This is a genomic window from Nostoc sp. CALU 546 (assembly GCF_048836525.1).
The window spans coordinates 46266-101768 of record NZ_JAWJTF010000022.1 but is presented as its reverse complement, the minus strand read 5'-3'; the positions used below and the strand labels follow the sequence as shown (position 1 = coordinate 101768).

51 protein-coding genes and 1 pseudogene are annotated in these 55503 nt (G+C 41.3%); 18 read left to right on the top strand and 34 right to left on the bottom strand.

What is annotated here, in order from left to right:
* Window positions 1-661 precede the first annotated feature (661 nt).
* Window positions 662-1444 carry a peptidylprolyl isomerase gene (locus tag RRG12_RS13785; RefSeq protein ID WP_069073063.1) on the top strand — a complete coding sequence of 261 codons (783 nt, stop codon included), beginning with the start codon at window positions 662-664 and terminating at the stop codon, window positions 1442-1444.
* A 218-nt stretch (window positions 1445-1662) separates the two neighbouring features.
* On the opposite strand, the gene RRG12_RS13780 is transcribed toward RRG12_RS13785, so the two are convergent.
* The 11 genes from RRG12_RS13780 to RRG12_RS13730 all read right to left on the bottom strand — a co-directional run bounded on the left by RRG12_RS13780 (window position 1663) and on the right by RRG12_RS13730 (window position 10918).
* A complete protein-coding gene (locus RRG12_RS13780; RefSeq protein WP_420759681.1) occupies window positions 1663-2010 on the bottom strand; it encodes a HetP family heterocyst commitment protein in 348 nt (115 codons plus the stop codon).
* An 83-nt stretch (window positions 2011-2093) separates the two neighbouring features.
* Window positions 2094-3215, bottom strand: coding sequence for a T3SS effector HopA1 family protein (locus RRG12_RS13775; protein ID WP_420759680.1), 1122 nt, complete (start codon window positions 3213-3215; stop codon window positions 2094-2096).
* Between the two features lie 103 nt (window positions 3216-3318).
* Entirely contained in the window at window positions 3319-4485 is a 1167-nt protein-coding gene (locus RRG12_RS13770; RefSeq protein ID WP_420759679.1) for a phosphotransferase, read from the bottom strand.
* A 109-nt stretch (window positions 4486-4594) separates the two neighbouring features.
* Window positions 4595-4819: a hypothetical protein gene (locus RRG12_RS13765; protein WP_420759678.1), complete on the bottom strand. Its 225-nt coding sequence runs from the start codon at window positions 4817-4819 to the stop codon at window positions 4595-4597.
* 353 nt (window positions 4820-5172) lie between these two features.
* The gene (locus RRG12_RS13760) at window positions 5173-5406 is read right to left on the bottom strand and encodes a hypothetical protein (protein ID WP_420759677.1); all 234 of its coding nucleotides are present in this window, start codon (window positions 5404-5406) and stop codon (window positions 5173-5175) included.
* A 174-nt stretch (window positions 5407-5580) separates the two neighbouring features.
* A complete protein-coding gene (locus tag RRG12_RS13755) occupies window positions 5581-5841 on the bottom strand; it encodes a hypothetical protein (protein ID WP_069073068.1) in 261 nt (86 codons plus the stop codon).
* Window positions 5842-6008: 167 nt separating this feature from the next.
* Window positions 6009-6242: a hypothetical protein gene (locus RRG12_RS13750; RefSeq protein WP_420759676.1), complete on the bottom strand. Its 234-nt coding sequence runs from the start codon at window positions 6240-6242 to the stop codon at window positions 6009-6011.
* A gap of 143 nt (window positions 6243-6385) precedes the next feature.
* Window positions 6386-6610 (bottom strand): hypothetical protein, encoded by a 225-nt coding sequence (locus tag RRG12_RS13745; RefSeq protein ID WP_420759675.1) that lies wholly within the window; start codon window positions 6608-6610, stop codon window positions 6386-6388.
* Between the two features lie 440 nt (window positions 6611-7050).
* Entirely contained in the window at window positions 7051-7293 is a 243-nt protein-coding gene (locus RRG12_RS13740; RefSeq protein WP_069073072.1) for a hypothetical protein, read from the bottom strand.
* A gap of 403 nt (window positions 7294-7696) precedes the next feature.
* Window positions 7697-9214 carry a M16 family metallopeptidase gene (locus RRG12_RS13735; RefSeq protein ID WP_420759674.1) on the bottom strand — a complete coding sequence of 506 codons (1518 nt, stop codon included), beginning with the start codon at window positions 9212-9214 and terminating at the stop codon, window positions 7697-7699.
* A gap of 36 nt (window positions 9215-9250) precedes the next feature.
* Window positions 9251-10918, bottom strand: coding sequence for a M16 family metallopeptidase (locus RRG12_RS13730; RefSeq protein ID WP_420759673.1), 1668 nt, complete (start codon window positions 10916-10918; stop codon window positions 9251-9253).
* Window positions 10919-11069: 151 nt separating this feature from the next.
* Between RRG12_RS13730 and RRG12_RS13725 the strand changes: the two genes are divergently transcribed.
* Window positions 11070-11684, top strand: a complete 615-nt coding sequence (locus RRG12_RS13725) for a TetR/AcrR family transcriptional regulator (RefSeq protein ID WP_420759672.1) — start codon at window positions 11070-11072, stop codon at window positions 11682-11684.
* 170 nt (window positions 11685-11854) lie between these two features.
* On the opposite strand, the gene RRG12_RS13720 is transcribed toward RRG12_RS13725, so the two are convergent.
* The 4 genes from RRG12_RS13720 to RRG12_RS13705 all read right to left on the bottom strand — a co-directional run bounded on the left by RRG12_RS13720 (window position 11855) and on the right by RRG12_RS13705 (window position 15361).
* Window positions 11855-12301 (bottom strand): DUF4332 domain-containing protein, encoded by a 447-nt coding sequence (locus RRG12_RS13720; RefSeq protein ID WP_181928012.1) that lies wholly within the window; start codon window positions 12299-12301, stop codon window positions 11855-11857.
* 282 nt (window positions 12302-12583) lie between these two features.
* The gene (locus tag RRG12_RS13715; RefSeq protein ID WP_420759671.1) at window positions 12584-12820 is read right to left on the bottom strand and encodes a 2Fe-2S iron-sulfur cluster-binding protein; all 237 of its coding nucleotides are present in this window, start codon (window positions 12818-12820) and stop codon (window positions 12584-12586) included.
* Between the two features lie 116 nt (window positions 12821-12936).
* Window positions 12937-14421 (bottom strand): cobyric acid synthase CobQ, encoded by a 1485-nt coding sequence (cobQ, locus tag RRG12_RS13710; RefSeq protein WP_069073077.1) that lies wholly within the window; start codon window positions 14419-14421, stop codon window positions 12937-12939.
* A 535-nt stretch (window positions 14422-14956) separates the two neighbouring features.
* Window positions 14957-15361 (bottom strand): Npun_F0494 family protein, encoded by a 405-nt coding sequence (locus RRG12_RS13705; protein ID WP_069072670.1) that lies wholly within the window; start codon window positions 15359-15361, stop codon window positions 14957-14959.
* Between the two features lie 192 nt (window positions 15362-15553).
* Between RRG12_RS13705 and RRG12_RS13700 the strand changes: the two genes are divergently transcribed.
* Window positions 15554-15991, top strand: coding sequence for a peroxiredoxin (locus RRG12_RS13700; RefSeq protein WP_420759670.1), 438 nt, complete (start codon window positions 15554-15556; stop codon window positions 15989-15991).
* Between the two features lie 192 nt (window positions 15992-16183).
* On the opposite strand, the gene RRG12_RS13695 is transcribed toward RRG12_RS13700, so the two are convergent.
* The 5 genes from RRG12_RS13695 to RRG12_RS13675 all read right to left on the bottom strand — a co-directional run bounded on the left by RRG12_RS13695 (window position 16184) and on the right by RRG12_RS13675 (window position 20825).
* On the bottom strand, window positions 16184-16582 hold the full coding sequence (locus RRG12_RS13695; RefSeq protein ID WP_420759669.1) for a hypothetical protein: 399 nt from the start codon (window positions 16580-16582) through the stop codon (window positions 16184-16186).
* Window positions 16583-16618: 36 nt separating this feature from the next.
* On the bottom strand, window positions 16619-17506 hold the full coding sequence (locus RRG12_RS13690; protein WP_420759668.1) for an ABC transporter permease: 888 nt from the start codon (window positions 17504-17506) through the stop codon (window positions 16619-16621).
* Window positions 17507-17632: 126 nt separating this feature from the next.
* Window positions 17633-18652, bottom strand: a complete 1020-nt coding sequence (locus RRG12_RS13685; protein WP_069072674.1) for an ABC transporter ATP-binding protein — start codon at window positions 18650-18652, stop codon at window positions 17633-17635.
* Window positions 18653-18787: 135 nt separating this feature from the next.
* Window positions 18788-19789, bottom strand: a complete 1002-nt coding sequence (locus RRG12_RS13680) for a choice-of-anchor A family protein (protein WP_420759667.1) — start codon at window positions 19787-19789, stop codon at window positions 18788-18790.
* Between the two features lie 538 nt (window positions 19790-20327).
* On the bottom strand, window positions 20328-20825 hold the full coding sequence (locus RRG12_RS13675) for a pentapeptide repeat-containing protein (RefSeq protein WP_420759666.1): 498 nt from the start codon (window positions 20823-20825) through the stop codon (window positions 20328-20330).
* Window positions 20826-21102: 277 nt separating this feature from the next.
* Here RRG12_RS13675 and gcvT point away from each other — a divergent pair, with 277 nt between their 5' ends.
* The 3 genes from gcvT to gcvP all read left to right on the top strand — a co-directional run bounded on the left by gcvT (window position 21103) and on the right by gcvP (window position 25886).
* The gene (gcvT, locus tag RRG12_RS13670; protein WP_069072687.1) at window positions 21103-22239 is read left to right on the top strand and encodes a glycine cleavage system aminomethyltransferase GcvT; all 1137 of its coding nucleotides are present in this window, start codon (window positions 21103-21105) and stop codon (window positions 22237-22239) included.
* A 125-nt stretch (window positions 22240-22364) separates the two neighbouring features.
* Window positions 22365-22754: a glycine cleavage system protein GcvH gene (gene gcvH, locus RRG12_RS13665; RefSeq protein ID WP_069072677.1), complete on the top strand. Its 390-nt coding sequence runs from the start codon at window positions 22365-22367 to the stop codon at window positions 22752-22754.
* A gap of 171 nt (window positions 22755-22925) precedes the next feature.
* On the top strand, window positions 22926-25886 hold the full coding sequence (gene gcvP, locus RRG12_RS13660) for an aminomethyl-transferring glycine dehydrogenase (RefSeq protein WP_420759665.1): 2961 nt from the start codon (window positions 22926-22928) through the stop codon (window positions 25884-25886).
* 329 nt (window positions 25887-26215) lie between these two features.
* Here gcvP and RRG12_RS13655 read toward each other — a convergent pair whose 3' ends face one another.
* The 3 genes from RRG12_RS13655 to RRG12_RS13645 all read right to left on the bottom strand — a co-directional run bounded on the left by RRG12_RS13655 (window position 26216) and on the right by RRG12_RS13645 (window position 29806).
* A complete protein-coding gene (locus tag RRG12_RS13655) occupies window positions 26216-27805 on the bottom strand; it encodes an alkaline phosphatase D family protein (RefSeq protein ID WP_420759664.1) in 1590 nt (529 codons plus the stop codon).
* A gap of 234 nt (window positions 27806-28039) precedes the next feature.
* Window positions 28040-28582 carry a PEP-CTERM sorting domain-containing protein gene (locus RRG12_RS13650; protein WP_069072680.1) on the bottom strand — a complete coding sequence of 181 codons (543 nt, stop codon included), beginning with the start codon at window positions 28580-28582 and terminating at the stop codon, window positions 28040-28042.
* A 351-nt stretch (window positions 28583-28933) separates the two neighbouring features.
* Complete coding sequence (locus tag RRG12_RS13645; RefSeq protein ID WP_420759663.1) at window positions 28934-29806, bottom strand: SDR family oxidoreductase; 873 nt, start codon at window positions 29804-29806, stop codon at window positions 28934-28936.
* 210 nt (window positions 29807-30016) lie between these two features.
* On the opposite strand from RRG12_RS13645, the gene RRG12_RS13640 reads away from it, so the two are divergent.
* Window positions 30017-30628: a COP23 domain-containing protein gene (locus RRG12_RS13640; protein WP_420759662.1), complete on the top strand. Its 612-nt coding sequence runs from the start codon at window positions 30017-30019 to the stop codon at window positions 30626-30628.
* Window positions 30629-30659: 31 nt separating this feature from the next.
* Here RRG12_RS13640 and RRG12_RS13635 read toward each other — a convergent pair whose 3' ends face one another.
* The 5 genes from RRG12_RS13635 to RRG12_RS13615 form a co-directional block, all read right to left on the bottom strand.
* A complete protein-coding gene (locus RRG12_RS13635; RefSeq protein WP_420759661.1) occupies window positions 30660-32090 on the bottom strand; it encodes a tetratricopeptide repeat protein in 1431 nt (476 codons plus the stop codon).
* 281 nt (window positions 32091-32371) lie between these two features.
* Complete coding sequence (locus RRG12_RS13630) at window positions 32372-33115, bottom strand: tetratricopeptide repeat protein (RefSeq protein ID WP_420759660.1); 744 nt, start codon at window positions 33113-33115, stop codon at window positions 32372-32374.
* Window positions 33116-33962: 847 nt separating this feature from the next.
* Complete coding sequence (crtO, locus tag RRG12_RS13625) at window positions 33963-35657, bottom strand: beta-carotene ketolase CrtO (protein WP_069072685.1); 1695 nt, start codon at window positions 35655-35657, stop codon at window positions 33963-33965.
* Between the two features lie 106 nt (window positions 35658-35763).
* Window positions 35764-36522, bottom strand: a complete 759-nt coding sequence (locus RRG12_RS13620) for a DUF2993 domain-containing protein (RefSeq protein WP_420759659.1) — start codon at window positions 36520-36522, stop codon at window positions 35764-35766.
* A gap of 869 nt (window positions 36523-37391) precedes the next feature.
* A complete protein-coding gene (locus RRG12_RS13615; protein WP_069073398.1) occupies window positions 37392-38774 on the bottom strand; it encodes a cytochrome P450 in 1383 nt (460 codons plus the stop codon).
* A gap of 187 nt (window positions 38775-38961) precedes the next feature.
* Between RRG12_RS13615 and RRG12_RS13610 the strand changes: the two genes are divergently transcribed.
* Window positions 38962-41175 (top strand): phosphoketolase, encoded by a 2214-nt coding sequence (locus RRG12_RS13610; protein WP_420759658.1) that lies wholly within the window; start codon window positions 38962-38964, stop codon window positions 41173-41175.
* Window positions 41176-41230: 55 nt separating this feature from the next.
* Here the strand turns inward: RRG12_RS13610 and RRG12_RS13605 are convergent, their stop codons facing one another.
* A complete protein-coding gene (locus RRG12_RS13605) occupies window positions 41231-41932 on the bottom strand; it encodes an Abi family protein (RefSeq protein WP_420759657.1) in 702 nt (233 codons plus the stop codon).
* Window positions 41933-42555: 623 nt separating this feature from the next.
* Complete coding sequence (locus tag RRG12_RS13600) at window positions 42556-42642, bottom strand: DUF2281 domain-containing protein (RefSeq protein ID WP_420759684.1); 87 nt, start codon at window positions 42640-42642, stop codon at window positions 42556-42558.
* Between the two features lie 179 nt (window positions 42643-42821).
* Between RRG12_RS13600 and RRG12_RS13595 the strand changes: the two genes are divergently transcribed.
* The 9 genes and pseudogenes from RRG12_RS13595 (at window position 42822) to RRG12_RS13555 (ending at window position 50427) form a co-directional block, all read left to right on the top strand.
* Window positions 42822-43082, top strand: coding sequence for a DUF2281 domain-containing protein (locus RRG12_RS13595; RefSeq protein WP_069073395.1), 261 nt, complete (start codon window positions 42822-42824; stop codon window positions 43080-43082).
* Window positions 43069-43482 carry a type II toxin-antitoxin system VapC family toxin gene (locus tag RRG12_RS13590; protein ID WP_420759656.1) on the top strand — a complete coding sequence of 138 codons (414 nt, stop codon included), beginning with the start codon at window positions 43069-43071 and terminating at the stop codon, window positions 43480-43482. Before RRG12_RS13595 ends, RRG12_RS13590 begins: the two co-directional genes overlap by 14 nt.
* 70 nt (window positions 43483-43552) lie before the next feature.
* Window positions 43553-43669 (top strand): annotated as a pseudogene (locus RRG12_RS13585) (PIN domain nuclease); the annotation flags it as partial.
* Between the two features lie 55 nt (window positions 43670-43724).
* Window positions 43725-43967 carry a hypothetical protein gene (locus RRG12_RS13580; protein WP_420759655.1) on the top strand — a complete coding sequence of 81 codons (243 nt, stop codon included), beginning with the start codon at window positions 43725-43727 and terminating at the stop codon, window positions 43965-43967.
* Window positions 43968-44251: 284 nt separating this feature from the next.
* Entirely contained in the window at window positions 44252-44839 is a 588-nt protein-coding gene (locus RRG12_RS13575) for a LemA family protein (RefSeq protein ID WP_420759654.1), read from the top strand.
* Window positions 44840-44845: 6 nt separating this feature from the next.
* Window positions 44846-46777: a M48 family metallopeptidase gene (locus RRG12_RS13570; protein WP_420759653.1), complete on the top strand. Its 1932-nt coding sequence runs from the start codon at window positions 44846-44848 to the stop codon at window positions 46775-46777.
* A 669-nt stretch (window positions 46778-47446) separates the two neighbouring features.
* Window positions 47447-48166, top strand: a complete 720-nt coding sequence (locus tag RRG12_RS13565) for a hypothetical protein (protein WP_420759652.1) — start codon at window positions 47447-47449, stop codon at window positions 48164-48166.
* Between the two features lie 206 nt (window positions 48167-48372).
* On the top strand, window positions 48373-49140 hold the full coding sequence (locus RRG12_RS13560) for a DUF1350 family protein (protein ID WP_069073389.1): 768 nt from the start codon (window positions 48373-48375) through the stop codon (window positions 49138-49140).
* Window positions 49141-49290: 150 nt separating this feature from the next.
* Window positions 49291-50427 carry a PP2C family protein-serine/threonine phosphatase gene (locus RRG12_RS13555; protein WP_420759651.1) on the top strand — a complete coding sequence of 379 codons (1137 nt, stop codon included), beginning with the start codon at window positions 49291-49293 and terminating at the stop codon, window positions 50425-50427.
* Here the strand turns inward: RRG12_RS13555 and RRG12_RS13550 are convergent, their stop codons facing one another.
* From RRG12_RS13550 to RRG12_RS13535, 4 genes are all read right to left on the bottom strand, one after another.
* The gene (locus RRG12_RS13550) at window positions 50428-50754 is read right to left on the bottom strand and encodes an STAS domain-containing protein (RefSeq protein ID WP_069073387.1); all 327 of its coding nucleotides are present in this window, start codon (window positions 50752-50754) and stop codon (window positions 50428-50430) included.
* Between the two features lie 974 nt (window positions 50755-51728).
* Window positions 51729-52373, bottom strand: a complete 645-nt coding sequence (gene grpE / locus RRG12_RS13545) for a nucleotide exchange factor GrpE (RefSeq protein ID WP_420759683.1) — start codon at window positions 52371-52373, stop codon at window positions 51729-51731.
* Window positions 52374-52531: 158 nt separating this feature from the next.
* The gene (locus tag RRG12_RS13540) at window positions 52532-53023 is read right to left on the bottom strand and encodes a Dps family protein (protein ID WP_069073386.1); all 492 of its coding nucleotides are present in this window, start codon (window positions 53021-53023) and stop codon (window positions 52532-52534) included.
* Between the two features lie 139 nt (window positions 53024-53162).
* Window positions 53163-53426, bottom strand: coding sequence for a ParB N-terminal domain-containing protein (locus RRG12_RS13535; protein ID WP_012410090.1), 264 nt, complete (start codon window positions 53424-53426; stop codon window positions 53163-53165).
* Window positions 53427-53541: 115 nt separating this feature from the next.
* Here RRG12_RS13535 and RRG12_RS13530 point away from each other — a divergent pair, with 115 nt between their 5' ends.
* Complete coding sequence (locus RRG12_RS13530; RefSeq protein ID WP_420759650.1) at window positions 53542-55290, top strand: SpoIID/LytB domain-containing protein; 1749 nt, start codon at window positions 53542-53544, stop codon at window positions 55288-55290.
* The last annotated feature ends 213 nt before the right edge of the window (window positions 55291-55503 follow it).

Here is a 55503-nt window from a genome sequence, read left to right as displayed (position 1 = left end):
CGGAAGTAATGCTGACAGGGATAGGAATGCCCGAGGTAATAGGTGACGTGATCTGTAGATGACTAGATATCGCCAAAAATATTCAGTCGACTTCATTAGACCGTAGCTACGAGCCAGAGACTTCATTCTCCGGTGAGTTATGAAGCCCGCAGCGAAGCTATTTCTAGCTTAAGTTGACACCAATGGGCACGAAACCCAACCTACACAGGTTATTAAATCCACTATCCTTAGCATATAGCCCTACTTAATTCGTTTGCAAGACTCAGATCCCCGAATTCAGTAATAATTTGGGGATCTGAGTCTTGCGATTTAATTTGTGTAATACCAATTTTTTATGCAGCTTCACCTCAAATTGGTATCAAGTATTACTAAATTTTCATTAGATAAATATTGTAGTTTTATTGTTTCTTTTTAGCTATTTATTTCTGGCTTCTGAATTCTTCTTCATCTTTTTTTGCTACACTGATTTATTGAAAAAATAAATATAATTTATATTATACAATATATACCTTTTGATTACATCAGATAAAATATTCGAGTTATTATTATATAAAGGCAATAATAATTGCATCTAAAAATATAAGAGAGATACAATTATTATTATCTTGCTAAAATTGAAACCACCCTATTAATTTAGGTTACTAATTGTAGGAGTTAGAATATGTCAAAACTATTGACTGTTTCTCCTGATGATATTCTTGACCACATAAAGCTTTCTTGCCAAATTCCTAGCGTATTGGAGGCGATCGCAACTCGGAAAATTGTTGAAGATGAAGCTAAAAAGGCAGGTATTGAAATTGGTTTAGAAGAACTGCAAAATGCAGCAGATAGCCTGCGTTTAGCCAACCAACTTATCAAAGCAGAAGATACCTGGGCATGGTTAGACAAATATCATCTTTCTTTAGACGACTTTGAAGCAATAGCTGAAACCAATCTAATATCTGCTAAATTGGCAAATCATTTATTTGCAGAAAAAGTCGAATCATTTTTCTATGCACACCAACTCGATTATGTTGGAGCAGTGACATACGAAGTCGTATTAGATGACGAAGATTTAGCTCTAGAACTGTTTTACGCGCTGCAAGAAAATGAAATTAGTTTTCAAGAAATTGCCCGCCAATACATTCAAAATACTGAAATACGCCGTGCTGGAGGATATCAAGGAATACGCCTCCGCAGCGATTTTAGACCAGAAATTGCAGCAGCGGTCTTTGCTGCGAGTCCCCCACAAATTCTCAAACCAATAACTACTCCCAAAGGAGTGCATATAATTGCAGTTGAGGAAATCATTAAACCTCAACTAGACGAACAGCGGCGGCTGCAAATTATGGGAGACTTATTTGCTAATTGGTTAAAAGGTCAAATCGCCGCCTTGGAAATAGTGACAAATCTGACGAAGGTTGTCAATTCTCAATCATCTAAAGATATCCTAATACAGGCTTAACCTCTAATTCCCTCCTTAAAAAGGAGGGATAAAGTGTTAACTGAAAGACATTGCTTGATAAATGCGATGCCTATGGCGGTAAACTACGCATTTTTTTTGAGGATATTTACCCATTAACGTAGGGACGCACAGCTAGCTATGTGTCCCTATCAGATTGATGTATGCAAGATTAGAAATTTCTAATATTTATCAAGAAAAATTTGTAAGAATAGAGACTTTTAAGCCTGTTCCCTATTCTCTGTTCCCTTTTCCCTGCTATCGTTGGAACGACCTTTGCCGATACCCATTTGAATCCAGCTTGATTCTAGTTTAAAAAGTCCTAAATTCCGATTATCAGTTTGACGACGATTGGCTTTGCTAAGTAGCCAGTTATTTTTCATTAATCGAATGTAGGTGCGTGAGGGTATATATTCTAGAGGATTGTAACCACTAAAACGAAGGATTAAAACACAAGCCCAGGAATATTTACCCACAGAAACAGCTTTGACTATCTGTTCCAATTCTTCATGATTGAATTTAAATTTGTTATCTAATAGTTCATTAGATGTGGAAAATTCTTGAGTCATATAATTCATGAGTAAAAATCGGCGTTGCTGAGTAAGTGAATTTTTGAACTTATGACTGGGTATGAATCCCCAGTCCCTAGTCCCTAATCCCCAGTCCCTAATCCCCAATTCAAAGAAGTATAGATATCATCTGAGTTAGGATTGAGGTAGGGACGTTGCAATTCAATTTCGCACAAAGAGAAATGCCGCAGAATTGATGTCATCCGTCCTGCTGGCGTATCATTACCTTCATACCAAGCCTCAAGTAAAGCATTGGCAACAATTTGACAGCGGTTTGTGCCAAAACTTTCTTTAACAGCAAATTTGCGGTCTGGTTCTTCAGCGATCGCCATCCCTGGTGCTACCATCTTGGTAAACAAAGGCACTTGCTCACCAAAATGGGATTGATGTTCTGCATATACCCTCTCTAACACTGGGTGAACAGCTTCGTAGTTGCTTTTGCCAAAGTAAAGCACTGCTGAGTCATAACGCTCATAATCGGAAGGATTGTATAGTGCTTTGAATGAAAAGAAAATGGGGATAGCGTTGAGTTGGGCAGTTAAACTGTCCATAACTGCAACTGCACCATCTGAAGTTAAATTGAAATAAACGCGTACCAGATTTTCTTGATTTGAGGGAGTTCCGGCATTAGCAACTGCCATATAAAATCCGTTTTGCACCAGATTTTTGGGCATTTTAATCGTCACTAAATTACCGGCAGTAAGAGGTTGGTCTGTTGGTTGCAAATGGATATCGCGTTGAATGTGCAGTATTAAAGCATTTTTCTCAACTGCCAAAGTCCCATCAGTTTCTTCTTTCACTACCAGCCAATCAGGACTCCAGTAGCCTTCGCCTCTGTTGCTTTCATGCAAGCGATCGTAAAATGCTAAATCTACACCCAACAAAGTGTTATTTTCTATATTTTGATTCAGTGCCAAATTCGTTACCTCTGCATCGGGTGCGAGGGCACTTTTCAAAGAGCCATTGTAATAGATGCCGTAGAGAAAATTACGCAGTTGCACGCTTAAAAAGCTATTCTGGATGTCTAAGGGTAATTGCTGAAAACGAGTAACTGCTGCCTGTGGTAATTCCAAGGGTTTATAGTCTGGGTGTCTAATACAATAGTGAGACTCAATTTGAAGTTGATTAATGATGTCTTGTAGTGATGTCTGCAATGACTCTGAAATATCTGGTAGTTGAGTTTCTAGCGAATCTAATAGTTGCATAGGTTTATTTGGGAATTGGGCATTGGGAATTGGGCAGAGGTGCGGGGTGCAGAAGGGAAAACTCTTCTCCCTGCTCTTGCTCCCTCATCCCCCGCATCCTCTCCTAAACGGGGGCAAGGTCTGATATTTGCATTCCGAAAATTGTTGGAATTGATGCTTCTGGACGGCACAACAAACTTTTAGCAACTTGGAGCATACATATACCAGAGTTACCAAAGGTTTTTTCGTGCTGGAGTGCCGCTTGAATAGCTTGAATCAAAGCTAAACCACAAAATTGCACAACTCGTTGCAAGAAATCAGGACGATGCTCTAAAATTTCGGGAAAGTAAGCTAAATAAGTAGTAAGCAGGGCCGAGATGGAAGGCTGAATCACTTGTAGAGGGGTTGTTGCTAGGCGTAAAGACTCTTCGATCGCAATGGATTTACTGGTAATTAAACTATACAGCCAAAATTGCAAATAGCTAGCGATCGCTTTTCCCAAATCACTAGCCGGATCTCCCCAACCAGAGCGTTCCCAGTCAATGAATCGAACAATGCTCTCATCTGAGAACGACTCATCAAAAAATACTTCTTCCCAATCGAGTAATAGAAGGATATTGTTTAACTTCAGGTCATTATGCGTTAGACAACAAGGAGTGAAAGCGTTGGTTAAATTTGCGATCGCTTGTCCCAGACTGTCGTAACGTTGATAAAGGGTAAAGAATTTCAGTCCATCAGCAGGAACCTTACCAAAAATTTCCGGAGTAATCCTATCCAATCCACGAATTAGCTCAGGAGTTTTTTGATTAGATGCATCCTCAGACTTTTGAAAAAATTCCCGATAGTTTTGACGGTCAAAAGTTAGACGATGAATTGATGCCAGAGTCGCACCAACTGCCGCCGCAATCTTAGTTGGAAAAAAATTCTTCTTCAGGTAGAAATCATGCAAATCGCAATAATTGCTCAGATAATTAAACACAATGATGGAATTTTCCACATCAAAATGCAATGCTTCCGACAAATAAGGTCGAATGTGGCTGATTTCTGGGAATGTTTGGAAAAAATCGTGAATTCGCCATTCCTGCAAAAACTCACCAGCAGTTTTGCCTTCTCGGTTGAGACGTTCTTGCTTAACTAAGAGTTTTCGTCCATCTGGAAAAGTCAGTAACAAGTTAAAATTTTTAGCAGGTTTTAGCTCGACTTGACTCAAAGACTGCTCTTGTTGAGTACACATACCTTGAGAAATCAGGTAGCTAAAAACATTTTGAGAACTTAATAAAAATGGTGGCATAGCGTCAGAAAAATCCTAGCTGAATCACTAAAGTTATTTGATTAGTTAAAAGTTGTTGATGGCAAATCAATACATTGCAGATTTACCATCAGGTTATGATGCAATCTTTTTAGGTTACATTCCCATTAGGATGAAATGACTTTGCTAGCAACGTATTATTGTAGATTGCAAAGGAAAGTAACATAAATTCAAGGCTCTTTACACCAAAGTTAAGCATTTGAGTAAAGTCATCTTCTTCACCACCATATACAAGCATAGAATCCATATTAGTCAGGTCGGTCAGGTAATTTTCTGAATCAGCAGGGCGCAGTTCAGAAATTGTGATATTTGACATTTACTCCATTCCAGAGAATTATTTATCCAACGCTCAACGTGAATTAGATTCAAGTAGCGAAGAACTAAAAATTCTGAATAATCATTGAGAAAAATTTTCTCGGCTCTCCTGGTTTATTAGTATTCAAAAAGTCTCATGTGTTATGCCATCTCACGAAATGCCTGATACATTCTCCTTTCAATACTTGCTCAATTCCTTACTTTTAAGAAGGATCAAGTATTAACCTAACTGGATTGAATTTAGTTGCATCTAGGTAGCGCTGATGCCAAAATCAAAATTATAATTTTTGCACATGAGTTACTTATTTACTCTTAATCCCAGAAAAGCCATTTAGCTCATTAGTGAACTACAAATTAAACACCTTCACTGAACGATTTGGCTAGGGATACAACATTATTTATGCCAAAGCCTAATATAGAGAATTCAAACCCCTTAATGCCATATTGCAGTAATTGTTCATATCCATAGCCTTCACCACCATTTATAGATATAGAATCCATATCGCTCAAGTCGGCGAGGAAGTTTTCAGAATCTTGGAATAATTCTGAGCCAGCGGGACGCAATTCAAAAAGTGTAATCTTAGTCATAATTAATCCCCAAAAAAATTGTGGTCTTTAAGTAAAACTTGTGGGTAGTAAAGCTTTAGATAGCCGAATTTTTCGTCATTCAATCAACTTTATAGTTTTTAACTGCACAAATCTGGTTTTTCCTTTTATATTAGGAAAGCTAGATGGCTTAGTATCGAACTATGAGTTAATTTCTTAACCACAAGTGCTGTTTGCAGAAGCAATACTAGTTCCACTGAATGACTTAGCTAGGGATACAACATTATTGATTCCCAACCCTAAGAGTGCGAACTCATATCCCTTAATTCCATAATCTAGCAATGGATCAAATCCGGCGCCGTGACCACCATAAACAGAGGTGGAATTTGCATCACTCAAATCATTGAGAAAGCTTTCGGAATCTTGGAATAGTTCTGAGCCAGATAGATACAATTCGGAAAGTGTAATAGTAGCCATGATTTACTCCTAAAAATCTTGTGAGATGTAGTTGGATATTACTGCTTTTAGCTAGCTCTTTTGCTTTTATTAGTAATAAAGAATATTCTGCTTTTCAGATACATATATTTCTTTTTTACTTAATTTACAAAAGAGCTAAATAGCTTAGGTGTAATTACTAACTAATATTACAAGAACCCATCCCCTTCGCTGAATGACTTAGCTAGGGATACAACGTTATTGATTCCTAAGCCTAAAATAGCGAATTCATATCCCTTGGTTCCATATTCCAAGAATGGATCGAATCCGTAGCCTTCACCGCCATATACAGCATTCACGTCGTTCAAATCGGTGAGAAAGCTTTCGGAATCTTGGAACAGTGCCGAGCCAACTTGCAATTCAGAAAGTGTGATATTAGCCATGATTTTCTCCTGAAAAATTTGTTGCGATGCATTTTTACTCTTGGCTCTCTTGGATTTTAAATTAGAAAAACCTTATGTTTATTACATATATTTTTTTAACTTTTATCACAAAAGAGCCGTGCAATTCAGTAGCTAACTATTAATTAGTCAGCATCACTTAATGACTTAGCTAGGGATACAACGTTATTGACACCCAAGCCTAAGATGGAGAATTCAAATCCCTTGGCTCCATATTCCAAGAATGGATCGAATCCATAACCTTCACCACCATATACAGCATTCATGTCGTTCAAGTCGGTGAGAAAGCTTTCGGAATCTTGGAACAGTACCGAGCCAACTTGCAATTCAGAAAGTGTGATATTAGCCATGATTTTTCCTACAAACTCTTGTTGGATATGAACAATTAAGCTGTATATTGCTTAACTGTTAATGCAATTTTTATCCATAACTTTTAGAGAAATCAAGGCTATTAACTCGCTAAAAAAGACATAAATCAAAGGAATAAGTCTGGATTAACTATTGGAATAATTATAAAAACTACAATGAAAATTGCTGCTATTATCGAGGATAAAGCGCAATCAAAGAATTTTTATTGATTTGATATAGCAGTTTTAAATAAGAGTCTTACACCATTCTCAAAACTGTAGGGCGGATACCGTTTACCATTTCCTCAAAGCTTGATTTATAAATTGTCGGCAGCGCCCACAGCACATATTTTTTAGCTAATAATTATAAAAAAATGCGCTCTAAGATTAATTAGACTTAGAGCGCACAAGCTAAATTAATTTGAAAAGTAATTGCAAAAAGATTAGAGGCTCTCAACAATTTCTGTTTGTACATCTCCTAGCTTGTTATTTAATATATCCATCCAATTATCAAAACGATCATTGAGTTCGGTCACTATGCCTGATGGATCACTGACTGAAGTTCGTGAGCCTCTTCTCCTTCTTCTAGCACCACCTTCTACAGTCTTCATTTCCTGATCGGTAAGTTCATCGAATTGCTTATCTTCACCGATAGGATGCAGGTCGGATATGGTTATCCTAACCATGTGGTCGCCTCCCTAAATACATTGCTATACATTTATATTCAGTTACATAGCCTTGGATAGGATTAAACCTGACATCCAAAACCCTCTCTTATATTTTGCTATGCAATTAAAGAAAATCAAGTTTTACTGATTAATTTTAAAGACTAAATTAAGGGAGTTTTGTCTAAAGAAGAAACGATTTTATAGCAGTGGAATTTATTTATGTTGCTGAGTATCCCATAAAAATAGAGACAGCAATAAATCGCCGTCTCTATTTTTAGTTTGACTGTAATTTGTGATTGAGCAGCGTCGCTAGTGGTCTATCACATTAATTTTGACGGTTAGAAAGACGCGATAAATCGCCGTCTCTACAGAGAATTTATCCATCAATTATTTATTGACAGACTACTAGACATCTATGCCACTAATTCTTCGCCTGTGGCTGTGAACCAGGAATCGTTACATCTATTGGTGTCACTTGTGCTGCTAGTTGCGTCAATGGTGGTTGAATAGCGGTTTGATTTCCCACTACTAAAGTCACGATCTTTTCTGGTTTGAGGTATTCTCGTGCTACCCGTTGCACATCTGCGGCGGTGGTGGCGGCGACAGCTTTTTGATAGCGAAAGAGGAAATCAGCAGGATAGCCGTAATATTCGTATCGCATCAACCGTGATAAGGTTTGGCTGGGGTCTTGAAAGTTGAACACAAAGGAGTTGAGTGTAGACTCTTTTGCAAAAGCCAGTTCTTTTGCTGTCACTCTTTGAGTTTGGATGCGCTTGATTTCACTTTGTAAGGCTTTGACAAACTGGACGGTAGCATCCGATCGCGTTTGTCCACCAGCAATAAACATGCCAGGATAGTCGAAACGGGGACTCCACTGGCCATAGACAGAGTAAGCTAAACCTTGGCGCGATCGCAATTCATTAAATAAGCGTCCACCAAATCCATTTAACACTCCATTCAATACATCCAGCGCTGCATAATCGGGACTGTCAAACCGTCCGCCTAAATGGCCGATAAGCACACTACTTTGTGTCAGTTGTGGCTGATTGACAAAAAAGACTCCACCTGTATTAGCTGGCAAAACCTTTGGTAATGTCGGTTTAGCAACACCTGGGTTGCGGTTCCAGTCGCCCAACTTAGCTTGAACGAGCGATCGCATTTTCTTAGAATCAAAATCCCCTACAATCCCCAAAATCATATTATTGGGGTGGAAATATTGCTGATAAAACTTGAGTAAATCCTCACGCTCAACCTGATCCACCGTTGCATACTCTATGGTGCGAGCATAAGGGCTATCTTTGCCATAGATCAATTTCTTAAATTCTCGATTGGCAATCCCATCTGGATCGTCATTGCGACGGGCAATTCCACCCTTAGCCTGTGTCTTAGCTAAGTCTAGCTTTTCTTGAGCAAATGCTGGCGATCGCAACACCTCAGCAAACAGCCCAAACACTGTTTCTAAATCTTCACTGAGTGCCTCAAAGCTAGCATTACCAGCAGCTTCACTAATACTAGTTTCCACCGCCGCCGCCCGTTGTTCCAATATCTCGTTGAGTTCATCAGGCGAATGCTTCTTGGTTCCTCCAGTCCGCATCACCGCGCCTGTAAAACCAGCTAAACCAACTTTTTCCATTGGTTCCAAGCGATTTCCTGTTCGCACAAACGCCGTCCCATTCACCAACGGCAATTCGTGATCCTCCATCAAATAGACAACTAAGCCGTTTTGAAGCACAAACCGCTCATACTTGGGTAACTTAATCTCAGGTAGCGGTGGCAACTGCAATTCTGTGTAATGCTTCGCCTCAGCCGTCGCCGCCAGAGAAAAGTTACAAGTTAAAAGTAAACACGCAAAAACAGCAATCAAAGCATAAACAAGCCTCTTCCCATTTTGGATTTTGAACACCATCCGCCTTTTACTCTTCACCTTGTGCCTCTGCATACTCTCTTCCTTGGTATCCTTCGTAGTTCGTTTCTCTTAAGCTTCTTTTGACAACAGCTTACCAATCGTCCGATTTTTTGCCGTAAACGTTTCCTTCGCTACTCGCACAATATCAGTCGTCGTCACCGCCGAAATGTCATCCAACTGCTTAAACAAATTCCGCCAAGAGCCAGTTTTCACCTCATATTCCAACAATTGTTGAGCCATCCCCATATTGGAATCGAGGGTACGTAACAAACTCGCCCGTGCTTGGGTTTTCACCCGTTCTAAATCAGCCACCGCTACAGGCTCAGTTTTTAATTTGTCAATTTCTTGACGCAAAGCCACTGCCAACTCATCAACTGTATGACCAGGAGCCGTGAGAGCATAGAATAACATCAGGTTTGGATACTTATCTCCAGGAAATCCGCTAAAACCTTGGGCATTTAGCGCCAAACGCTGCTTTTCTACCAAAGATTTATACAGCCGCGACGTGCGCCCATCACTTAATAAACTGCCAATGATTTCATAGACTGCATTATCTGGATGAGTCACTGCCGGACGATGATAACCTTCTAAATACCAAGGTTGAGAAGGTAGCTGTAAAGTAACTTCCCGTGTTTGTTGTTGTGGCGGTTCCACCGGGATTTGTTCAACAGCTTTGGTTTTGGCTTCATAGCGGCCAAAATAAGTTTGCGCCAGTTTTTTCACCTCAGCCGGGTTAACATCTCCGACAATGGCAATGGTCAAATTACTTGGTACGTAGTGAGTATCAAAAAACTTTTGGACATCTTCTGGTGTCAGATTGCGAATATCTTCGTCATAACCAATCACCGGACGTCTGTAAGGATGAGCTTTGTAAGCAGTATCGATAAATTTTTCCACCATCATGCCAATGGGTGAATTATCTACCCGCATCCGTCGTTCTTCTAAAATTACATCTCTTTCTTTATAAAACTCACGACGAATGACAGGATCGAGAAATCGCTCCGATTCCAACGACATCCAAAGTTCCAGCTTATTAGCAGGAAAGCTGTACAGATAGCGGGTAGCTTCAGTTGATGTATTGGCATTTAAACCCACGCCTCCCGCTTGTTCGACAATTTGCCCCAATTCATTTTGTTTGACAAGCTTGGCTGCTTGCGATTCCACTTTCTTAAACTCAGCTTCTAACCGAGCAACCTCATCTTTTTTGCCATCGGCTTTTGCTGTTTGAATTTGAGCATCTAACCTTTCTAAAGCTTCAAGTAGTGGTTTTTCCTTTTTGTAGTCTTCTGTACCAATGCGCGTTGTGCCTTTAAATGCCAAATGTTCCAGAAAGTGAGCTACGCCAGTTTTGCCATCTGGCTCATCCACACCACCGACATTCGCGTATGTAAGAAAAGAAACTACTGGCGCTTGATGCCGTTCCAAAACAATGAATTTCAGACCATTGTCGAGGCGAAACTCCGTTAACTGCTTGATGACTCGATCCAGATAAGGTTGGATCGAACTTTGAACTGGCGGGGTTTGAGTTTTGGTTTCTTGAGGAGAAGGTGCTGTTTGAGTTTGAGCCAGAGCCATTTCTGGTAGTAATCCCCACCAGAGAACGATCAAAGCTAACAAAGTGACAAACAACCGCCGCAATATGACAGATACTTGATCTGACCAATCCAAAATCGTTCGACTGAGCGAAGTCGAAGTCCCCAATCTAAAATCTAAAATTGACCGACTGATCTGGTTCATAAGCGAAAATTAAGATAAAGTTACATTACCTAAATAACAGGATACTTAGCAAAAGGGCGTTAATCTTGTATTAAGCTTTCAGTGGGTCTTTGTACTTGACATTAGACAATAATGCTACAAGTCCTGTTCCGGATATCTAACCATAACTGTTATGCGAGTTTTTAATTCTTCCCCGCCTTCAGAGGCTCAGACGCGCACCCGGATTTTGCAGGCAGCACAACGGTTGTTTGCCTCTCAAGGATTTGACGGTACTACCACCCGCGACTTAGCACAAGCAGCAGGTGTAGCTGAAGGCACTCTGTTTCGTCATTTTCCCAATAAAAAAGCGATTTTGGTGGAAGTAGCCACGAATGGTTGGGTAGAGATTCTCACCGATTTGCTAACAGAATTGAGTGAAATGGGCAGCTATAAAGCCGTAGCTCAGGTGATGCGCCGTCGGATGTGGAATTTTCAAAAAAATGCCGATTTAATGCGCGTTTGTTTTATGGAAGTGCAGTTTCACCCCGACTTGCGCGATCGCATTCAATTAGAAGTCATTACCAAAATGACCGATGTCGGCGAAGCATTCTTTCAAACAGCGATGGATAAAGGCATTTATCGTCAAACTGACGCCAAGCTAGTTGCCAAAGTTTTTTTAGGAATGTTTGCGATCGCAGGTTTTTCCAACAACACCATCATAGAACCTGACGCTTCCCCCCAACAAATGCAGGAAATGGCCGAAGGACTCGCTGATATCTTCCTTAATGGTGTTTTAGTAAAAGAGTAGGGAATTGGGCATTGGGCATAGAAGATTATGAAAAAGGGTAAAGGGGAAGGGGGAAGGGGGAAAGGGTTTGTTTCTTTATCCTTTTCCCTTTAACCTTGCCCCTTTGTCCTCTCATCTCCCTCATCACCCCAGTCCCTAATCCCCAGTCCCCAGTCCCCAGTCCCCAGTCCCTAATCCCCAATCCCTAATGTTTTCGCTTGCTGACTCCACTGTTGTACTAGCTCAATTGCTGGACACAAATCTCGTCGCTGCATTGTTGCTACTTGCAAGCGCATAATTTGTTGGTGCAATCTGTGAGTGGGAGTTTGAGCTAACTGCACTACAGAACCAATACCCGCATGGAGCAATAAACCACAATATTGTGTACCTACACTAGGAATACGCGCCAAGTCAGCTAAAGCCATCCATTTATTTATATGCTGAAGATGAATCTGTAGTTTATTTGCTAACGCTAATCTTTCTTCTAGAGTTTTCCCTTGTTTGAATAGTACGACTGTGCTACTAATCCCACAATTTTGCAGTTGACATTGTTCCTCGTGGCTCAACCCAGGTAGTTGCTCAATTGGCCAGTCACGAGATTGCATAGTACTTCTACTATCTTTGTGTTTAGCAGACATTTTTCTAAAATATAGGCTTCTTGAAATATTGTGACGCGATCGCGCAAACTACGTTCAAAGTCTTTTACCTTTGATGCTACTCAATGCTGAGTCTGAGGATGAGGGAGATATCAATTCAAAATTCAAAATGATGCTCTCTACGAGACGCTGCTCGTAGCTTGTTTCTTGGTAAGAGTAAGCGGACTCGCTAACACTGCGCTAAAAAATTCAAAATTAAAGAACTTCTGCCTTCTGCCTCCTGCCTTCTGCCTTCTGCCTCCTACTGTATTTGTTGGAAGTCCCTTACCAAGTTGGATCGCTAAACAAATTAATTGTTAATTCCTTCCGTGGTGGTACTGCGGTGATACAAGCACGGATGATCTCTCCATCCTCTAACTCCACAGTGCAAGCGTGACAAGACCCCATGAGACAACCGGTGGGAATAAATACCCCAGCCCTCTCTGCTACATCTAAGAGGGCTTCTCCCACCTCGGCATCTACTGTGACATCATCTGGTAAAAAGCGGACACGAACAATCATCAGTGTTACGCATTTAATTTAGTCTTGTCATTCGTCCTTTGTCAGTCGTCCTTTGCAAATGACAAATGACTAATGACGGTCTTAACGAAAAAATCTGCATTTCAATGTATTTTAGCTTAAGACAAAAACAGACTTAAGTCTAAATGGCTTTCAACTTCAGTGGCTAGGGAATCCAAAATCTGCTCTCGCTGTTCTCGATAGTTAGCAACACCAGTGGGCAAAGATTTTAAACCCCGCTGTTGACGGAGGCGATTTAGCCAAGCTCGTCGCCAAGGGCCGTTATCAAACAGCCCGTGAAGATAACTTCCCCACACCGATTGACAACTATCCACTAATCCTAAATTAATATCGTCAAATAGGGCATGGTAGGATTGGGGGTCGATGCCTTGTTGTTCGATGCGCGATCGCCCTTGGTGGATTTCAAAGCCATTGACTGGCAAGCCCTGTTGCGGATAATTTGAGCTAACTTGGCGTTGGCGAGCAATTTTTTGTCCTGTAATTACAGTTCTGATTGGTAAAAGATTTAACCCTTGAAATCTGCCAGCTTGTCCTTCTATTCCTTCTGGATCGGCGATGATTTGACCAAGCATTTGATAGCCACCGCAGATACCTAAAACCGTCCCACCAGAAGCAGCATAGTTTTGGATAGCTTCTGCCATACCGCTTTTTTGCAGTAGTAGTAAATCAGCAATCGTAGTCTTTGTGCCTGGAATAATCACGGCATCAGGATGTCCTAAATCTTGCTTAGGACTTAAGTATTTTACTGAAACTGTACTTTCTGATTCCAGTGGGTCAAAGTCGGTGAAGTTGGCAATTCTTGGTAAGCGGATAACGGCAATGTTGAGATCCGTTTGGGCTTTATTCGACGATGATTGACGTTCTAGCAGGTCAAGAGAATCTTCTGCTGGAAACATTTCTTGCAAGTAAGGTATAACACCGATAACCGGGATACCTGTCCGTTCTTCTAACCATTTTATCCCCGGATCTAGGAGCGATCGCTGTCCTCGGAACTTATTAATTACTACACCCTTAATTAGGGCGCGTTCATCTGGTTCCAATAACTCTAGAGTGCCTACCACGTGGGCAAAAGCACCACCCCGATCAATATCAACTACTAATATTGTTGGCGCATTCAAATATTTTGCCACCCGCATATTAGTTAAGTCGCGGTGCTTGAGGTTAATCTCCGCTGGACTACCAGCACCTTCACAAACCAGCAAATCAAATTCTGTTCCTAAATGCTGTAGCGATTCTTCAATTGTCCGCCACCCCAATTCAAAATATTGCTCGTAGTAATCTGAGGCACTCACTTTACCTACAGACCTACCTTTAATAATTACTTGGGAGGTCATATCTCCTTGGGGTTTGAGTAAAATTGGGTTCATTTCTACCCAAGGCACTACTCCCGCCGCCCAAGCTTGTACTGCTTGGGCATAGCCAATTTCTCCACCACTGGCAGTGACATAAGCATTTAAAGCCATATTTTGACCTTTAAAAGGAGCCACTCGCCAACCACGCCGCGACAGAATACGACAAATAGCTGTGGTTAAAAGTGATTTCCCTGCATGGGATGTTGTCCCCACTACCATAATTGATTTCATAGTTTGCTATTTAGTTAGTTTTTCTAGATAAGGGTGAATTTTAGGAGTGAATAGTCACCAGACAATCCATCCATCATTTAAAAAGCAGGAGCAGGGAGAATGGAGCAAAGGGAAAATTCCTCTCCTCTATACCCTTCACCCTGCCTCTCTGCCTCTTTTCCATGCCCAATGCCCCATGCCTAATTCCCAATGCCCCATTCACAAATTTAAGTCAAATGATTATGGTAAAGACTTCATGAATAGATGTGATGTTTCCGTATATATTGTTCCCTTTGATTCCCTAATCCTAACTCTTTGGTTTTTTATTCTCAGGACTTACGCAAACAATAGCCGAAACACTGATTTTCATGTAGGGGCAATTCATGAACATTGGTGTCAACTTCAGCTAGAAATAGCTNNATCTAGTCACCTTCAGATGACTTTCGCTATGATTCTTGGAACTTCAGTTCCTTGCGGGACATAGTTTTTGCGTTAAGTTGACACCAATGATTCATGAATTGCCCCTACAGCGTATAGTTTTGCGTAAGTCCTAATTCTAAAAAGGTATCCGTAACCAACGAATCACAATATCGGATAAACGATCGCGCCATGAAGCAGTCCGCCAATTTTTTCCCTGGTACTGTTCCACCAACTGGCGTCCTAGGGGAGTGAGGCGAAAACTATCTGTAATCCCCTGACCATCGACTTCTCGACGCAATACACCCACTTGAATCAGCCAGCCTAGGGCGTTATCACATGCTAATTCTGATAAAGGGCGCTTAGTATAGCCCTGCTTTAGTCCATTTTCTAAGGCGATCGCAGCTAATGACACACTCTGGTGTCCCATGACTTCAAATAAAGATACGTTAAAGGGTGAACACACTAGCGATCGCTCGGCTCTTTCTACTGTGCTTTGAGGATAGACAAAAATATTTGGGTTTTGGGAATCAACAGCAGGCATTGTGTATGGGTAGAAATTTTTCTTCTCAAAAAGATTAATTTTAGAATTGATTTTTTTGTAGCAGATATTTTATTTAACCAAAATTAGTTACCTAAAGTATAGTTCTGCTATTTTTTGATAATTATATTTAATCATTATAAATTAATGTAAAATTTCAAGTGCATCAACAATCTGAAACAGGAAAGGTTAATTATGCCTCTAGCAGTTGGTACGGATGCACCTGCATTTACCGCCAAAGATACAAACGGCAACACAGTCTCTTTATCTGATTTTGCCGGAAAGACAGTCGTTTTGTATTTTTACCCCAAGGATGACACGCCAGGCTGCACCAAACAAGCCTGTAGTTTTCGGGATGCCCAGTCTCAATATCAAGGAAAAGATATTGTAATCTTGGGAGTCAGTGCAGATGATGAAGTCTCCCATCAGGCATTTACCCAAAAATATAATTTGAATTTTCCCCTACTGGCCGATAGCGACAAATCCCTCATCAAAGCTTTCGATGTGGATGGCGGCGGTTATGCCAAGCGCGTTACTTACGTAATTGACCCTAGCGGTAAAATTACCCATGTTGACACCAGTGTAAATACCACCACCCATGCTAGCGATGTTTTAGCTGTACTAGGGTTGTAGTTTTTTACCTGATAACTAAGGATTTTTTAACTAGTCTTAACCCCAAGCCTTAGTAGTGTGTCAAGTTTAAATTGAGAAACAAGTTCGTAGTAAGGACTTTAGTCCTTATTTTCTAAGCACTGAAGTGCTTACTACAAACCCTCAAAACTAGCTTAGGCATTGTACTAAAGGCTTGGGGTTCTTTGTTTGATTTCAGTTACCTGATGATGGTGTAGCCGATGGCGGTGTAACTGATGGTAGTGTAACCGTTGGCAAACTGGGGGTTGCTTGCTGTTGCTGACCTTGAATTAGTTTTTGTTGCCTTGCTTTAAATGCTGCTGCTGCTGAGTCTAATTTTTCGTTCTGTTGGTCAGAATTCCAGTTGAGAGTCCCAAAATTCGCCCGATGAATCAGATCAAACATATTGAAATTATCTGAGTTCGTGCGGGAGAAAGGGTCGGTATTTTGGTCTGTTGTACTATTACTGGGAAAAGCATCGGCTGGGCTGCTGATTTGAGCCGAACTGGGTTGAGCCATGAGCAAGGAAGCAAAGCTGATTCCTGCCACGCTGGCTACAAAGAGTCTAGTAATTTGTAAAAATGGTTTTTTCATGGGATTTTGACGCTAAAATTGCTCTATTTTATCTCTTTAAGCAAGAGTCCGCCGCAGTTGGGGTTGAATACTCAGCAAGGCGACAAGGGCAAAGCCAAACAACACCAGCAACGCTCCCCCAAAGGTAACATCACCCCAAGGAGCCTGCATTACTACACTACCTAGTCCCCAATCACTGTGGAGATAGAGATAGCGAATTGGTTCGATCGCATAACTGAGAGGATTCAAGGTAGCGATAACCTGCAACCACTGAGGCATGAAGGATAGAGGTGCCAAAGCAGTACTAGCAAACAATAATGGCAGGTTCGTAACGAAAATCACTGCAATCAATTCAATGTGTCCGGGTAGAGCGAAAGCTAAACCGAGGGAGATGGCTGTTACACCCAAAGCTAAGAGTAAGACAATTAGAGCGATCGCACTTAAACCTACTGCATCTGGTAGTCCAGCCCCCAAGAATGCCGCTGCTGCTACAATCACTGCTGCTTGCAGCAAACTTTGGCTGATGATGAAGATGGCTGAAGCAAACACAATAGAAAACCGTGATGCTAAGGGTGCTACCAGCAAACGATTCAAAAAGCCAAACTCACGGTCAAACATTACCGGCAAACCAGCATTTAGCGCCCCAGCAAAGGCTGTAAACACAATTATGCCAGCAGCCAAAAATTGACCGTAATTTGTTGTATTACCAAATATACCTTTGGGAGCATTTTGGAACAAAGCGCCAAATAGTATCAACCACATTACTGGCTGAATAATTCCAGCAATCAAAGATGAGGGACGGCGTTGCAACTGAATAAACAAGCGACGAGTTAAAGCCAGCGTCTCTTGTACCAATTCACCGAAAAAGTTAGGTGCAGTATTAGCATCTGCTTGCGGCGATGCTAGCGGCTGCCAATTGATATCAGATTTAGGAGTAACACTCATGGCAATTTTGGATTTTGGATTTTGGATTTTCGATTGGGGATTGGGATTAGGGTAAAGGTGACAGGTGACAGGGAATAATCTGTACCCTCTAACCTGTCACCTATTCCCTTCTTCACTCCCCATTCCCTATCTCATATTTTGCTTTTTTTCAGCTTTGGGATCGCGAGTGGCAACGGCTGCGAGTTCTGCATCCATCAGGGTGCGTCCTGTGGCAGCGAGGTAAACATCATCGAGGCTGGGGCGAGATTGGGCGATGCCAAAGATGGGCAAGCCAGCAGTATTCAGCGCTTGCTGTATGTTAATCAGAACATCGTTTTGAGGTGTCACCACCAAGTTAAGGGAATTCCCTTGAGCGCTGTTGATGATTACTTCTTGGACAAAGGGCAAAGATTGCAAGAGATTTTTGGCAATTTCTGCTTCCTCAATGGGAGAAAACTCGCGGATTCGTAAGGTGATGCGATCGCCACCTACTTGATCTTTTAATTGTGAAGGTGTCCCACTTGCAATTACAACGCCGCGATCTATAATTGCCACGCGATCGGCTAAAGCGTCAATTTCTTCTAAATAATGGCTGGTAATTACTACCGTCGTTCCAGAGGCACGTAATTTTCTCAGGAAATCCCACACCACAAAACGAGTCTCTATGTCAAGCCCCACAGTTGGCTCATCCAACACCAAAACATCCGGTGCATGGAGCAATCCAGCAGCCAAGTCTAGGCGCTTGCGTAAACCGCCGGAATAGGTTCCTGTCTTTTTATTGGCGTATTCTTGCAAACCGAGTAAATCTAAGACTGTCTCAATGCGCTGTTTGGCTATTGCGCCTGGGAGGTGATAAAGTGCCGCTTGCAATTGCAGCAGTTCTTTTCCAGTCAACACCTTATCTATAGCGACTTCCTGAGCTACATAGCCTAATCGTTGTCTTGCGACTCTCGGATTATCTAAAACAGAGATGCCAGATACTTCGATTTTGCCAGCATCCGGTGTGGTCAGTGTACACAAGGCACGCAAGGTAGTAGTTTTCCCAGCACCGTTGGGGCCAAGTAAACCAAAAATTTCTCCTGGTTCAACCTGAAAGGAAACATCCTGGACGGCAACCACTGTACCGTAGCGTTTTTGCAGATTTTGAATTAAAACGGCGGGAGCCATGACAGCCTATCCCCAACTATACAAATCTCAATAAAGTCTATCCTTATTGTAGAAGGTAGGGAGCAAGGAAATAGCGCATGAGCGAAAATCTGTAAATAAGTTCGCGTCATGCGCTATGCTGCCAAAAATTTTTAATTATTTTAGGCAAGTTGTTTGATTACGTTTGTAGCGAAATAAACCAAATGCTACAGCAATTAATCCTAATCCTGGAAGATTTGCTGGTTCTGGAACCGGAGTCGGAGTAGCAGTCGGAGTCGGAGCCGGAGTCGGAGGCTGAGTGTAGTACTTAGTTGGGACATCTGGCAGATCACCATTAAACAGATAGTTGTGAGACTCACCATTTCCTGTCAAGGAAGCTACTACCACATTGCCGTTAACTTGACCGTTATTGAAATTGAAATTAGCCAAAGGAGCAAGAATACTACCTTCGATGCCAATCCCACTAGCAGTTAGGTTTGTTGCTTCATAGAAGTTGTAGATCACCTTTTGTTTATTTGTGCCAATGATATTGAAACCAAAGTTTTGCAAGGACACATCCTTACCGCTGATATTGACAACGATAGTCGAATTTGCATCCCCCTTAATTTCAAAATAGTTGGTCTTGGAGACAGATGAGCCTGCAAGATTAAAAACATTGAAAGCAGTACCACTTCCACTCAGGTTAATAGCACCCCAAGGTTGAACTGTTGTGTTACCAGTAGGAGTCAAGGTTGCTAAATATTCAGATAGCGATCGCAATTCTTTCCCTGCTGCATCAAAGTCGATAGGATTACCCTGGCTGAGGGTTCCCTGTGGAAATCCCACATTGCCGGACACATTAGCGCTACCTCCGTAGACAGCATTACCGTGGTAGACTTGACCGTTGCTTAAAGATAAGTTTTGCCCAGCTACTACGACGTTACCGCTATTGCCAGAAAGTCTGCTTCCAAGTCCGCCAACGAAATTCACGTTACCGCCAGCAGCAAGTTTTCCTTCAATATCTGTATATTGTTGAGAGATATCTCCCAAAACAAACACATTGTAATCAGAGGCAGCGCCTAACTCAACTGCATTCGCTCTTGCTGAGAAACCCAGCGCCAGAGTAACTACAATTGGAGCGGCTACTAGTCCCCAAACATAATAGGTTTTGGATGTCATCTTTTGTTTTAGGAATCATCAACATGATCCTATGGGTACAAATCAAAGATGGCATTAGTCTGCTAGCTCTTTTCATTGAAGTTTCATACCTAGCAGAATTACTGTATATTTTTACCTAAAATTTCCATTCAACCGCAGATTTACTGTTGACTATAACGCTTAAAAAACTAGTAGCTATGGCGATCGCATTTGAGGTGTTTACTACTGCCAGTAGTTAGCTAATTTAGGCACAATTCTATGTTAATCGACACTTTATTTGATGTCAGCAATGCTATAAGGATCATCTTTGATTGTTGAAAAAAACCGTACAACTCAAAAACCCTTCTTGCCTTCTTGCCTATTGCCTTCTTGCCTATTGCCTATTGCCTATTGCCTATTGCCTATTGCCTATTGCCTATTGCCTAATAATGGTATGACTCAAATTTGTGAGGCAATTACTCAGACAGTTTCACATTACCTGGCAAGTTATTTTTTAAATTTTGGATTTTGAATCTCCAATCCAAAATCCAAAATCCAAAATCTAAAATTCGCTGAGAGTCTACTTACATCCTAAAGAGTTGCGAGTCTCCACACCAGTTTTAGAATTCACACCACTTGCCTTAACACAAAGTTTTTTCACTTGTATCCCATCTAAAATTGCATTCGTAAAATCAGCACCCGTGACATTTACATCATCAAAAGTGGAACGCAGCATCATTGCATCGGTCAACACAGCATCACTTAAATCAGCATTTTTAAACCTTGTGAGATAGGCTATGCCTTCACTAAAATCAACACCATGCAGATTTACTCCCTCCAAGACGCTACCGTTAAACACACCGCCACGTAAGTCAGCATTGCTAAAATTAGCATTCTCTAATTTGAGATTAGTAAACTCAGTGCCAATTAAACTTTGACCAGAGTAATCTTTGCCCTTAAGTTCATCATTACCCACAGAACGGGTAATACTGGAAGAACTTGCAGCTTGTGCCGATAGGGGAAACCAAAAAAGAACCATAGCTAAGACAAAGCTCGCTAACAGTCGCCAATATTTCATAATGTCTTCTTAATAAATCTCAACACTTGCACCATTAACTATTAAACCTCACAGAAGGCGACAAAGGGAGTGAAGAAGGGAATAGGGTGCAGGTTACAGGGGTACAGATTATTACCTATCACCTGTGACCTGTCACCTCTTCCCTAATCCTATGCCCCATGCCCCATGCCCTAATTTGATACACAAGGCTGTAAAACCATAAAGCATCTCTTAGGATGATAGATGTTGAGGTGCGATGCCTAACGGCAAGTTGCTCCGCATCTACGCAAAATTACCTGTGGCTAATCAAGAAGACAACGCCCAATCTCTGGCGCGAACCCCTTTATATCAAGTGGGTGTAGAACTCAAAGCTCGCTTTACTAGCTTTGGCGGCTGGGAAATGCCCGTCCAATTTAGTGGCATTAGCCGCGAACACGAGGCTGTAAGAAATACAGCCGGAATGTTCGATATTTCCCACATGGGCAAATTTACCCTCCAAGGTAAAAACCTCATTTCCCAACTCCAACCATTAGTGCCTTCCGACTTGAGTCGTTTGCAACCCGGTCAAGCACAATACACCGTGTTGTTAAATCCCCAAGCCGGAATTATTGACGACATCATTGTTTATTATCAAGGTGAAAACGCTGCTGGTATACAGAGAGCATTCATCATAGTCAATGCGGCAACCTCCAATAAAGATAAAGCATGGCTATTGCAACACCTTGACCTGGATAAGGTTCAATTCCAAGACCTTTCACCAGAAAAAGCCTTAATTGCCGTGCAAGGGCCAAAAGCAATTAAATATCTCCAGCCCTTAGTGCAAGAAGACCTAAGACCAATCAAAGCCTTCGGACATCTAGAAGCAACCCTACTAGGGAAACCCGCCTTCCTGGCCCGCACAGGTTACACCGGAGAAGATGGCTTTGAGGTAATGGTAGATCCGGCTGTAGGAGTAGAATTGTGGCAAACCCTCAATAAAGCTGGTGTTATTCCCTGTGGACTTGGTGCGAGAGACACTCTGCGGCTAGAAGCGGCGATGGCACTTTACGGACAAGATATCGATGACATCACCACACCCTTAGAAGCAGGTTTGGGCTGGCTAGTTCACTTAGATACCAAAGGCGATTTTATTGGTCGGGAAGTTTTAGCACAGCAAAAAGCCAGTGGAGTGCAGCGCCGATTGGTAGGTTTGCAAACCCAAGGACGCAACATTGCTCGTCACGGCTATCAAGTGTTATCCGCAGGTAAAATCGTGGGAGAAGTTACCAGTGGAACTCTATCGCCCACACTTGGTTATCCCGTTGCCTTAGCCTACGTTCCCACACAGTTAGCAACTGTTGGTCAGCAGCTAGAAGTTGAAATTCGTGGCAAAGCTTATCCAGCAGTTGTGGTTAAACGTCCCTTTTATCGGTCAAAAAATCGTGTCACCAACTAACAAGCGCCAAGGTTTTTGAGGAATAATGTGTTGTGAGTTACTCAATCTACAGTAAGGTTCATTACCAGATATGGCTTGGATGACTGTTAGGGCAATAATTTTTTTGATAAGGGAGAGGAAGTGATATGTCTTTTGAATATCCTCAAGATTTCAGATACCTGGATTCTCATGAATACGTGCGAATAGATGGTGAAATTGCCACTATAGGCATTACTGAGTTTGCCGTACATGAGTTGGGTGATATCGTCTTTTTGGAACTGCCAGAAATTGGCGATGCTCTTACTAGAGGAGAAAACTTTGGCACAATTGAATCAGTAAAAGCCGTTGAAGAACTGAATTCACCAGTAACCGGCACAGTTATAGAACGCAATGAAGCCTTGATTAATTCTCCCGAAGAAGTATCAGAAGACCCCTACGGTGAAGGATGGTTTTTGAAAGTGCGCGTCAATGACCCTGGTGAAGTTGAGGATGCGTTGACAGCAGATGAGTATCGCGCTCAAGTAGAAGGCGAGTAGGGAGTGGGGAATGGGGAATGGGGAATAAGGAAAAGGTAAAATTTTCTCCCTAATCTCCCCCATCTCCCCCCCGAAGAGAAGTCATGAAATTTAGATGAACTGAAAAGTTACACCTACTTCTCATGAGTATTTATTGCAAAATATGAAATAGTACCATCTGGAGAGTAATTTGTGGTATTGAACGCCCCTATTCTCAAGTCTAATGAGCAGCAAGTGCTGGACGAAAAAAGTCAAAAGTTAAGTAGTTTTGTGCCAAGACACATTGGCCCGAACTCCGATGACATCCAGCAAATGCTTAAGGTTCTGGGGTTTCCCAGCCTGGATGCTCTAATCGACCAAACAGTTCCGCAGGCAATTCGGCTGAAGCAACCGCTAAAGTTACCAGCAGCAGAAAGTGAGTATGCAGCACTGGCATCTTTAAAAAAAGTTGCTGCCAAAAATCAGGTTTTCCGTTCATACATTGGTATGGGCTATTACGACAGTATTACCCCACCTGTGATTGGGCGTAACATCCTAGAAAACCCTGGTTGGTATACTGCCTACACTCCTTATCAACCAGAAATTGCCCAAGGGCGATTAGAAGCGTTGCTGAATTTCCAAACCCTGATTATTGATTTAACAGGTTTGGAAATTGCCAATGCTTCATTACTGGATGAAGCCACAGCCGCCGCTGAAGCGATGAGCCTAAGCTATGGTGTCTCCAAAAATCAGGCAAATGCCTATTTTGTCTCTCGTGACTGCCATCCCCAAACCATTGATGTGTTGCAAACACGTGCTAAACCATTGGGGATTAAGATTATTGTTGGCGATCATCAAACATTTGATTTTGATCAACCAATTTTTGGAGCTGTTCTGCAATACCCTGCTAGTGATGGCACCATTTACGACTACCGCGCTTTTATCGAAAAAGCCCATGCTAAGGGTGCATTGGTGACGGTAGCAGCAGACCCTCTAAGTTTAACTTTACTGACCCCTCCTGGGGAATTTGGCGCTGATATTGCTGTCGGAAGTACTCAGCGGTTTGGTATTCCTTTGGGGTTTGGGGGGCCTCATGCGGCATACTTTGCTACGAAGGAAGAGTATAAACGGCTGGTTCCAGGGCGAATTGTAGGTGTATCAAAAGATGCCCAAGGTAAACCTGCATTACGTCTAGCCTTGCAAACCCGCGAACAGCACATCCGCCGCGAAAAAGCTACTAGTAATATTTGTACTGCACAAGTGCTACTGGCGGTGATGGCGAGTATGTACGCCGTCTATCATGGCCCTACTGGACTTAAGCAAATTGCCGAAAATATCCACTCTTTGACAGTGTTGCTGGCGGAAGGTCTGAAGCGTTTGGGTTACAGCATCGCTTCCAAAGATTTCTTTGATACGCTGCGAGTAGAACTGGGAAGACACAATTTAAAAGATATTTTGACAGCTAGCGAACAGCTTCAAATTAACCTACGGGTTTTTGATGCAACTACTGTTGGTATATCGCTGGATGAAACAACTACACCAAAAGACTTAATCGACCTCTGGAAGATTTTCGCTGGTACAAATGATTTACCCTTTACTTTAGAAGAATTAACTTCTTCCTCATCCTCCCATCTTCCTCTCTCCCGTACAAGTACATATCTCACTCACTCAGTATTTAACCGCTATCACTCAGAAACCGAGTTATTGCGCTATCTGCACAAGCTGGAAAGCAAGGACTTGTCGCTAACGACATCGATGATTCCCTTGGGTTCTTGCACAATGAAGTTGAATGCAACTGCTGAGATGATTCCGGTAAGTTGGGAAGAATTTGGCAAGATTCATCCATTTGCCCCGGCGTCGCAAACGCAAGGTTATCAAATCCTATTCCAGCAGCTTGAGACATGGTTGGCTGAAATTACTGGTTTTGCTGGTATTTCTCTACAACCAAATGCTGGTTCTCAGGGCGAATACGCAGGACTTTTAGTAATTCGTCAGTATCACGAAAATCGGGGTGAAGCACACCGCAATGTTTGTTTGATTCCCACTTCTGCACATGGGACAAACCCAGCAAGTGCAGTGATGTGCGGAATGAAGGTGGTGGCTGTTGCCTGTGACTCACAAGGTAATATTGATGTTGCTGATCTGAAGGCTAAGGCAGAAAAACACAGCAATGAATTAGCCGCCTTAATGGTGACATATCCATCAACTCACGGTGTTTTTGAGGAACCAATTCAGGAAATCTGCGCTGTTGTCCACAGTCATGGTGGACAAGTTTACATGGATGGGGCAAATATGAACGCCCAAGTGGGAATTTGCCGTCCTGGAGATATTGGTGCAGATGTCTGCCATTTAAATTTGCACAAAACCTTCTGTATTCCTCATGGTGGCGGTGGCCCTGGTATGGGGCCCATTGGTGTTGCATCTCATTTAGTACCTTTTCTCCCAGGACATCCTGTGGTAGGGATTGGGGACTGGGGACTGGGGACTAGGAAAGAGGAAATACCCAATACCCAATACCCAATCCCCAGTACGCAGCATATTGGTGCTGTTGCGGCTGCGCCTTGGGGTAGTGCGAGTATCCTGGTGATTTCTTGGATGTACATTGCAATGATGGGTGCAGATGGTTTAACCCATGCAACTAAGGTGGCAATTCTCAACGCTAACTACATGGCTAAAAAACTGGAATCGTACTATCCGGTTTTATATCAGGGGAAAAATGGTCTAGTTGCCCATGAGTGTATTTTAGATTTGCGATCGCTAAAAAAATCCGCTGCGATCGAAATCGATGATGTCGCCAAGCGTCTCATGGATTATGGTTTCCATGCGCCGACTGTCTCCTGGCCTGTAGGAGGTACAATCATGGTGGAACCTACAGAAAGTGAATCTAAGGAAGAGTTGGATCGTTTCTGTGATGCGTTGATTTCTATTCGCCAAGAAATTGCCGAAATAGAAATTGGCAAGGTGGATACCCAAGATAATGTTTTGAAGAACGCACCCCACACTGCTGAAAGTCTCATCACCGGAGAATGGAATCATCCTTATTCTCGCGAACAAGCTGCCTATCCTGCGCCTTGGACTCGTGAGTATAAATTCTGGCCTGCTGTCGGCCGCATTGATGCAGCCTTTGGCGACAGGAATTTTGTTTGTTCTTGTCTGCCAATGGATGCTTACTAAACTGAAGTTAGGAGTTAGGAATTAAAACTCTTAACTCCTCTTTAATGAAAATGAAAAAACAGATAGAAACAGATAAACACTGATGATTTACCTGTTTCTATCTGTTTTTGTTTGGTTCTAATATAGCCGTAGCCACATAGGTTAGGACATTTTGAAAACCCCAAGGCTAGGAATAGTAATACTTTTAAGTAATCGCACAGAATTATTTACACATGAGTTTCCAGTCTGGATAAGGGTTTCATGCCTTAGTTTTGTGTAATTAATTTTGTTTAACTACTTACCTCCTGCCTCCTGCCTCCTGCCTCCTGCTATACCTGGGAATTAGACGATTAGGCTTGTTGTATTTCTGGACGACCATCTTCAACCACAAATGAAGCCCGCTTACTAATCGTGCCATTTGGGGTTGTGACGTTTGACATAACCAAATAGTCTGTCTTCCAGGTTGTGGGAGTCAGCGTACAGCGAACATATCCCCGTTGATTATTGTAGAACTTAATGTGTGGGTTATCGGGTAAGTAAGCTTGAACGTTGGGGTTGCTGTCTGCCCCATCGCCACCGGAGCTAATTGAGGTAGCGACAAATTCACTTCCAAGTGTGGGGGATTCTGGGTTATCAAAGTTAGCCTTCAGATTCATCGCCCAGTTAGAATGCACATCACCTGCTAAGGATACTGGATTAGAGGGCTGGCGCTGTCCGAGGAAAGCCATGAGGCGATCGCGCGAAGCCACATAACCATCCCATTTATCCATGCTGTAAGTTCCGCCTTCCCCTGGTGTTGTGTCTCGTTGAGCAATCGGTACTTGCTGCGCCAAAACATTCCACTTAGCTTTTGAGCTATTTAGACCATCGAATAACCAATCTTCCTGTGCCTTGCCGGTAATCGTTGCATTCGGATCTAAATTTTCTGGGCAACGTTCTTTAGTACCATCGCCACAGGGCTGATCGGTGCGGTATTGACGGGTATCTAAAACATGGAAGGTGGCTAAGTTACCAAAGGAGAGCCGACGGTAAAGTTGCATATCGGGGCCAACAGGACGCGAGAAGGGGCGGAGTGGCATGTGTTCGTAGTAAACCTGATAAGCAATAGCTCGCCGTTGGAGGAAAATTGCCCGATCCTGATCTGGTTCAGTATCAATTTCGGAAATATCGTTGGCGTAATTGTTTTCTACTTCATGGTCATCCCAGGTGACAATCCACGGAAACGCTGCATGAGCTGCTTGCAGATTGGTATCGGTTTTATAGAGGGCGTGACGGTTGCGGTAATCTTCCAAAGTCACAATTTCTGCACTGTTGTGCTGTCTGGGGCCATTGTTTGAGATTCCCCCTTCATAGATGTAATCGCCAACATGCACTACTAAATCGAGGTCTTCCTGTGCTAGATATTTGTAGGCAGTATAGAATCCCTGCTGATAGTTTTGGCAAGAGACAAGGCCAAAGTTAAATTTATTCAAATAGCTATTTGCTAAAGGCGCTGTACGAGTGCGGCCAACGGGGCTAGCGTCTTGACCGACAAGAAACCGATACCAGTACCAAGTATCAGATTGCAGTCCTTCTACCACAACTCGAACTGAATGAGCTAGTTCTGGAGTTGCAAGTACCGTACCTCTAGAGACAATCCGCCTCATACTAGAATCAGTTGCTACTTCCCAGCGAATTGGCACATTTAAAGGTGGCATTCCACCTCCGTTTAGGGGTTCAGGAGCAAGACGAGTCCAGATCACTACGCTGGTAGGATAGGGTTCACCCGATGCAACACCCAAGGTGAAAGGATAATTGGAAAATCTGCTTCTAGCGATCGCTCTTTGAGAAGAAAATTGGTTAGCGATCGCTAAACCAGATAATGCTCCTGCTCCAACAATTAAGTTGCGTCGTTTAATTCGACTGTGGAGGAACTGCTCAAAATTCCGGTAATCTACCATTCTCTACTCCTCTACTCCTGACTAACAGGTAAGTTAAAGTACAGCAACAGCTAACACAAAAAAGGCAGGGTAATCGTAGTAAAAATTCATCACTAATTCCCTGACCAAAATGAGATTTTAATTCCCAATTTTCTCTTCTGCTCTCAATGTGTTAGATGTTGTTTTCTCACATAAAAGCCTACTAAAAAGAGATTAATCCTCGGCAAAGAAATTGTTAATATCAACTTAACAAGGTTAGATTTTAACCTTTTTCATTGATACTACTTTCCTCTTCATCATCCAGCCAAGGCTACAAACAAAGAGAGTGCCAACTAAAGGTGTAGGTTCAGGAACTTGTCTATAAGAAACTGTGCCTGATATTAGTTCAGCATCAGGAGAAGTTTTAGAGAAAATTGTGAAATCCTCACCAATAATTTCATAACTGATAGGATTAGCTTTATCATCGAACTGATAATCTAATGCAAAATATGTTTGTCCTGTTAAGGATGTAGTTGGGAAGACAAGAGGAAAATCTGGGTAGTTGGCATCATCTTGTTCAGTGTAAACAGTAGAGTCGCCATCAAATTTGAAAGAGAGTGACTGAATGCTAGCTTCAGGATTATAGTCATTGCTGAAGGTTGAGTCATCAAAGCTAAAAAAGCCACTTCCCTTAGTTACTGGACTATCAACTGTGAAAGCGTAATTAAGAATTGCAGCAGATGCAGATTTTGCATCTACGGTAGCAAAACCTAAAGTCAGAGTAGTAGCAGCAACCAATAATTTTGAAACCAATTTCATCTCAGTTTTCCTCACTATAAATTTCTCTAAGCAATTGCAACTACAAGTTATAAAAATAGCTTGTTTCTAAATTGCTTATTTTCCAAACGGATTATTCATAACTAGTAGAATAGTTATGAAATCAATCAATGATTTTCTTTTTCTCAAGAAAAAGAAACAAGTCTCCAATTGTTTAGAGACACCCCATTTTATGGTTATGAGTTTAAGCGGACTTTAATCAAAGGTAAAATTGAAGAAGAATTCAGAAGTCAGAATTCAGGAGTCAGAATAAAGAGGCTAGTTCGCGTAGCGTGCCGGAGATAATCGTATCCCAAAATAGCCTATTTCCGTTTTTAGTTTTAACACTTAACCTTAACTGAATTGTATTGCCTCTAATTCTTCCCTTACAGATAAAGGCTGATACCCCAATGTAAAAGCTTTGGAACTATCCAAAGAAACATCTGCTGGTCTAGGTGCTGCCATTTTCACATCTTGTTGTCGGCAGGATTTGAGTTTGGTGGCAGAAAGTTGAAATACTTCCACTAATATCTGTCCAAAATCATAACGCGAAATCCGCTCTTTACCACCTAAGTGAATGATGCCGTTAACTTTTTCTAATGCTAAGAAAAGTCCTTTGGCGGCAGTTGTTCCACTTACTGGTGTGCGAAATTCATCTATAAATAAACTTAGTTCTTCTTCGGTTTTTAAAGTTTCAATAAATGGCTGAATAAAACTTTTCGCTGTGGGTGTTGCTGCACCAAACATCAATGGCATTCGACACACTGCGGTCATGGGATATCTTTCTAGCATATCTGCTTCTGCGATCGCTTTTTGCTCACCGTAAAGATTGACAGGACACACGGCATCTGTTTCTCCATAAGGGGCATTTAAGCCATCAAAAACTAAGTCTGTTGAGGTAAAAGCACAAGGAATAGAATTATCCGCGCATAGTCCGGCAATATTGCAGGATGCTATAACATTAATTGCGTGCGATTCTTTAGGGTTAGTTTGACAGAAATTTGGTTGCGAATGTGCAGCAGTATGAATGACTGCTTCTGGCTTAACATCATTAAAAATACGTTTCAATTCCTGGAAATTTGTTAAGTTCGCTTTTAACATTTTCATGCCAGGAATCTCTAAAGGATGGGATAAATAAGTGCCATAAATCTCCCATTCTTGTTTTGCAAGCTGGCAAAGATGCCATCCCAAAAAACCACTTGCTCCAGTGATTAACAATCTTTTCATATTTTATTTAAAACTTATATTAATTCTACGATCATCAATTTTATCTCTGATAGTTCATTAGTTTGCATTCATTATAAAGCCGTGTTCTCATAGCGATACCTACGGTGGGCTGCGCCTACGCAGTTTCTTCAAAATTCTTTCCGTAATTTATTGCGTAGCTGATGTATCTTAATAATGCCAGGACTTACGCGGATTTGAGGGCAGATCATAATGTCTAAAAACATATTTGACGGATTGAATTTCACTGTTGGCATTATTGGTGCAGTGACAGGTGTTGCTGGTTTAGCTTTGGCATACCTTGTCGCTACTGGCTGGACTCCAGAAACACCAGGCTTCGGTTCAAAAGACCGCTTTTCTTGTGCTTTACAACCTGATACACAAAATGGTGGTGACGTGTGGACAGTGATGTATCGTAACGATCAGGGGAAAAAGCCTTGGCTGAGGATGGTCAACAGCTTTGGTGATGATTGGGATACACAAAAACGCTGCGATGTAATTGCTCAACGATTGGAAGCCTTTCGCCAAGATGGTTTAATTGGTTTGAGTTATCGTCCTGACCCAAAAACACCCAGCCAATCTGTAATCTGCGTCAATACCAAGCTAGATCGCAACAATTGTAATCTGTTGGTGACTCTCAAAGTTAGTGCTGATGGCTACGACTCGCTGCGACGGATGACAGAAGCTTTGAAGAATGGTACTACTGTTGAACAAGGTTCTGGTTCTGCAAATGCCTCTAATGCTACTGCTAACTCATCTGAGGTTAATTTTGAAAACTATCTGGCGGCTGAGGATATCAAAGCTGGATCAACTACTAGTAAATAACATTAATTTATTTTTAGGCTTAAATTTACGCCTAATTTGATCGCCCAAGCTGCTCCAGCAAACTCTTGCGATTATCGATCGCTATTTGATAATCAGGTTTGATACTAATCGCTTTATCGTATGATTTGAGCGCTTCATCGTACTGTTTTAAGTACCATAGTGACACCCCACGTGCAGTCCAAGCTTCATACTTGTCAGCTTTGATGGCAACTGCTTTATCATAAGATGCGATCGCCTCGGTATACCGTTGCAACCTCTCTAGGGAAACACCTCGACCATGCCAAGCTTCATGGTAGTCAGGTTGGATGGTGATCGCTTTATCATAAGATGCAAACGCCTCGGAATAGCGCTGCAACCTCTCTAGGGAAATACCTCGACCATGCCAAGCTTCATGGTAGTCAGGTTTGATGGCGATCGCTTTATCATAAGATGCGATCGCCTCGGAATACCGTTGCAAGTTAACTAGGGAAATACCTCGGTTATACCAAACTTCTTGGTAGTTAGGTTTGATGGCGATCGCTTTGTCGTCTGATGCGATCGCCTCGGAATAGCGTTGCAAGTAATTTAAAGCACTACCTCGATAAAGCAAAGCTTCGTAGTAGTCAGGTTTGATGGCGATCGCTTTGTCATAAGATGCGATCGCTTGTTCATACTTGTCTTTGACAAAGTAATCATTGCCTTCATTCAAAAAATCTTGGGACTTTTGAGTAGCCTCCGCTTCCGTAAGAATTTTGGAGACATTTACCATATATGTATTAATCGGAATACCCCATTTGAAAGTGCCAACTGCATCACCAGGTTGTGAATTCGCAATTGTTGTAGACTGCTGTTGTGGTGGTGGTGATTCCCCTTTAAGTTCAGCTTGTCTAGTAAGTTCTAATTCGGTACGCCCATGCACTGCAATCACTTCTCCCACTACATTCATCACGGGGCCCCCACTCATCCCTCCTGCGGTTGTTGCACTGTAGGAAATTCCATAGCCATCGGTTTGGCTGTCAATTGATGATACTGTACCGACAGTAAACTGCTTTGCCAAACTATTACCAGGAAAACCAGTGATGTAGATATTGTCTCCGAGACTCACTTTGTCAGAATTACCCAAGGGAAGGGCTTTATAAAGGCAAGTTCCATTATCAGGTTTAAATATCACCACAGCTAAATCTTGCTGGGCGAAGCGTTTGATATCTGCTACTTCCCAGATTTTCTGGTCGTTGGTTTGCAGTTGTAATTTGGCGCTGGGTGGTACTACATGACGCGCCGTAAGTACGGTACAGACTTCTTTATTTTTTCCCGGCACAAGAAATCCTGTACCTTGTCCTGCTTTATCTGCGTAGTTGATTAAAACCACGCTTTCCCCGGCTTGTTTGCCAATGTCGCCAGGTCTTTTGGGGCTGTTATTATCACAGCTGATGAGAGATAAAGCGACAAAACCAAAGGCAGCATACCAGTGCCAAGGTATCATATTATGCCTGTATAATTTAACTATTTAACTTATTATTGACTTGTCTTTTATTTTAAAGTAATTTATCTTACATTTTGCACCGGACGATTAGAATCGCTGCTACAGAGGGTATGAACCAATACAGTTCAGATAAGACCAAAACACTTGTAGAGACGGCGATTTATCGCGTCTCGAAAACCCACGATTTTGTACAATTAGCCCTTAACTGAACCGTATTGGGGTATGAACAGGAATAGAGTGGACTTGGACTTTAATTTTACGCCCAGTAATGATTAAAAATACTATTGCAATAATTCCTGAAACTGCTTTTTACTACGCACTTTGCTAAAATCTGGGTCAGTTTTTGCTAATTTCTTATATTTCTCAGGAACAAGCTTGATTGCTTTGTCTAGGTTCTCAATTGCTAATTCCAGATTGTTTTGTAAAGCATAAGAGCAAGCTTTATTGTAATATGCTTGGTGCAAGTCTTGTTTGATGGCGATCGCTCTATCATAAGATCCAATAGCATCTTTGTAGCGGTGTAGCTTTGTCAGAGCTATGCCTCGGTTAATTAAGGCTTCGTATTTGTCGGGTTGGATGGCGATCGCTTTGTCGTAAGATGCGATCGCATCTTTGTAGCGTTGCAACGATGTCAAAGCTATACCACGATTATACCAGGCTTCATATTTGTCGGGTTTGATAGCGATCGCAGTATCGTAGGATGCTAAAGCGTCTTTGTAGCGTTGCAACGATGTTAAGCCAATGCCACGGTTAATCCAAGCTTCAGGACTCTCAGCTTTGATTGCGATCGCTTTATCATAAGCTTTTATTGCATCTTCGTAACGTTGTCCATCTAATAAATTATTACCTTGAACAAAGAAATCTTCTGCTTTTTGCGTAACCTTCGCTTCTATGAAAAGTTGAGTTACATTACTTTCTTGCACAACTTGTTTGGTATTTTGTGTAGATGAGTTTACCCCACCACTACAGCCAAATGCTAAGAAAACTATTAAGTTCGATGCAATGAAGTAGCGCCGAAAAACCATGCTGTACCTACAAAATTTATAAGATGATGTTAAAAGTCGTTTGTTTTTTGAACATTATCAAAATACACTACTTCTTACCCATTAATTTCCTTATTTTTTGAGAAATAACTTGGTTTACGATGCATATAAGCTTATGAAAATCAAGCGTACATTACATTATCATATTAAATACACTTAAAGCAATTCCTGAGAACCTATTTCACTCAAAAAACTATAATTTGTGTTGCTATATTAAGTTGCCGCAGCTACCCCCGTGGTAGAAATCGCACTCATCTGGGACATTTCTCATTTGATTAACAAGGGTGCGATCGTACTAGCTTTTCACTAAACAATGATGTTAATTGCTTCATTATGTCAAGCAATTATTTAAACTAATCATCGTTCAAATTGCGTCTTTATCGCGATTGAAACTATGCGACTTCAAAGCGCATCAGCTTACCATTTATCGCTGGGACGATGCCAACTGCTGATTAGAATTTTATTGCCTACCGTAGGCAAAAGATGTTAGTTATAAAACCAATTCGTACTCTTGCTAACGCCCCGCTCCGCTAACGCAATTCGCAATTAAACTAAGCCAGACACTTGGGCCCGAATTTCTCACTCATAGTGTGGGAGGTGTAAGAGGTTTGTTGCTTTTTTCTATCTCCCCACACTCCTTGGATTTCTCACTTGTGAGAAATCCAGGTTTCGCCCACCAGGGGCGAGGTTTTAAACCTTCACTTTTTGATAAAGTGCAACTTGTAGGCGTGAAAGCTTGCCTTCATGTCTTTGTCATACCAAAATTATATTTTCAGTATCAAGACACAAAGGCACAAAATAGATGGTAATAGGCTCTATTTTACAATTTTTAAATGATACCAAATACCGACTCGACAGTTGACTTAATCGAATCACGAGCATCCTTTAAAGTTTGGCTAATGGGATGTTTCGCCTGCAAAAAGACACGCGCACAATTTCGTCCCGGCATTCCTGAAATTGAACCACCTGGATGAGTCCCTGCACCAGTCAAAAATAAGTTTTCAATTGGCGTTTTGTAGTTGGCTATTTCTGGCAAGGGACGGAAAAATATCATCTGATCTAAAGTCATGTCAACATGGTAATAATTCCCTTTATACGCACCTAATCTTTCTCCTAGTTCTGCTGGACTTTCTACACGACGGGCGATAGTTGCGTTCTTGACATTCGGTGCATAGTCCGCCAATTTATCAATCACTCTATCTGCAACTTTGTTTTTCAATTCATCTGTCCAACCAGTACCTTTTAAACCAGTGCCTTCTGCACCGGCAATTTGATAAGGGGCGAAATACTCAATCCATACAGTGTGCTTGCCAGGAGGTGCTAATGTGGGGTCTAAATAACTAGGCATCACCACATACATTGATGGGTCAGCATCAGGTATCTCTCCCAAGGTGCATTTACTATGAGCTTGTTCTACATGAGCTACAGAATCGGCAATTAAGATAGAACCGACGAGGTATTCGTCTTTGTGGGCGTGGTATGGAAAGCGCAGTGGTTCATCTAAAGCCAAATCTATTTTGAGGATGGTTTCGTTATTGTTAACGATGCGGCGTTCTAATCTTTCCCATAAATCTGGGTCGGCTCCATCAACATCGCTTTTATCAGTCATTTGTAAGAATAATCGCTTGGCATCAATATTAGAAATAACCCCGTATTTAGCGCGATATTCTTTACCACCAGCAACCCGCACACCTACAGCTTTTCCATCATCGATTAAAACTTTTTCCACGTGTTGATCTGTGAGAATAACGCCACCTTTACTTGTGACTAAATTCACCAAAGCTTGCACAAGTGCGCCAGTTCCGCCGCGAGGTCTGGCCATCCCTGGATTGTGGCGCATCGCCATCATGATTGCACCAATGGCAAGGGTTTTTTGTGATGGTGGCGCACCAAGTTCTGATGCTAGTCTAGCTAGTGGCGCTTTCAAAAATTCCTCATCAAACCACTCGTTAAGTAAATCCTCCGCGCTGTTTAGCATGGTGCGAATAAAGTCCAGCGTTTTGTTTGGAGAACCAATAACCGAAAATAAATCTTTCAGTTTTGTGATGTCGTAGTTACCAAGGATATCTATAATTGACTTTGGCGGTGCATTAAACATGGGAATCATTGCACCTAGCGATCGCTGCCAAAAGTCTACAAATTCTGCGTATTTCTTGGCATCACGTTCATTGTAACGAGCGATTTCTGCACAAGTCTTTTCCACTGACTTATGTCCTAAGAAATATTTGCCATCAGGATGAGGACAGAAAACAACTGGATCGCACTCCAAATAATGCAATCCGTATTTTTCTAGTTCTAATTCTTCAACAACTGGCCCTAAGTGAATAAATTCATGGTCAATAGCACACAAATTAAATTTAAATCCAGGTGCTTCTTGGGGTAAACATTCTTCAGTTGTGGCTGCGCCACCTGGAACAGAACGCTTTTCTAGTAACAGAACGCTATAACCAGCTTTTAGCAAGTAAGCTGCACAAACTAGCCCATTATGTCCAGCACCAATCAGCACAACATCATACTCTTGCATAGTTGTTATTTCAAAAAATAAGTAGCCTTCAAAAGCTTATAAAATTTTTAATAAATTTACATCACTCCCTAGTTACAAAATTTATCTTTAACCAGTGTAAATACTACTAAGGAGATAGGAAACTTGACAATGGTGGTATTTGCCGCACTTGAGTTTCTATCATAAGTATTAAACTACCGATTTCTACTTCTATATCTTTAATAGAAAATGCTATATCCTCCCATTTTAAAGATGGTAGATTCATCAGTTCTTTAGCTTTCTGGATGAATGCTGTAATTAATTCTATTGAAACACCATCTCCCTCAGTGCAGTTAAAACTCTCCAACATGGCGGGTTGTAAATCAGTCCGTGGACGAGCGATCGCAGTGTAAGCTAAAGGGCGAGTTTTTCCCATTTCCTTTAAAAACACCTTTCCTTTACATTCTATTTTGCCATCACCAGGTAAAAATACCTGAATTTCTTCCGGCTCAAAACTCACAATTTCGCCATCTACATTCAACTCAAAATTTTGCATCCAGCTACGAGCAAAGTCTGATGCTAAAGCGCGGTTAATATCTACTTCTGTAACTATAATGCGAGCTATGGCATTTACTGGCTCATTAAGTTCTATTTGACCAAAAATAGCGCTGAAGGGATTGATAGCAATACTATCTGTTTGCAGTTTTATTTCTTGTACGCGAATATCTTCCTGGATGACTAATCCTTGACCCGCAAATGAAACTCCATCCGCCTGTCCCTGAACTATTTTCAATAGATCGGTTTGTACATCTATTTCTATTTTTTCTACTTGATCTAGCTTCTCGGATATTCTTTTTTCAGCTTCCTTAGATATAATTTTCTCTTCAAATCCATGCTCATCAGGCATTAATTATTAATCTCCTAAATATCCTCTTAATCATTACTGTAAAGACTAATTTTGAAGAGTGAATCTATATTGCGGTATAGATTAAATTAATTCGTAATTTTTAAACGGGATTACCTTTGTTAGGGAACAATTACAAAGTATTTTATACCAATTCTTTATGAAGCTGCATAGAATTCGATCCCCCCTAGCCCCCCTTATAAAGGCTACGGTGTATACACAAGTCTGAAGTAGTTTACTCACCTGGTTTATGCGTCAGTTTTACCCCACCCTAACCCTCCCCTTGCAAAGGGGAGGGAACAAGATTTTCCGGTTTCCCTCCTTTACAAGGGGGGATTAAGGGGGGTAATTCAACTTGTGTATACACGGTAGCCTTATAAAGGGGGGAATTCAAAGTCCCCCTTTTTAAGGGGGATTTAGGGGGATCAAGATATGTGCAACTTCACATTAAATTGATATTAAATAATTAGGAATTAGGCTGGAAATATCTCTAAATATATATAGCGCTTCTCGACAGCGTGAGGTGCAATTTTGACCTCTCTCCTTTTAGAAGCTACCGTGTACATACAAGTCGAGTTACCCCCCTTAGTCCCCCCAAGGCATTGCTACGGTGTACACACAAGTCTTGTCGCAGTCATATCTTTATTAAAAAATCTCGGACTGCGTTTCTATCCCGCCTCGGAATGAATTCCGAGTCTCATAGCTGAAGTCCACTTAAGTGGACTAAATTGATTGTTCAGTCCACTTAAGTGGACTTCAGCTATTAGCCCTGAACTTTAGTTCTGGGCGGGATGCGGGTAATGTGGGTAAAAGAGTTGAAACCTATGTGGACAGCACTTGTGTGTACACCGTAGCTTGCCAATAGACGGAAGTTAAACAGTAATTGTCTCAAGGATGGGAGACTTCACTTGACGTTGACTCGTGACAACCATCTCAATAGGACGATCTGGCCCTGTCACCAAACCACGGCGTTTAGGCCGCACTTCACCGTTGTCAACTAGTTCTAATTCCAGGCTAGAAAGGATTTTAGCAAGTGCTAGCTTCATTTCTAACTGGGCAAATGCTAGACCAATACAACGCCTTGCACCACCGCCAAAGGGCAAATATTCATAGGCAGAAAATTGCCGTTCTAAAAACCGTTCTGGCTTAAACTGCTTAGGTTCTGGGTAAATATCTTCCCTGTGGTGGGTCAAATAAATGGAACCAAGTAAGACTGTACCCGGTTCTAGTTCGTAGCCGCCTAATGATATTGGTGTTCTTACTTTTCTGGGAAAAGTTAGTATACCTACTGGGTAAATCCGCAATGTCTCGGAACACACAGCGTTGAGATAGGGTAACTTGAAAACGGTTCCGGGGTCTGGATTATCGCCCAAGCTATCTAATTCTTGCAGTAGCTTTTGGCGCACTGATGGTAGTTTGTGAATCCAGTATAATGCCCATGCTAAGGCTGTCGCCGTGGTTTCGTGACCGGCGACTAACAGAGTCATCAATTCATCGCGCAACTCTTCATCAGTCATGGGTTGACCGGCTTCATCCCTAGCAGCCATGAGTAAACTAAGAATATCTGTGCGTGATGAATCTGGTTGTTCTCGACGTTCCCGAATTTCCTCGTAGATGAGTTCGTCAGCTTCTTGCTGGAGGCGCATCTGTTTTCCCCAGAAGTTAATCGGGCCAAAATCCCTTTGCAAAACTGGAAAATAAAGCAAAGCCACACTTAACCGAGAACTAGCTTTTTCTAAAAGATCGCCCAAAAATTTCTGTAGTTTTTCGGCGCGAGGCCCTTCATGTAGCCCAAACACAGCTTGCATAATCACCCGCAAGGTAATGGCTTGGGTTGCAGACCGAATATTAAAGGGTTTACCTATCTGGTATTGGCTGATGACTTTTTGAGTGACATCGGTAATCACCTCACTATAATTCCGCATTCTTTCGCCGTGAAAGGGAGGCATTAACAACTGGCGTTGACGCTGGTGTTCTGCACCGCTAATGCTAATTATAGAATGCTTGCCCAGTAAAGGTTCAAACACCTTATTCAGATCACCAGGCGCTTCTAATTCCTTGGTGTCATTTGTCAAAATTTGCTGTTGCGCTTGGGGGTTGCTGACAATCACCAAAGGAGGAAGATTGTTGTCTAATCTGAGAGTAAAAATCTCGCCATAGCTTTTGGCACAATCCTCCATAAATGACATCGGATTAACAATCCAGCGCACCATCTGTAAAACTGCTGGAGTTTTAGGGCCGTTTGGGAATTTCATAAATTTTTTTGCTACTTAATATTTTTTTGCTACTTAAACTAACCAAAATTCTGGTTGCCTAACCATTTAAAGTACTTATTCTAACGTTGCAAAAAAGCAATAAACTGTTACAACCTCGAAGATGTAAAATTTTTGTTAAATTCAACGAGCATCTACAGTTTCACTTAATCGTCAAAAGGTACTCAGCATGACTGCAATTTCCGCAAAGGCATCTTCAGCGCTTCCCAATTTTTCGGAAGGCATTCAATATTTTGGTGAAGCGTTACCAGATTTTGAAACTTATGGTGCAACACCTGCTATAGAGTCGGGCAAAATAGCGATCGCATCTCCCACAGATAAAGCAGCTGTATATCAAACTTTACTGGCTGCCGATGCCTTACGCTACTTGACTTTGCAAGTTACTGGTAGTAAAGCTTCTGGGCATCCCGGCGGATTCGCCAGCCAAGCAGAAGCTTATGCATCTCTTGTCATGCTGGGATACAAAAACATTATTACCGAAGTCGGACACCACGCCCCCGGATTTTATAGTGCCATGTTCTTGGATCGTTCGCTAGAGGACATGGGAATTTTTACAGTCCAACAATTGCGCGATCGCTTCCGAGAAAAGCACGGACTTTTAGGACACCTTTCTGGTTACATCCCCGGTATTCTCGCACCGGCTGGGCCTTTAGGACAAGGGCAACACTTTGCAATGGCGGCTGCACTGTTGCACAAAGATAAGTTGTTCCCCTTTACAGTTGGTGATGGTGGATTGGGTGAGCCTTATATTGTAAGTGCGATCGCGCATTTCCATACTGCTTATCCTGCTGTCACAAACTTCTTACCAGTGTTGGTGTGGAACGGTTACAGCCAAGAACATCACAGCATGGTTTCCCTGAAAACCAATGAACAGATGCAAGCATATTGGCAAGGTAACGGTTTTGATGAAGTGGTGTTAGTGGATGCCAAAGATTTTGACGATCAAAACCAACCAGGGGATTACGTTGATAGTACGGCTTTCTCCTTTGAGAAACGCCTAGAATTTACGCAAGCAGTACTTTCGGGTGTAGATAAAGCAGCGCGTTTTGCACTCGGTGGTAAACTTACCGTCTTCATTATTAAACAACTCAAAGGTGCAGGAGTCCATGCGCGGGGTGCAAAATCTCACAACTTGTATCCTAAAGATACGTTGGATGCGCCGCATATTATTAGTGCATTGCAAACCCGTGCTTTGTCTGCGGAAGCTTGGCAATTAGTCAGAACAAATGCCGAACGCGCCGGTGGTGGCCCAGCCGCAAAAACTGTGGTGACAGAATTTGAATTACCATTGCCAGAATTAGGCGAATTACCTTTAGAAGAATATGCAGTCGGTGGCGAACCCAAAGTTTCCACAACTGCGATGGGACGATTGGTAGGAATAGTTGGAAAGAAAGATCAGAATTTCCTTGTCACCAACGCTGACGGTAACGAAGCATCGGGAATTGCCAACATCAACCAAGCATTAAAGATTATCCACCCCACAACCGACGACTTATATAACCAAGCACCAAACGGACAAGTTTATGAACCATTGAGTGAAGATGCTTGTGCCGGTTTAGCTGCGGGTTTAGCGTTAATGGGTGCAAGAACATTGTGGTGTTCTTATGAATCTTTTGCCATCAATGGATTACCAATTTGGCAAACTGTAACCCAATCAATGGCAGAATTGCGCCGTCAAACTCCCTCAACTATTACTTTATTCACAGCAGGCGCATTAGAGCAAGGACGTAACGGTTGGACTCACCAACGTCCAGAAATTGAAGCTTACTTTGCTTCGTTGATGCGAAATGGAAATGTTTTCCCATTATTTCCGCCTGATGCTAATAGTATTCAAGCTTGTTATGACTGGGCGTTGAAAACTAAGAATAAGGGAGTTGTGATTACAGCCAGTAAATCGCCGTTACCAATTCGCACAACTTTAGAACAAACTCGTCAAGGGTTGCGCGATGGTGCAGTGTTATTACATGAAATCGCTGGTGATAAACAAGTTGTATTTGCTGTAATTGGTGATATGACATTGATGCCAGTATTTGAAGCTGCTGCTTTCTTGGAAACTGAAGGTATTGGTGCCAAGATAGTTTCTGTCATCAATCCTCGGCAATTGTACCGTAGTCATGATACCGCGTGGGATACCTGTTCTGAACCCGAAGGCGGTTTCTTGGATGATGCGAAATTTGCCGAATTATTTGATGGCGATGCATTAATTGCTGTTACTGGTGGTGCTGCTGCGATGCTGGAACCAATTCTGTTGCGGAGTACAGCCAAGCGCGACACCTTTGCTTGGAAGCGTGGAGAGACTACAGCCAGTGCTGGTGAGTTGATGGCATTTAATGGATTGACTGCTGAAGCGTTAACGAAACGTGCGATCGCGTTAGTTCATTAGGGCTAAGTGTACTACTCCTACCTAAGTTTATCTTAGGTGGGGGTTGTTAAAAAAATTATTTCATACTAGGTGGTATGGACAATAATAAGTTACTCAATTTATCATGTTTATTAAGAAAAATTAAGGCATCCTGACTTAGCCAACCTGTTAACTTTTTAGCATGATCATAATTTACAACTAGATCATCAAAAGACATTTTTTTAGTACAAAAAATGGGTTCATGATGAAAAACACGGTTACGTAGCTCGCGTATTCCATGTAAATCCTTTCTGATTGAGGAAATATTACGTATAAGATTATACTTTTTAGGAGCGTTTGGGAAAATTTGACTAATATAATTTTGCCAAATTCTTCTTTCATAAGAGCGATTTATCATTCCTGTCCAAAAACCAAAAGTTAGATTGGCGGTTAATGTATCTTTTGTGATTAGCCTTTGAGTTTTTAAAAGCTTATATTTTGTTTTTTGTATTTCGTCCCACTCATAGTTCTTTTTTCCTGACGGCAAAGGTAAAAATTGTCCATCAAACCACTCTCCTTTATACCCATCGAACCAAGTATCTCCATAGTGCTTGACAAGTACACCACTAATTCGATTCCTTAAAGTTATTTCAAGTATGCAGAGTGTTGGGTAAATTGATTCTGATAGCCTCAGATTTAGTTGATATAGTTCTAAAGCCTGTTGCTCATCATGATTTGCAGCTTTGAGGTAGGTTGCTAGGCGTGGCTCAGAAAAAATAGTACAGATGTCCTTATACACAGTAATATTTATATTTTCCTTACATAAAAATGTGATATTTATGTCATAACTCTGATTAATGAGAGATTCAAGATACTTATATCCACGTTCCTTAGCCTATTATTCTATTGACCCTTGAAAATTTTGCTGATAGTTGCTAGGATATATCACATAAGCCTTGGGAAACTCCTTGGAGCATAAAGCCAAGCACATCCAATGGTGTGCAAACACTAACACCGCGCTACTGCTGGCTATAATCTTAATTGTCTAGCCAAACTAAATTTAAGATTACCGAATCTACGCCTTCCCATGCAGAGTTTAGCGCGGATTTAAAGGAAAAGATGCAGGCTTAGAGTTCCCGACCCCAAGGTAACTATTTGTTAAACCAAAATAACGACTTCACAAGTTAATAAAGGCTGCTATTAGCTCACTGTGCTGTTATCTAAGGGAACACTGGTCACGGCGATTAATTACTGGAACCAATGGTTCTATATCTAGCAATGTATATCGCCTCATCAGGAACCGTAACCATCCATATAATCTTTATTAGTTGATAAGTCACTTACTGCTTCCACACAACTAACGTATTCTTGAGCAAGAGTCAAAGCTGAAACACCTGACTTTATTTCTTCAAAAGATAACTCTTACTTTTGTATTTTCGCAAGTAAAAATTCTACAAAATGTAATGCCTCTTGTTGCTTATCAGGAGGTAATATTGTGACTTTATCTATAATAATTTACTCAATACTCATTTTCTCTAGCCTCTGGTATCAACTAATATCTTTATAAATTTTAAAATACTATTTGGCAGTATGCCTTTATAAATTATAAATTTATCAGATGTGAGTGGTTTAAAAGTAATCTACAATAGGGTCATGCTAAAAATTTCTCTCAATCTTAAAAGTTAATTATGCTTATAAAATTTGAAGAAATATATAGAGACATTGATACTTTACCAGAAGAAGCTCAAATATTACTACTTGATTTTATTCAGTTACTCAAAAAGCGGTATCCTCAATCAGAATCAGAAAATCATAGTCAAGAAAAAAGTCTCTATGATAAGTTTGATGAAATTGGATTAATTGGTTGTTGTTCTGTGGAAGAAAATTTATCAACTACATATAAAGAGGTTTTATCTAATACATTAGATAATAAATATGATCATCGTTGATACAGGATTTTGGTTAGCTCTTATTGATAAAAAAGACACTCACCACGAAAGAGCAAAACAAGCTTTAAAACAATATAATGAACCTTTAATTACAACATGGTCTGTTGTCACAGAAACTTGTTATCTTTTGCTAACTCGCAAGGGAGTTGACGCTGAAATTATTTTTCTAAAGAGTCTACAACAAGAATTGTTTACGATTTTTAATTTAGAACCTCATCATACCCCTCGAATTATTGAATTAATGAAAAAATATGCTGATCTTCCAATGGATTTGGCTGATGCTTCCCTAGTGATTTTAGCAGAACATTTAGGGCATGGACGCATTTTTTCAGTAGATCAACGTGACTTTAATACCTATCGTTGGAAGCAAAGTTATCCTTTTGAAAATCTCCTATTTTGAAGTAATGATAAATTTATCAGCTGCGATCGCGCAGTTTCTATTCTACCGAATAGGGCAAACAATTGCTGAATTTGATTTACTAATTGCTAGTGTTGCACTTGCAGGAAACTACACTTTAGTAACAAACAATACTCGTCACTACGAACGCATCAACGGATTAAAACTAGAAAACTGGACTCTGCCTTAAAAACTTAGCAAAAATAAGCATATTAACACTGTGAAATTATTGCTATCTAAACACCATGACAGATTTATCAAAAATAATTGCCCACAAAGGCGACAATCCACTAATTACCTCACCTGAAAATTTGCCGTCGCAAGAAGACGTAGAACTTGAGCGAAAACTGAGAGAACTTAAGTTTAAACAAGAACTAAGAAAAGATTGGATTTTATTTATTGTTAGGGATGTAATAATTTTTCCTGCCGCTATCCTTTTTATTTTTGCTGCCAGTGGTTATTCCCTATTTCTTCATATTCATGGGTAACTTACTCTGACTACAATTTTTAATCACCACACAGGCGCAAGGTACACAGAGAAAGAACAGACGATAAAGTTCACAAAAGTTTGGAATTGTTAGAAATTATTTATCTTGTTTTTGTGTTTCTTTCTGTGGTTATTTAAAAAATCTTATAACCTATCTAGCTCAGTGCAATTGCGTAACTAATTTTACAGACGACGAAGCCAACTTGCTACAAGTAGACTCATCTTTATATCCACACAAATTTTGCTGGATATAAAGTAAGTACCTAATGGAAATCATCTAAAAATATGGGGCTTTTAATATTTTCTGTTGCTTTAGTTGCCATTGTTGCTGTCATTATCATTAATAGCTACAACGATTTAGTCAAGTATCGCAACCGTTACAAAAATGCTTACTCTCAAATCGATGTTCAATTACAGCGCCGCTATGATTTAATTCCCAACTTGGTGGAAACTGCCAAAGGGTACATGAAACATGAACGAGAAACTTTAGAAGCAGTAATTGCGGCTCGGAATTCTGCAATTAATGCTAGCAGTCGTGCTGTGCAAAATCCCGGCGATCCGCAAGCGATGCAACAGTTGGGTAATGCTGAAGGGGCACTAATGGGTGCGTTAAGTCGGTTGATGGTACTTTCAGAATCTTATCCAGAATTGAAAGCCGATCGCAGCATGACTCAGGTAATGGAAGAATTATCTTCCACTGAAAACCGGATTGCTTTTGCCCGTCAGGCTTTTAATGACGCGGTGACACTTTACAACACCAAGAGCGAATCTTTCCCCAGCAATCTTGTGGCAAATACTTTTAACTTTACTGTTGCAGAATTGCTTGCCGAAGCTACTCCAGAAATGAGAAATGCTCCACGCGTGTCTTTTTAGGTGTCTATGAATTTCTTTGAACATCAGGATCGGGCACGCCAAAATACGCAACAATTAATTGGGTTATTTTCCCTGTCGATCGCAGTCATGATTATGGCGATTTATATTGCCACTTTATTTATGTTCGGCATGGCTTTCCGTGTTTGGTGGCATCCAGGGATATTTCTCTACGTGGCTGGGATTACAATAGTTGCGATCGCAGTAGGAAGTCTCTATAAAATTGCCTGTCTCCGTCAAGGAGGAAGCGTAATCGCTCAGGAGTTGGGGGGAAGACTCCTGCTACCAGATACAGCCGATGAACAAGGGCGACAACTATTAAATATTGTCGAGGAAATGGCGATCGCTTCTGGTATTTCCGTCCCACAAGTTTATCTCCTGGAAAGAGAAACCGGAATTAATGCCTTTGCTGCCGGATTTACGCCCAATGATGCTGTAATTGGAGTTACCCGTGGAACTTTGGAACACCTGAGCCGGGATGAACTACAAGGAGTCATCGGCCACGAATTCAGTCATATTCTCAATGGAGATATGCGGCTAAATTTGCGTTTAGTGGGACTACTGCACGGGATTTTGTTCATTTACATAACCGGGGAATTGTTGTGGCGCATTCGTGATACCTTCCGTTTAGGAAAGGAAGATAAAGGTTTACCTATCTGGGCTTTTGGTTTGGCACTAATGGCAATTGGCGGTATCGGCTTACTCTGTGGACGCTTGATTAAAGCCGCCGTCTCTCGCCAACGCGAATTTCTCGCCGATGCGTCAGCAGTACAGTTTACTCGCAATCCTAACGGACTTACCGGAGTCTTCCAAAAACTCCAACAGATGGATTCACGCTTGATTTCGCCCGGAGCAGAAGCCGCTAGCCACATGTTTTTTGGCAACGCCCTCAACCCCTCTTTCTGGGAAGATATGTTTTCTACCCACCCACCTTTAGCAGAACGTATCCGCCGCGTTGGGGGTTTGAACGTCAGCAATTTAGCAGCAATGCCATCTCGCAATCAGATGCGTTCCCCCTCCCAGGAATCCTTAACAATGGGCTTTGCTGGTGATTCCAGCGCCACGCCAGCAAAGGTTGTAAACCAAGTTGGAAGCGTTACACCAGAGCATTTTGCCCATGCTCAAGCCCTGTTATCGCAGTTACCGGAATCCCTGCGCTTGGGTGTACGGGAGCAGGAAAGTGCAATGGCGATCGCTTTTGCGCTAGCGTTAGATACTGAAAATATCGAGATCCAAGAACGTCAAATTGCTTGGTTACGCGAGGTGCAGCCTACTGAGTTGGTAGAAAAAACCATAGAATTTCGCAGCGAAATTAACCAGTTAGATCCCAGCATTCGTCTACCACTTGTGGATTTGGCAGTACCTATATTACGCCAAAATTCTGCCAAAGAATGTCAAAGGCTGTGCAAATGCGTCCACGGTTTAGTTGTAGCCACCGGAAGTTTATCACTGTGGCATTTTGTGTTGCAGTTAATACTTTGGCATCGGCTGCAACCTAGTATCAATCCCACGTCGCCTACAACGGTAGAATTCACCACCATCGAACAGATTTGGCCAGATAGTCTATTAGTACTGTCCGTAATTGCCCGCGTTGGACATTCCCAACCCGATGCCCACACCGAAGACATCACCTATGCTTTTCGTTCTGGAGTTTTTCGACTTCCCAAAGCCGGAGAGCAAGAAAAACCAGAAATACCACTAACCTGCAATTTCACTGAACTTAAGAAAAGTATTGAGCGCCTCCGTCTTGCGAGTCCCAAACTCAAGCAAGCTATTGTTGATGCCTGCGCCCACACAGTACTTTTAGATAACAAAGTTACTTCATCAGAAGCAGATTTACTCAGAGCGATCGCTATGACGCTAGACTGTCCCATCCCCCCATTTTTAAATCCTCAGCGTGGCATTTCAAAACAGAAACAATCTTCTCCAAAACGAAGTTAATGTAATTAGTGAGACACGATTATTTATAAATAAACAAATAAAGTCCGTTTTTGCGGACTTTTCTATTAATTTTTCTTATAGTTGTAAATGTTTGTTTACTAGAACAATAACCTGTTGCATTTACATTACGTTTACAGGCAATTGATTTATCGAAACAGAATTCAGGAGTCAGGAGCCAGAATTAAGTTGGATATTTTGAACTTCATAGTGGATGAATCCAGGGCGTTTTTGCACCTCCACTAAATCTGCATATTTGGAACAATTCAGTGGCGGGTCTGAATCCCCCATTCTGACTCCTGTTAGCGGATAGCTAAGGTTTAGCCCATTCTGACTTCTGAATTCTAACTTCTGAATTCTTCTTCAATTTCGTTCTAGTTACTCTTATATAGGACTCATATTTGATTTGGTGAAAAAACTCAGTACAACTAAGAAGCCTTCTTGACTGTTGTCTGTTGCCTGTTACCTGTCTACGCAAATTTGTTCAGAAATCAAAGCGGATTCCTATAGTATAAATAGTTATCTTGGCAAAAGAGTATCATATTGTACAAAAAAATTTACATTGCCTAGAAGTATTAATTTGCCTGAAAAAGTTTGGACAAAATGCCAGCATTCCAGAAAATTGATTGCTATATTAGATTAAATAACTATTCTGGCAAGGGTTAAAAAGCTGTGCGGGATGATTTACAGGGCTTGGAAATTAGTCAGGATGAACTACAAAAGCTGACTAATTTACCTGTTAACGAGGATCTTTTAATCATTACAAATCCTCTGAAGATATTAGCAAAGATATATATACAAAAAGTTAAAAGTTCAGAAGGAGCAACTGTAGTTTTTATTGGTTTTTCTACATTTGTTTTTGTCTATATTCTATTTGACATAATCATTAAATTTTTTGTCACATGGGTAACAATGCCATCTTGGATATTATTAATGTTATTAAGCTTTTGGGTTGGCGGTGTTACGCAAACTATCTTGTATTTAATATGGAAAACTAGAAGTAGAATTGTCAAAAATAATATGACAAAATCTCTACAAATCTTGTTAAATGAGGTTAATAGATATAATACTGTGATTAAAGTCATAGATATCAACGACCAAATAGAAGAAGCGGGTAATCCAGAAGTTCTTATAAAAGAAAGAGAGGGTGTTATCGAAGCTCTTAAACTCACCAAAGCTGATTTAGTTCGTGCTTTGAAAACAGAAAGAATTTTGAGAGAAAATAAGAGCTTTATCCTTAGTAATACAGAACTATTCGTCAATAATTTAGCAACTTTAACAGCCATGCAAGTAACGGAACAGGCTACCGAGCATGGAAGGTTACTCAACGAAGCATTACAGATTGCATTAGATGTGCAACACGAAATGAAAAGGTTACAAACTCATCGTTAAGATAATTCGTAATTCGTAATTCGTGATGACGCTCTCTACGTTCGCGGGAGCGTGTCGCAGACAGACGCTAAAAGCATAGATGCTCCAGATAAGTCCATACACGCTGTTGGCTGGAGACATTCTCAATGGCTTTTTTCATAATCCTTCCCACGGTTGCGATCCCCGGTCTAACATAAAGAATATTCCTAAAGCGATCGCTCATGAGCATGGACTGGAAAGAAGTCAGAGGCAACTGGGTAATCATTCCCCGAAATCCCATAGGTATCGTTCATTTTTTGGGAGGTGCATTTGTCGCCACTGCACCGCACATCACTTATCGCTGGTTACTCGAACAATTGGCAAGTAAGGGTTATGTTGTAATTGCTACACCTTTCGTCAATACATTGGATCATACTGCGATCGCAAAATCAGTGCTACTAAATTTTGACCGCACCCTCGAACGCTTACAAGACTCTGGGGCATTACGCAAACTTTACTTCCCCATCTACGGCATTGGACATAGTATGGGCTGTAAACTTCACTTGCTGATTGGTAGCCTCTTTAAAGTAGAACGTGCAGGTAATATTTTAATATCCTTCAATAACTACGCCGCGAAAGAAGCTATCCCACTAGTAGAACAGTTTAATTCTACTTTGAAAATCGAGTTTACACCCTCACCCTTGGAAACTAACAAGCTTGTCCAAGCTCGTTACAATATCCGACGCAATTTATTAATAAAATTTAGTAATGACACCATTGATCAATCAGCAGCTTTAACCAAAATCTTACAAGAACGTTTTGATGACATGGTGACAGCACAAACGTTACCAGGAACTCATACAACACCTCTAGGTCAAGATATTAAATGGCAAACTGGAACATCTTTCACCCCCTTTGATGCATTAGGGCAATGGTTTAAGCAAGAAGCATACCGCGACTTAAACCAGCTAAAAACCACTATCCTTTTGTGGTTAAATCCTCTGGCAGCGCCATAATTTTTTATGAGTGTTAAACAGCCATAAATTCGACGCGAAAAGAAAAAATAGTTAGTAGTATAATCCAGATGTACTACTAACTAGCCAATATCATATTTTTATTTTCTATTTTTACAGCAAATTATTAATGAGTGTTTCTTACAACTTTCTATGTTTCAAATACTAATAATTGATGACGATTATTCAATAAAAATACTCCTGAAAAGGATGTTGGAAAAACAGGGTTATGAGGTAGTTACAGCCAGTAGCGGCGAGGAAGGAATAGAAAAGGCACTGGCTTACCGTCCTGCGCTAATTATTTGTGATTGGATCATGCCGGGTTTGACTGGACTAGAAGTTTGCCACCGCATTAAGACAGACCCCAAATTTTTTACCACATTCTTTATTTTATTAACATCCTTAGATTCCGTTGCTGATTGCGTCAAAGGTTTAGATGCTGGTGCTGATGATTTTATCTCCAAACCTATTGAGCATAATGAATTACAAGCACGGGTAAGAGCAGGATTACGCCTACATCAATTGAGTAGAGATTTGCAGGCTCAAAAGTTGCTTTTAGAATCAGAAATGTCAGAAGCAGCAGAATATGTGCGATCGCTGCTGCCTTTTTCCATGACTGAACCATTCAATATAAATTTCCGATTTATTCCCTCGCGACAACTTGGCGGTGACTGTTTCGATTACTATTGGCTTGATGATGATTATCTGGCAATTTACTTACTCGATACTGCCGGACATGGACTCAAAGCGACTCTTCCCTCTGTTTCAGTGCTGAATCTGTTGCGTTCCCGTGCGCTCAAAGGTCTAAATTACTATCAACCGAGTGATGTATTGAAGGCTTTAAATGATACCTTCCAGATGAATTATCAAAATGACAAATATTTTACGATTTGGTACGGAGTTTATAACCGAATCAATCGCCAGCTAATTTATGCTAGTGCAGGTCATCCACCAGCAGTTTTAGTAACCGGCACATCTCCAAGGAAGTCTGAAGTTAAACTCTTAAAAACCCCCGGTATGCCAGTCGGCATGTTTCCAGAGGCAAAATATGTTGATGGTTTTTGCAATATTGAAAAATTCAGTACCCTTTACATTTTTAGTGATGGCGCTTATGAAATAACTAAATCAGATGGCACACTTTGGAGTCTAGATGCTTTTATTCAGCTACTAGTTAGCTTACAAAATCCTATTGATAGCCAACTTGATCACATACTGAGTTATTTAATCGCCCTCAACTCCAAAGATGCTTTTGATGATGATTTATCTATTTTGCAAATGAAGTTTGATTAGTTATGTTTTGGAGAGTAAAACCTGATTAAATGCGTCTTGGCTGGGGAATATTTCAAATACTTTATCCATGTTAGTCAGTTCAAATAATATTCTGACTTGCTCATTAATTGAGCAGAGAACAAGCTTTGTATCCGCTGCTCGTAAGGTTTTGAAAGCTAAGACTAAAGCTCCTAAACCGGAACTATCCATAAACGTTACATCTTTAAAATCAACTAACACAATTTTCGCACCATTTTCTATAACATCAGTGATATTTTGTCGAAACTCTTGCGAAGTTGTGGCATTTAAATTACCACTGAGCTTAATAACTTTTACTTGTTCTCTCATGATTATGTCACGTTGATTTGTGTAAATGATGCTCTGATGTCGCTATTATATACCCATCATAGAACATTTAAAAATGCTTGCAAAATAAAATCCAAGATTACATATTGGGTAATCGTTGATAATTACTTAGGATGTATAAAGATTAATTATAAACATTTTCATCTGATTTTTTTAATCACAAAAAAATCATTAGCTCAATACAAGTATAGTTTTTCTAGTAGGAACAGACCAATTATAAATAAAGAAGGTAAGTAAGTCGGTATAGTAAAACTCATGTATGTTTATTTTTGTAAGAAAGATGGAATGACTGATTTTTAAGTTGTTTGCTGATTTGATGTTTCTTCATATAGGTTGATTTTCAATGCCCGCTTGCTTGCATCTCATTGACATAGGTATATACTGATCTACAAGCTGAAGTTACTGCTTTTCAGATTATTTCCCAAATATTTTTGCAAAACTGAGGTTCTCCAACAAACCTCATAATGATAGTCATGATTAAACAATTCAAAATTCAATGGGTTGCTGCGATCGCATTGCCTGGGTGGTAGGTATCGATTATTCTCCAATTTAGCGACGGGTCTGCATTACACACCAAATTTTCCCCTGCTCTAGCCCCCAATTCAGTACTACAAGCAAAAAGACTATGAAAATTACTTAACTATCGGGGTTTTATCTCAGAATCATTAGTGGATATAATCCTTTGTTGAATACTGAATACTTATGATAGTAACTAGCATCTACGTTTATTTATGTCCAATTACTTACATAATTAAAATAATTTACCTCTAGAGTGCCGCTCTAAAGCCAAAAATTTCGGTTTCAACAGCGCCAAGCAAGCTTGAAGCTACACCAATGCGCTAAAAGAAGTTCTCTGAGGCGATCGCCTCTCCTATTTTAGTATTCCCAATATCTGTCATTTCTCAACAGACAACACAAAAAGTAAAGAGTTATGAATTTTTAACTCCTAACATCCCTCAAACCGGATTGACTTTGGCTCTGTAAAGTAGCTTTTCACCTTGAAGGTAGCCAGTGTAGCGTACTTTGACTGTTTCTCCAGGTTGTGCAGTTCCCTCCATCAATTGGTGCAGTTGGGGATCGTATGGTAATTCTGCTCCCACAGGTGCGATCGCTTCCACTCCCCACGCCTGTAAAAGCTTTTCCAAAGGTTTCTGCACCAAGGGTACTATTTTGACTGCTGCTAGCTGGGGATTCTCCTGGGCTTTCTGTGCTGCTGTTGGCCATTGCAATAATAAAGACTCCAGCAGTTGCAAACTCGACTGCTGGAGTTCTTGTAGTAATATCTCTCTTTGCTGTTCTAATTGAAGTTGAGAGCGATCGTACTCTCTTCTTAAATCTGCAATCTCTTGTAACAATTGCTGAGTAGGCGCTTTTTGCTCTTGTAACAACTCTACGGTTGAAAAAGTTTTGATTAATTCATTCAATGACATCTGTAGCACTGACGATAGCTTGAGCAGCACATCTACCCGCATCTGCTCAAGTTTTCCTTGGCGTAACCGCAAAATCTGACGCTCTGAGACACCAGCAGCACGACTCAGCGCTTTAAAACTAGAAATACCCACCTGTTGCATTAAATCTTGCAACTTTTGGGTATTGGGCATTGGGTATTGGGTATTGGGCATGGGGCATTGGGCATTGGGCATGGGGCATGGGGCATTGGGCATTGGGCATGGAGCATTGGTATTTAGTGATTCAGTTTCTTCTCTATTCCCTATTCCCTATTCCCTATTCCCTATTCCCTATTCCCCATTCCCCCTTCCTATTCTTCCAGTAAACTTCTCAACATCCAAGCTGTCTTTTCATGTACTTGCATCCGCTGAGTCAATAAATCGGCGGTAGGTTCGTCGTTAACTTCCTCTATCACAGGAAAAATAGACCGTGCAGTTCGGACTACCGCTTCTTGTCCTTCAACTAGTAAGCGAATCATCTCCACAGCTTTAGGAACTCCAGGGGTTTCTGGAATCGAACTTAGTTTGGCATATTCGCTGTAGGTTCCTGGTGCGGGATAGCCAAGCGCTCTAATTCTCTCGGCTATTAAATCAACTGCTAAGGCTAATTCTGTATACTGGGTTTCAAACATCAAATGCAATGTTTGAAACATCGGCCCTGTTACATTCCAATGGAAGTTATGAGTTTTCAGATACAGTGTATAGGTATCAGCTAACAGGCGAGATAAACCGTCGGCAATTTTAGCCCTACTCGCCTCGTCAATGCCGATATTTACATTTTTGACTGTTACTTTCGATGACATAATTTTCTCCTAATTAGGTTATATGTAATTGGGGATTGGAAATTGGGAATGGGGCATTGGGGATTGGCAAGAAAATTAAGCCCTTGATTCCTAGTTCCTAGTCCCCAGTCCCCAATCCCTAGTCCCCAATCCCCATTATCTATGCCAAGTGCATCTTCAAAACGCTGCGGGGTGCTTTACGGACTCTGGCTAAAACGGTTTCTTTGCCTAAACGCTGGCAAGCCTCATACCGATGGCAACCAGAAAAGCCATAATATTGTCCATCTACTTCTAGAACATCAATAGGTTCTTGCTGCCCAATCTCCGCAATCGATTCCATTAAGGCTTGCACTTTATTTGGATCGTTTGCACGGGGCAATGGCCGTTTTATCTGATTTAATGGAATTTCTTGGACTCTAACCATAAAAAGTTTATCCAACTAGTTCTGTTTTTTACCTATAAATAAATCATAGTCATTATGACTTCGTTTTGCAACTAGTATTTGGGGCAAAATTGGTAATGGTATCATTGGAGCACTCATGCGACAAAAAAACCGCGCTACAAAGCAATTGGAAAATCAGCTCCAACGAAGCATTAAGGGGCAAAAGATGCTCTCTAAGAGAGATTACTTGCTATCGCAACTCTTGGAGACGCTTCGCGTAGCTTGCTTCCCCGTAGGGGTACGCTATCAGGTAGCCATGAAATTTTTGTTTTGGCGTTTTTCCCACACTGTGCTGACAACATTTTGTCTATTGGGTCTGACTGCGGCATCTGGGCCTGAGAGCAACATCCCGGATATGGAACTGAAAATTGGGATTGTGCAGCGATTTGGCTCACAACCTACAGCCAAGTTGCAACTGGAACCCATAAAAGGCGATCGCTTAAAGCTAAAATTTAAAGCGGGCAATAAGCAGCAAACCCTAGTTACCAATAACCCTGTAAAGCTGGAAACAGTCATGCAAGCTTTACCCCAGCCAGCAGTCGAAGAAGTGGTAATTTTGGGCACATACCGCACTTTTGAAACCGCAGAAGACAGTGCGAATAAATGGCGTTCTCAGGGAATGGAAGTGGAAATAGCCCAGCCAGAACGCTGGCAAGTTTGGGCAAAACGAGATGTTTACAGCACTCCTTTACTGCGACGCTTGTTATTACAAAACATCCAAGCTTCTACCAAAGAAAAAGTATATCTTGATACTCAAATTTTAAAACAAGTGCCGCGAGTCAGTTGGGTGGTGGATGGCAATCGCTACAGCCCGAATGATTTGGAAATTAGCACTGAGAAAAACTTGATTCGGGTGAATAAAAGCGAAAAACCAGAAAATGCTCGTCTTTATGCCGGGAGGCTGAATTTGCAGCCAAATGCATACGGCACATACACTCTAGTTAATCAAGTACCTTTAGAAACTTATTTGCGTGGGGTTGTGCCTTACGAAATAGGCACGGATGCACCAACAGCGGCGCTAGAAGCCCAGGCAATTCTCGCCCGGACTTATGCCTTGAGAAATTTACGCAGGTTTGCCGCAGACAACTATCAGTTATGTGCTGATACTCACTGCCAAGTTTATTATGGGCTGAAGGGAGCAGTTAGCAAAACAGACCAAGCGATCGCATCAACCAGGGGTAAAGTACTAACCTATAAAAATGAACTAGTAGACGCCCTATATTCTTCCACCACTGGTGGTGTCACAGCTTCCTTCAGTGATGTCTGGAATGGCGATGATCGTCCCTATCTCCGCCCTGTACTGGATGCTGCGACTAATTTTTGGGATTTGTCTAAGCAGAGTTTAGCAGATGAAAAGAACTTCCAAAAATTTATTAATACGCAACAAGGATTTAATGAGAGCAAATGGAATGTGTTTCGTTGGCGCAAGGAAACCCGTTTAGAGGATATTACCAAAGACTTGCAGAAATTTTTGCAGGTTAAAAATAGTCCTCATGCCAAATTTAAGACAATTCAAGCTATGGCAGTAGTGAAGCGAAGCCAGAGTGGACGTATCCTTGAACTTGCTGTTAAAACTGATCACAGCACCTTTGTTCTGCACAAAGACGAAGTTCGCAGCGCCTTCGCGGCTCCTACAAGTACGCTTTTTTACATAGAACCTCTGAACAAAGGCAAACCGGAACTCTGGGGATACGCTTTTATTGGTGGTGGATTAGGACATGGAGTTGGCTTAAGTCAAACAGGCGCTCAAAATTTAGCGAAACTAGGTTGGTCAAGTCCAAAAATTCTCCAATTTTACTATCCTGGTACTGAGATTCAAATTCTCAGTAAAGAGATTAAGCTGTGAACTACCTAAACTAACTTAGAGTATCAAACCGCAACGCGACAGTCATTCATGAGTCCAAGATATACCACGCCTAGTATTTAACGTGGTTTAAATTAGTCCGATGCATAAAAAGCTTTTCCGTCCACAAGAAAGAGGATATTCACCAATGACCATTGGTGTCAACTTAACGCGAAACCCCACGTCCGCCAGGGATTGTAAATCCCTGTCTCATAG

Excerpts from the sequence above, each read along its gene's own strand:
- RRG12_RS13785 (WP_069073063.1), top strand. The coding sequence starts at position 662 with ATGTCAAAACTATTGACTGTTTCTCCTGATGATATTCTTGACCACATA.
- RRG12_RS13780 (WP_420759681.1), bottom strand. The coding sequence starts at position 2,010 with ATGACTCAAGAATTTTCCACATCTAATGAACTATTAGATAACAAATTT.
- RRG12_RS13775 (WP_420759680.1), bottom strand. The coding sequence starts at position 3,215 with ATGCAACTATTAGATTCGCTAGAAACTCAACTACCAGATATTTCAGAG.
- RRG12_RS13770 (WP_420759679.1), bottom strand. The coding sequence starts at position 4,485 with ATGCCACCATTTTTATTAAGTTCTCAAAATGTTTTTAGCTACCTGATT.
- RRG12_RS13765 (WP_420759678.1), bottom strand. The coding sequence starts at position 4,819 with ATGTCAAATATCACAATTTCTGAACTGCGCCCTGCTGATTCAGAAAAT.
- RRG12_RS13760 (WP_420759677.1), bottom strand. The coding sequence starts at position 5,406 with ATGACTAAGATTACACTTTTTGAATTGCGTCCCGCTGGCTCAGAATTA.
- RRG12_RS13755 (WP_069073068.1), bottom strand. The coding sequence starts at position 5,841 with ATGGCTACTATTACACTTTCCGAATTGTATCTATCTGGCTCAGAACTA.
- RRG12_RS13750 (WP_420759676.1), bottom strand. The coding sequence starts at position 6,242 with ATGGCTAATATCACACTTTCTGAATTGCAAGTTGGCTCGGCACTGTTC.
- RRG12_RS13745 (WP_420759675.1), bottom strand. The coding sequence starts at position 6,610 with ATGGCTAATATCACACTTTCTGAATTGCAAGTTGGCTCGGTACTGTTC.
- RRG12_RS13740 (WP_069073072.1), bottom strand. The coding sequence starts at position 7,293 with ATGGTTAGGATAACCATATCCGACCTGCATCCTATCGGTGAAGATAAG.
- RRG12_RS13735 (WP_420759674.1), bottom strand. The coding sequence starts at position 9,214 with ATGCAGAGGCACAAGGTGAAGAGTAAAAGGCGGATGGTGTTCAAAATC.
- RRG12_RS13730 (WP_420759673.1), bottom strand. The coding sequence starts at position 10,918 with ATGAACCAGATCAGTCGGTCAATTTTAGATTTTAGATTGGGGACTTCG.
- RRG12_RS13725 (WP_420759672.1), top strand. The coding sequence starts at position 11,070 with ATGCGAGTTTTTAATTCTTCCCCGCCTTCAGAGGCTCAGACGCGCACC.
- RRG12_RS13720 (WP_181928012.1), bottom strand. The coding sequence starts at position 12,301 with ATGTCTGCTAAACACAAAGATAGTAGAAGTACTATGCAATCTCGTGAC.
- RRG12_RS13715 (WP_420759671.1), bottom strand. The coding sequence starts at position 12,820 with ATGATTGTTCGTGTCCGCTTTTTACCAGATGATGTCACAGTAGATGCC.
- cobQ (WP_069073077.1), bottom strand. The coding sequence starts at position 14,421 with ATGAAATCAATTATGGTAGTGGGGACAACATCCCATGCAGGGAAATCA.
- RRG12_RS13705 (WP_069072670.1), bottom strand. The coding sequence starts at position 15,361 with ATGCCTGCTGTTGATTCCCAAAACCCAAATATTTTTGTCTATCCTCAA.
- RRG12_RS13700 (WP_420759670.1), top strand. The coding sequence starts at position 15,554 with ATGCCTCTAGCAGTTGGTACGGATGCACCTGCATTTACCGCCAAAGAT.
- RRG12_RS13695 (WP_420759669.1), bottom strand. The coding sequence starts at position 16,582 with ATGAAAAAACCATTTTTACAAATTACTAGACTCTTTGTAGCCAGCGTG.
- RRG12_RS13690 (WP_420759668.1), bottom strand. The coding sequence starts at position 17,506 with ATGAGTGTTACTCCTAAATCTGATATCAATTGGCAGCCGCTAGCATCG.
- RRG12_RS13685 (WP_069072674.1), bottom strand. The coding sequence starts at position 18,652 with ATGGCTCCCGCCGTTTTAATTCAAAATCTGCAAAAACGCTACGGTACA.
- RRG12_RS13680 (WP_420759667.1), bottom strand. The coding sequence starts at position 19,789 with ATGACATCCAAAACCTATTATGTTTGGGGACTAGTAGCCGCTCCAATT.
- RRG12_RS13675 (WP_420759666.1), bottom strand. The coding sequence starts at position 20,825 with ATGAAATATTGGCGACTGTTAGCGAGCTTTGTCTTAGCTATGGTTCTT.
- gcvH (WP_069072677.1), top strand. The coding sequence starts at position 22,365 with ATGTCTTTTGAATATCCTCAAGATTTCAGATACCTGGATTCTCATGAA.
- RRG12_RS13655 (WP_420759664.1), bottom strand. The coding sequence starts at position 27,805 with ATGGTAGATTACCGGAATTTTGAGCAGTTCCTCCACAGTCGAATTAAA.
- RRG12_RS13650 (WP_069072680.1), bottom strand. The coding sequence starts at position 28,582 with ATGAAATTGGTTTCAAAATTATTGGTTGCTGCTACTACTCTGACTTTA.
- RRG12_RS13645 (WP_420759663.1), bottom strand. The coding sequence starts at position 29,806 with ATGAAAAGATTGTTAATCACTGGAGCAAGTGGTTTTTTGGGATGGCAT.
- RRG12_RS13640 (WP_420759662.1), top strand. The coding sequence starts at position 30,017 with ATGTCTAAAAACATATTTGACGGATTGAATTTCACTGTTGGCATTATT.
- RRG12_RS13635 (WP_420759661.1), bottom strand. The coding sequence starts at position 32,090 with ATGATACCTTGGCACTGGTATGCTGCCTTTGGTTTTGTCGCTTTATCT.
- RRG12_RS13630 (WP_420759660.1), bottom strand. The coding sequence starts at position 33,115 with ATGGTTTTTCGGCGCTACTTCATTGCATCGAACTTAATAGTTTTCTTA.
- crtO (WP_069072685.1), bottom strand. The coding sequence starts at position 35,657 with ATGCAAGAGTATGATGTTGTGCTGATTGGTGCTGGACATAATGGGCTA.
- RRG12_RS13620 (WP_420759659.1), bottom strand. The coding sequence starts at position 36,522 with ATGCCTGATGAGCATGGATTTGAAGAGAAAATTATATCTAAGGAAGCT.
- RRG12_RS13615 (WP_069073398.1), bottom strand. The coding sequence starts at position 38,774 with ATGAAATTCCCAAACGGCCCTAAAACTCCAGCAGTTTTACAGATGGTG.
- RRG12_RS13610 (WP_420759658.1), top strand. The coding sequence starts at position 38,962 with ATGACTGCAATTTCCGCAAAGGCATCTTCAGCGCTTCCCAATTTTTCG.
- RRG12_RS13595 (WP_069073395.1), top strand. The coding sequence starts at position 42,822 with ATGCTTATAAAATTTGAAGAAATATATAGAGACATTGATACTTTACCA.
- RRG12_RS13590 (WP_420759656.1), top strand. The coding sequence starts at position 43,069 with ATGATCATCGTTGATACAGGATTTTGGTTAGCTCTTATTGATAAAAAA.
- RRG12_RS13580 (WP_420759655.1), top strand. The coding sequence starts at position 43,725 with ATGACAGATTTATCAAAAATAATTGCCCACAAAGGCGACAATCCACTA.
- RRG12_RS13575 (WP_420759654.1), top strand. The coding sequence starts at position 44,252 with ATGGGGCTTTTAATATTTTCTGTTGCTTTAGTTGCCATTGTTGCTGTC.
- RRG12_RS13570 (WP_420759653.1), top strand. The coding sequence starts at position 44,846 with ATGAATTTCTTTGAACATCAGGATCGGGCACGCCAAAATACGCAACAA.
- RRG12_RS13560 (WP_069073389.1), top strand. The coding sequence starts at position 48,373 with ATGGACTGGAAAGAAGTCAGAGGCAACTGGGTAATCATTCCCCGAAAT.
- RRG12_RS13555 (WP_420759651.1), top strand. The coding sequence starts at position 49,291 with ATGTTTCAAATACTAATAATTGATGACGATTATTCAATAAAAATACTC.
- RRG12_RS13550 (WP_069073387.1), bottom strand. The coding sequence starts at position 50,754 with ATGAGAGAACAAGTAAAAGTTATTAAGCTCAGTGGTAATTTAAATGCC.
- grpE (WP_420759683.1), bottom strand. The coding sequence starts at position 52,373 with ATGCCCAATACCCAAAAGTTGCAAGATTTAATGCAACAGGTGGGTATT.
- RRG12_RS13540 (WP_069073386.1), bottom strand. The coding sequence starts at position 53,023 with ATGTCATCGAAAGTAACAGTCAAAAATGTAAATATCGGCATTGACGAG.
- RRG12_RS13535 (WP_012410090.1), bottom strand. The coding sequence starts at position 53,426 with ATGGTTAGAGTCCAAGAAATTCCATTAAATCAGATAAAACGGCCATTG.
- RRG12_RS13530 (WP_420759650.1), top strand. The coding sequence starts at position 53,542 with ATGCGACAAAAAAACCGCGCTACAAAGCAATTGGAAAATCAGCTCCAA.